This window comes from uncultured Tenacibaculum sp. (genome assembly GCF_947499065.1).
Lineage (GTDB): Bacteria > Bacteroidota > Bacteroidia > Flavobacteriales > Flavobacteriaceae > Polaribacter.
Map to the genome: position 1 here is coordinate 1 of NZ_CANMMT010000001.1, position 57,671 is coordinate 57,671.

General features: G+C 28.4%; 49 protein-coding genes and 3 tRNA genes (1 of these 52 running past the window's edge). 17 read left to right on the plus strand and 35 right to left on the minus strand.

Features of this window, described 5'->3' with window-relative positions; all coding sequences use genetic code 11:
- From Q0958_RS00005 to Q0958_RS00045, 9 genes are all read right to left on the minus strand, one after another.
- The coding region (locus tag Q0958_RS00005) for a hypothetical protein (protein WP_299118234.1) at positions 1-1,925 on the minus strand (1,925 nt) is incomplete at its 3' end.
- Positions 1,926-1,945: 20 nt separating this feature from the next.
- Complete coding sequence (locus Q0958_RS00010) at positions 1,946-3,862, minus strand: OmpA family protein (protein WP_299118236.1); 1,917 nt, start codon at positions 3,860-3,862, stop codon at positions 1,946-1,948.
- Between the two features lie 15 nt (positions 3,863-3,877).
- Positions 3,878-4,795 carry a type IX secretion system membrane protein PorP/SprF gene (locus Q0958_RS00015; RefSeq protein ID WP_299118237.1) on the minus strand — a complete coding sequence of 306 codons (918 nt, stop codon included), beginning with the start codon at positions 4,793-4,795 and terminating at the stop codon, positions 3,878-3,880.
- A 6-nt stretch (positions 4,796-4,801) separates the two neighbouring features.
- Positions 4,802-6,028 (minus strand): gliding motility-associated C-terminal domain-containing protein, encoded by a 1,227-nt coding sequence (locus Q0958_RS00020; RefSeq protein ID WP_299118238.1) that lies wholly within the window; start codon positions 6,026-6,028, stop codon positions 4,802-4,804.
- Positions 6,029-6,110: 82 nt separating this feature from the next.
- Positions 6,111-6,734: a hypothetical protein gene (locus Q0958_RS00025; RefSeq protein ID WP_299118239.1), complete on the minus strand. Its 624-nt coding sequence runs from the start codon at positions 6,732-6,734 to the stop codon at positions 6,111-6,113.
- Positions 6,735-7,449: 715 nt separating this feature from the next.
- Entirely contained in the window at positions 7,450-8,970 is a 1,521-nt protein-coding gene (gene eptA / locus Q0958_RS00030; RefSeq protein ID WP_299118241.1) for a phosphoethanolamine--lipid A transferase EptA, read from the minus strand.
- Positions 8,954-9,799, minus strand: a complete 846-nt coding sequence (locus Q0958_RS00035; protein ID WP_299118243.1) for a phosphatase PAP2 family protein — start codon at positions 9,797-9,799, stop codon at positions 8,954-8,956. The genes eptA and Q0958_RS00035 overlap by 17 nt, the downstream gene beginning before the upstream one ends.
- Positions 9,800-10,261: 462 nt before the next feature.
- Positions 10,262-10,334: transfer RNA gene (locus Q0958_RS00040), tRNA-Met, on the minus strand.
- Between the two features lie 157 nt (positions 10,335-10,491).
- A complete protein-coding gene (locus tag Q0958_RS00045) occupies positions 10,492-11,463 on the minus strand; it encodes a 2-oxoglutarate and iron-dependent oxygenase domain-containing protein (protein WP_299118245.1) in 972 nt (323 codons plus the stop codon).
- 119 nt (positions 11,464-11,582) lie between these two features.
- On the opposite strand from Q0958_RS00045, the gene Q0958_RS00050 reads away from it, so the two are divergent.
- Complete coding sequence (locus Q0958_RS00050) at positions 11,583-12,992, plus strand: MBL fold metallo-hydrolase (RefSeq protein ID WP_299118246.1); 1,410 nt, start codon at positions 11,583-11,585, stop codon at positions 12,990-12,992.
- Between the two features lie 178 nt (positions 12,993-13,170).
- On the opposite strand, the gene Q0958_RS00055 is transcribed toward Q0958_RS00050, so the two are convergent.
- From Q0958_RS00055 to Q0958_RS00065, 3 genes are all read right to left on the minus strand, one after another.
- Positions 13,171-13,620, minus strand: coding sequence for a hypothetical protein (locus tag Q0958_RS00055; RefSeq protein WP_299118247.1), 450 nt, complete (start codon positions 13,618-13,620; stop codon positions 13,171-13,173).
- A gap of 5 nt (positions 13,621-13,625) precedes the next feature.
- Positions 13,626-17,264: a DUF6443 domain-containing protein gene (locus tag Q0958_RS00060; protein ID WP_299118248.1), complete on the minus strand. Its 3,639-nt coding sequence runs from the start codon at positions 17,262-17,264 to the stop codon at positions 13,626-13,628.
- A 110-nt stretch (positions 17,265-17,374) separates the two neighbouring features.
- Positions 17,375-17,548, minus strand: a complete 174-nt coding sequence (locus tag Q0958_RS00065) for a hypothetical protein (protein ID WP_299118249.1) — start codon at positions 17,546-17,548, stop codon at positions 17,375-17,377.
- Between the two features lie 652 nt (positions 17,549-18,200).
- On the opposite strand from Q0958_RS00065, the gene Q0958_RS00070 reads away from it, so the two are divergent.
- Genes Q0958_RS00070 through Q0958_RS00095 form a run of 6 tightly spaced genes read left to right on the plus strand, consistent with a single transcriptional unit; the run spans position 18,201 to position 23,242 of the window.
- Positions 18,201-19,619, plus strand: coding sequence for a GspE/PulE family protein (locus Q0958_RS00070; RefSeq protein ID WP_299118251.1), 1,419 nt, complete (start codon positions 18,201-18,203; stop codon positions 19,617-19,619).
- 1 nt (position 19,620) lies between these two features.
- The gene (locus Q0958_RS00075) at positions 19,621-20,079 is read left to right on the plus strand and encodes a hypothetical protein (protein WP_299118252.1); all 459 of its coding nucleotides are present in this window, start codon (positions 19,621-19,623) and stop codon (positions 20,077-20,079) included.
- Positions 20,079-21,326 carry a hypothetical protein gene (locus tag Q0958_RS00080; protein ID WP_299118253.1) on the plus strand — a complete coding sequence of 416 codons (1,248 nt, stop codon included), beginning with the start codon at positions 20,079-20,081 and terminating at the stop codon, positions 21,324-21,326. The genes Q0958_RS00075 and Q0958_RS00080 overlap by 1 nt, the downstream gene beginning before the upstream one ends.
- Complete coding sequence (locus Q0958_RS00085; protein WP_299118254.1) at positions 21,314-21,655, plus strand: hypothetical protein; 342 nt, start codon at positions 21,314-21,316, stop codon at positions 21,653-21,655. The genes Q0958_RS00080 and Q0958_RS00085 overlap by 13 nt, the downstream gene beginning before the upstream one ends.
- The gene (locus Q0958_RS00090; protein ID WP_299118255.1) at positions 21,642-22,109 is read left to right on the plus strand and encodes a type II secretion system protein; all 468 of its coding nucleotides are present in this window, start codon (positions 21,642-21,644) and stop codon (positions 22,107-22,109) included. The genes Q0958_RS00085 and Q0958_RS00090 overlap by 14 nt, the downstream gene beginning before the upstream one ends.
- On the plus strand, positions 22,109-23,242 hold the full coding sequence (locus tag Q0958_RS00095) for a type II secretion system F family protein (RefSeq protein WP_299118256.1): 1,134 nt from the start codon (positions 22,109-22,111) through the stop codon (positions 23,240-23,242). Before Q0958_RS00090 ends, Q0958_RS00095 begins: the two co-directional genes overlap by 1 nt.
- On the opposite strand, the gene Q0958_RS00100 is transcribed toward Q0958_RS00095, so the two are convergent.
- Genes Q0958_RS00100 through Q0958_RS00120 form a run of 5 tightly spaced genes read right to left on the minus strand, consistent with a single transcriptional unit; the run spans position 23,235 to position 28,179 of the window.
- Positions 23,235-23,750 (minus strand): hypothetical protein, encoded by a 516-nt coding sequence (locus Q0958_RS00100; RefSeq protein WP_299118257.1) that lies wholly within the window; start codon positions 23,748-23,750, stop codon positions 23,235-23,237. The genes Q0958_RS00095 and Q0958_RS00100 overlap by 8 nt on opposite strands.
- Entirely contained in the window at positions 23,743-24,933 is a 1,191-nt protein-coding gene (locus tag Q0958_RS00105; protein WP_299118258.1) for a PilN domain-containing protein, read from the minus strand. Before Q0958_RS00105 ends, Q0958_RS00100 begins: the two co-directional genes overlap by 8 nt.
- Positions 24,933-27,074, minus strand: a complete 2,142-nt coding sequence (locus tag Q0958_RS00110) for a general secretion pathway protein GspD (RefSeq protein ID WP_299118259.1) — start codon at positions 27,072-27,074, stop codon at positions 24,933-24,935. The genes Q0958_RS00105 and Q0958_RS00110 overlap by 1 nt, the downstream gene beginning before the upstream one ends.
- Before the next feature lie 5 nt (positions 27,075-27,079).
- Positions 27,080-27,436: a hypothetical protein gene (locus tag Q0958_RS00115; RefSeq protein WP_299118260.1), complete on the minus strand. Its 357-nt coding sequence runs from the start codon at positions 27,434-27,436 to the stop codon at positions 27,080-27,082.
- A 2-nt stretch (positions 27,437-27,438) separates the two neighbouring features.
- The gene (locus tag Q0958_RS00120) at positions 27,439-28,179 is read right to left on the minus strand and encodes a hypothetical protein (RefSeq protein WP_299118261.1); all 741 of its coding nucleotides are present in this window, start codon (positions 28,177-28,179) and stop codon (positions 27,439-27,441) included.
- Positions 28,180-28,267: 88 nt separating this feature from the next.
- Between Q0958_RS00120 and Q0958_RS00125 the strand changes: the two genes are divergently transcribed.
- The 7 genes from Q0958_RS00125 to Q0958_RS00155 all read left to right on the plus strand — a co-directional run bounded on the left by Q0958_RS00125 (position 28,268) and on the right by Q0958_RS00155 (position 37,416).
- Complete coding sequence (locus Q0958_RS00125; protein ID WP_299118262.1) at positions 28,268-28,678, plus strand: prepilin-type N-terminal cleavage/methylation domain-containing protein; 411 nt, start codon at positions 28,268-28,270, stop codon at positions 28,676-28,678.
- Between the two features lie 90 nt (positions 28,679-28,768).
- Positions 28,769-29,536, plus strand: coding sequence for a hypothetical protein (locus tag Q0958_RS00130; RefSeq protein ID WP_299118263.1), 768 nt, complete (start codon positions 28,769-28,771; stop codon positions 29,534-29,536).
- Between the two features lie 70 nt (positions 29,537-29,606).
- Entirely contained in the window at positions 29,607-30,413 is an 807-nt protein-coding gene (locus Q0958_RS00135; protein ID WP_299118264.1) for an HNH endonuclease, read from the plus strand.
- 200 nt (positions 30,414-30,613) lie between these two features.
- A complete protein-coding gene (locus Q0958_RS00140; protein ID WP_299118265.1) occupies positions 30,614-31,153 on the plus strand; it encodes a hypothetical protein in 540 nt (179 codons plus the stop codon).
- A gap of 415 nt (positions 31,154-31,568) precedes the next feature.
- Positions 31,569-34,457 (plus strand): histidine kinase, encoded by a 2,889-nt coding sequence (locus tag Q0958_RS00145; RefSeq protein ID WP_299118266.1) that lies wholly within the window; start codon positions 31,569-31,571, stop codon positions 34,455-34,457.
- A 1-nt stretch (position 34,458) separates the two neighbouring features.
- Entirely contained in the window at positions 34,459-35,211 is a 753-nt protein-coding gene (locus tag Q0958_RS00150) for a LytTR family DNA-binding domain-containing protein (RefSeq protein ID WP_299118267.1), read from the plus strand.
- Between the two features lie 96 nt (positions 35,212-35,307).
- Positions 35,308-37,416: a BspA family leucine-rich repeat surface protein gene (locus Q0958_RS00155; protein WP_299118268.1), complete on the plus strand. Its 2,109-nt coding sequence runs from the start codon at positions 35,308-35,310 to the stop codon at positions 37,414-37,416.
- A gap of 351 nt (positions 37,417-37,767) precedes the next feature.
- Here Q0958_RS00155 and Q0958_RS00160 read toward each other — a convergent pair whose 3' ends face one another.
- From Q0958_RS00160 to Q0958_RS00200, 9 genes are all read right to left on the minus strand, one after another.
- The gene (locus Q0958_RS00160) at positions 37,768-38,205 is read right to left on the minus strand and encodes a helix-turn-helix transcriptional regulator (RefSeq protein WP_299118269.1); all 438 of its coding nucleotides are present in this window, start codon (positions 38,203-38,205) and stop codon (positions 37,768-37,770) included.
- 131 nt (positions 38,206-38,336) lie between these two features.
- Positions 38,337-39,398, minus strand: coding sequence for a hypothetical protein (locus Q0958_RS00165; protein WP_299118270.1), 1,062 nt, complete (start codon positions 39,396-39,398; stop codon positions 38,337-38,339).
- Between the two features lie 5 nt (positions 39,399-39,403).
- Positions 39,404-40,075, minus strand: a complete 672-nt coding sequence (locus tag Q0958_RS00170) for a DNA-binding response regulator (RefSeq protein WP_299118271.1) — start codon at positions 40,073-40,075, stop codon at positions 39,404-39,406.
- Positions 40,072-41,142 carry a sensor histidine kinase gene (locus tag Q0958_RS00175; protein WP_299118272.1) on the minus strand — a complete coding sequence of 357 codons (1,071 nt, stop codon included), beginning with the start codon at positions 41,140-41,142 and terminating at the stop codon, positions 40,072-40,074. The genes Q0958_RS00170 and Q0958_RS00175 overlap by 4 nt, the downstream gene beginning before the upstream one ends.
- A gap of 31 nt (positions 41,143-41,173) precedes the next feature.
- Complete coding sequence (locus Q0958_RS00180; RefSeq protein WP_299118273.1) at positions 41,174-42,835, minus strand: serine hydrolase domain-containing protein; 1,662 nt, start codon at positions 42,833-42,835, stop codon at positions 41,174-41,176.
- 138 nt (positions 42,836-42,973) lie between these two features.
- A complete protein-coding gene (locus tag Q0958_RS00185) occupies positions 42,974-43,756 on the minus strand; it encodes a hypothetical protein (RefSeq protein WP_299118274.1) in 783 nt (260 codons plus the stop codon).
- Positions 43,757-43,782: 26 nt separating this feature from the next.
- A complete protein-coding gene (locus tag Q0958_RS00190) occupies positions 43,783-44,991 on the minus strand; it encodes an OmpA family protein (protein WP_299118275.1) in 1,209 nt (402 codons plus the stop codon).
- A 622-nt stretch (positions 44,992-45,613) separates the two neighbouring features.
- Positions 45,614-49,189, minus strand: coding sequence for a M1 family aminopeptidase (locus Q0958_RS00195; protein WP_299118276.1), 3,576 nt, complete (start codon positions 49,187-49,189; stop codon positions 45,614-45,616).
- Positions 49,190-49,200: 11 nt separating this feature from the next.
- Positions 49,201-50,079, minus strand: a complete 879-nt coding sequence (locus tag Q0958_RS00200; RefSeq protein WP_299118277.1) for an ABC transporter ATP-binding protein — start codon at positions 50,077-50,079, stop codon at positions 49,201-49,203.
- A 208-nt stretch (positions 50,080-50,287) separates the two neighbouring features.
- Here Q0958_RS00200 and Q0958_RS00205 point away from each other — a divergent pair, with 208 nt between their 5' ends.
- Positions 50,288-51,391, plus strand: a complete 1,104-nt coding sequence (locus tag Q0958_RS00205) for a histidine kinase (RefSeq protein ID WP_299118278.1) — start codon at positions 50,288-50,290, stop codon at positions 51,389-51,391.
- Complete coding sequence (locus tag Q0958_RS00210) at positions 51,391-52,089, plus strand: LytTR family DNA-binding domain-containing protein (protein ID WP_299118279.1); 699 nt, start codon at positions 51,391-51,393, stop codon at positions 52,087-52,089. Before Q0958_RS00205 ends, Q0958_RS00210 begins: the two co-directional genes overlap by 1 nt.
- 28 nt (positions 52,090-52,117) lie before the next feature.
- Here the strand turns inward: Q0958_RS00210 and Q0958_RS00215 are convergent, their stop codons facing one another.
- The 9 genes from Q0958_RS00215 to Q0958_RS00250 form a co-directional block, all read right to left on the minus strand.
- Entirely contained in the window at positions 52,118-53,290 is a 1,173-nt protein-coding gene (locus Q0958_RS00215; RefSeq protein ID WP_299118280.1) for a metallophosphoesterase, read from the minus strand.
- Positions 53,287-53,967, minus strand: coding sequence for a CPBP family intramembrane glutamic endopeptidase (locus Q0958_RS00220; protein WP_299118281.1), 681 nt, complete (start codon positions 53,965-53,967; stop codon positions 53,287-53,289). Before Q0958_RS00220 ends, Q0958_RS00215 begins: the two co-directional genes overlap by 4 nt.
- A complete protein-coding gene (locus tag Q0958_RS00225) occupies positions 53,960-54,292 on the minus strand; it encodes a YbjQ family protein (protein ID WP_299118282.1) in 333 nt (110 codons plus the stop codon). Before Q0958_RS00225 ends, Q0958_RS00220 begins: the two co-directional genes overlap by 8 nt.
- A 6-nt stretch (positions 54,293-54,298) precedes the next feature.
- Positions 54,299-55,246: a S41 family peptidase gene (locus tag Q0958_RS00230; protein ID WP_299118283.1), complete on the minus strand. Its 948-nt coding sequence runs from the start codon at positions 55,244-55,246 to the stop codon at positions 54,299-54,301.
- Positions 55,247-55,346: 100 nt separating this feature from the next.
- A complete protein-coding gene (locus Q0958_RS00235; RefSeq protein WP_299118284.1) occupies positions 55,347-55,604 on the minus strand; it encodes a hypothetical protein in 258 nt (85 codons plus the stop codon).
- A 76-nt stretch (positions 55,605-55,680) separates the two neighbouring features.
- On the minus strand, positions 55,681-56,079 hold the full coding sequence (locus Q0958_RS18925) for a LytTR family DNA-binding domain-containing protein (protein ID WP_366140134.1): 399 nt from the start codon (positions 56,077-56,079) through the stop codon (positions 55,681-55,683).
- Positions 56,076-56,381: a response regulator gene (locus Q0958_RS00240; RefSeq protein ID WP_299118285.1), complete on the minus strand. Its 306-nt coding sequence runs from the start codon at positions 56,379-56,381 to the stop codon at positions 56,076-56,078. The genes Q0958_RS18925 and Q0958_RS00240 overlap by 4 nt, the downstream gene beginning before the upstream one ends.
- A 256-nt stretch (positions 56,382-56,637) precedes the next feature.
- Positions 56,638-56,706: transfer RNA gene (locus Q0958_RS00245), tRNA-OTHER, on the minus strand.
- Positions 56,707-56,782: 76 nt separating this feature from the next.
- Positions 56,783-56,855 (minus strand) — tRNA-Met (locus tag Q0958_RS00250).
- A gap of 142 nt (positions 56,856-56,997) precedes the next feature.
- On the opposite strand from Q0958_RS00250, the gene era reads away from it, so the two are divergent.
- On the plus strand, positions 56,998-57,671 hold the 5' portion of the coding sequence (era, locus tag Q0958_RS00255; protein WP_299118286.1) for a GTPase Era. Its footprint extends 208 nt past the window's final position; the window shows 674 of its 882 coding nt (coding positions 1-674); it begins with the start codon at positions 56,998-57,000; its stop codon lies off the right edge, out of view.

Here is a 57,671-nt window from a genome sequence, read left to right on the forward strand (position 1 = left end):
GAATCTGTTAACTTTAAATTAGTTCCATCTTTCGTTAAACTTGCATTAGTTGTATTGGTATCAATATCAGCTATAGCTACAGTTACTGCATTACCAGCTGAATCTGTTAGCTTTAAATTAGTTCCATCTTTTACTAAACTTACATTTGTTGTATTCGTATTAATATCTGCAATTGGAACAGTTACCGAATTACCTGCTGAATCTGTTAGCTTTAAATTAGTTCCATCCTTGGTTAAACTTGTATTGGTTGTGTTGGTATCAATATCTGATAAAGCAACTGTTACTGCATTTCCTGCTGAATCTGTTAGCTTTAAGTTCGTTCCATCTTTTACTAAACTTACATTTGTTGTATTGATATCCGCAATTGCAACAGTTACCGAGTTACCTGCCGAGTCTGTTAACTTTAAATTATTTCCGTCCTTCGTTAAACTTGTATTGGTTGTATTAGTATCAATATCTGATAAAGCAACTGTTACTGCATTTCCTGCTGAATCTGTTAATTTTAAGTTCGTTCCGTCTTTTACTAAACTTACGTTAGTTGTATTCGTATTAATATCTGCAATTGGAACACTTACCGAATTACCTGCCGAGTCTGTTAACTTTAAGTTTGTTCCATCCTTGGTTAAACTTGTATTGGTTGTGTTCGTATCAATATCTGATAAAGCAACTGTTACTGCATTTCCTGCTGAATCTGTTAATTTTAGATTAGTTCCGTCTTTCGTTAAACTTACATTGGTTGTATTCGTATTAATATCTGCAATTGCAACAGTTACCGAATTACCTGCCGAGTCTGTTAACTTTAAATTATTTCCGTCCTTCGTTAAACTTGTATTGGTTGTATTGGTATCAATGTCTGATAAAGCAACTGTTACTGCGTTACCTGCTGAATCTGTTAATTTTAAGTTCGTTCCATCTTTTACTAAACTTACGTTAGTTGTATTGATATCTCCGATTGGAACACTTACCGAATTACCTGCCGAATCTGTTAACTTTAAATTAGTTCCATCCTTTGCTAAGCTTGTATTCGTTGTATTGGTATCAATATCTGATAAAGCAACTGTTACTGCATTTCCTGCTGAATCTGTTAATTTTAAGTTCGTTCCATCTTTTACTAAACTTACATTTGTTGTATTGATATCTCCGATTGGAACACTTACAAAATTCCCCGCTGAATCCGTTAATTTTAGATTAGTTCCGTCTTTCGTTAAACTTACATTGGTTGTATTCGTATTGATATCTGCTATTGCAACACTTACTGAATTACCTGCCGAATCTGTTAACTTTAAATTAGTTCCATCTTTGGTTAAACTTGTATTGGTTGTATTGGTATCAATGTCTGATAAAGCAACTGTTACTGCGTTTCCTGCTGAATCTGTTAATTTTAAGTTCGTTCCATCTTTTACTAAACTTACATTTGTTGTATTGATATCTCCGATTGGAACACTTACAAAATTCCCCGCTGAATCCGTTAATTTTAGATTAGTTCCGTCTTTCGTTAAACTTACATTGGTTGTATTCGTATTGATATCTGCAATTGCAACACTTACTGAATTACCTGCCGAATCTGTTAACTTTAAATTAGTTCCATCCTTTGCTAAGCTAACATTAGTTGTATTGTTTGCTAATGCACTTACTTCATCTGCAGTAATTAATCTATTCCACTTATTATTAAACCAATAATAATATCCTTTTTTTAATCCCGACACTTCCGAAGTGTTATAAACAGTAAGTCCCTCAACATTACCTGAAGCTATCGTTGAAGCATCTGTTAATGATTTTAATGCTATTTTAGGTATTAATAATCCTTTGTTATTAGATACAATTTCTAACTGTGCCGATTTATTTGGTGCTACAGTACCAATACCTACTTGTCCATAGATACTACTTCCAATTAGAAGGGCTAATATTTGTACTTGTTTTTTCATAATTATAAAAGTTTATTTTTTTATTTTTTTACTATTTGGAATTCCGTTCTTCTGTTTAATTGATATTCCTGTTTAGAACATTTTTTAGGGTATTGACAATCAATTATTGGCTTAGTTTCTCCATAACCTTTACCTAGTAATCTTCTTTTGCTTATACCTCTTTTTTCTAAAAACTCAATTACTTTTTGAGTTCGCTTATCAGATAATTTTAAATTGTATTCTGGACGTCCTCTATTATCTGCATAAGATTTAATTTCTATGCTGATTTCTTTCTGTTTTTGTAAAAATTCAATGAGTTTTTCTAACTTGACTATTGCATCTTTTCGGATGTTAGCTTTGTTATAATCGTAGTATATTTTGGTATTTAATACCTTTTTAAAGTCTTCATCTTTTTTAACCTCAACCTTCTTTTTCTTTACTTCCAATCGGATATTCCCTCCATTATATTTTTCTGGAATAAACTTATCTATAAAAGCATAAGTCTCTTTTTCTGCTTTAAGAATATTTGGCTTATATTTATTTACTTTTAAAGTAAATTTACCTTCTGCATCTGTAACTCCTGTCGATTGAATTTTTCCATTAGTATCTGTAACAGTAACTATTACTCCTACAACTGGCTTTTTAGTTTCTTGATCAATTACCAAACCTTCTAAATCATACTCTATTGCATCTTTTATAGGAATAGTTTCTATAAACTTGTATATATTATCTACTCCAGACCTATCTGAACTAAAAAAGCCTTTTTTAGTAATATTATCTATTGAAAAAGCATAGTCATCCTTTGAACTATTAATAGGTTTACCAACATTTATTAATTGCTGTCTCTTAGATGCTAAATCGAAATAAAACACGTCATAACCTCCTAATCCAAAATGTCCATCAGACGAGAAATACAACTCATATTTTGAAGTTACAAATGGGAAAGACTCCCTTCCTTTTGTATTAATTTTTGCCCCTAAGTTTTTTGGTTTCCCTAGCGTTCCTTGATTATAAATATCTACTGAATAAATATCAGTTTCTCCATAAGACCCTGGCATATCTGAAACATAATACAGTTTTTTTTCGTTTGGAGATAATGCTGGATGTGCTGTTGAATAACTATCTCCATTAATAGTTAGGTCTTCAATATTTCCCCACCTTCCATTAGCACCTTTTGTAGCTCGGTAAATTTTTAATCTTGCTATCTTACTATTTTCATCTAAAGGTGTATTATTAGATTTTGTGAAATACATGGTTTTACCATCTTTTGTAATAACAGCTGATGATTCATGATATATAGAATTAACAGCTCCTTTAAGCAATTTTGGTTTTGAGTAATGATTACTTTTAGGATTTATAACAGCTGTATAGATATCTAAAAACCGTTCATTATCCCAAGCATCTATTCTACCTATACTAGCTCTTGTATTTCTAGCTGATGAAAAATATAAAGTATCATTTCTCAAAAAAGCACCATAATCCATGTACTTTGAATTTATCTCTAGAGAATCTAGCTTGAACCTATTAGAGTTTAACTCAATGATATTTAGATAATCCTCACTGTCTTTTAAGTTTTTATCTAAAAAGCCTGAAGCTTTTAAAAACTTATTATAAATTTTTTCTGCTTTTTGTTTTTCTCCAATAGCTCTTAGTGATTGAGAATACCTTAATAAATAGTTTTTATCATCTTGTACTTCTTTGGTGTCGTATAGTTTTTGATACCATATAGCCGCTTTTGAATAATCTGCATTAAAATAATAGGCATTTCCTAATTTTAATAGCACATCTGGCGACTCATTCCCTAATTTAACTACTTTTAAGTATGCTTTTGCAGCATTTATATACGCAGAATTTTCATATTCTTCATTTGCTTTTTTTAACTCTTTTTCTTGAGCTGTTACTCCTAACAGCATAAAAAAAGCAACTGCAAATAAGGTTATTGTATTGTTATATTTCATTAGATATTTTTTTAATTAAAAGAATCTTGGAGAAATCTTTCCTTGTACTTTTTTGAAGAATTCGTACCTTAGAAATACTTCATGAGAACCTGAGTTATAATTTCCAATATCAGTAGTATCATAGTCATAAGCATATCCTATAAATAAAGAGTTTGATATCTGTACACCTACTAAAGCACTTATCGCAGCACTCAACCTATACGATGCTCCTAACGTAACTTTCTCATTGATTAAAAAATTAGTTGATAAGTCTACCACTAATGGCGCTCCATTAGTTACTTTAAAGAGTGTTGCAGGTTTAAATTTTAAGTTATCTGTCAATTCAAAAACATACCCTCCTGTTAAATAAAAATGCTGGGTTTTTGCAACATTGGAGGTTGACGAATTTTTATAATGCTTTGTATAAAGTAAATTAGGCACCGATAAACCTACATACCATTTTTCTGTATATAAATACCCCCCAACTCCAACTATTGGTGAAGTTTCCCTTAAATTATTTAAGAAAGGATTATCCGTTGGGTTTTCAATATTTAACTTAGAATAATCTACATCTATAATATGTAGCCCTCCTTTTAACCCGAAAGCAAAATTTAAATCGTAATCATTTAAAGGCAGTATATAAGATAAATCTGCTGCAAATGATGTTTCTACAGACGGACCTATCTCTTCCCTATATACAGATAACCCTAATCCTGTTCTTTCTCCCATTGGAGTATTAATAGACAATGTTTGCGTTATTGGTGCACCTGGAATACCTTGCCATTGCGACCTATGTAGTGCATTAATACTTAATACATTTCTTGTACCTGCATAAGCTGGATTTATAGAAATGGTATTATACATATATTGTGTAAACTGTGAATCTTGCTGAGAATAAATTGAATAATTTGCAAACAAAACAAGCAACACAATAATCACTTTAAAATCCTTCATAATTAATTAGTTTATAAATAAATACCCTGCTCTTTTTACCATTTCAGAATTGTATTTATATTCTAAAATGTAATAGTATGTTCCTTTAGGTAACTTGTCATTTCGATTTAGAGTTAACCTTCCATCTGAGTACCCTCTAAATGATTTATCTTTATTATTGTACCCTTTCGTTTCAAATATTTTGATTCCTGATTTATTAAATATCTTAACTGTGTTATCTGGATATTTTTCAATACAAGTAAATTTTAAAACATCATTTTTACCATCATCATTGGTACTCAAACCATTATATACTGTTAAGCACCCTCCTGGAAGTATTAGTTCTTCTTTAACTAATGCTAAAGCAAAAACACCGTAGCCTGTGGCTTCTGAAATTGTTGTTACTGAATTTGTAAGCTCATCTACGACACCTCCTTCGTCTACCCAATATCCTTTAGTAGGGTCCCAACGAACTATATGTATTGCTGTTTTGGAAGTTGCTTGTGTAATAGCTGAAGAAGTTGTATTGTTATTCCATGTAAGTGTAACAATTACATTAGAATTTCCATTTTCTTTTGTAATTTCCCAATACTCATTTACATCGATATATTTTATTATCCCTTCTTTTAAGTTGTGTGGATATAACGTATTACTATTTTCTAAAAAATATTTAGACTTTATGCTTTCTCTCGCATCGGTTGGAGCTGATATTTTTGATGCTCTATAATAATTTTTATCTCCTATGGGAAATTCAAAAGCTGTGTCTCCAATTTTATACACATAGCCATCAACATGACTAGTATTAGAAGTATTACTATGCGATGCATTTTGCTCAAAAGTTATAGTTCCATTAAAGTTTGTATTATCTACAATACCAGATGAAAAATCTGCTTCATTGTATACATTTAATTTCCCTGACAATTGAAATGGAACTGCATTAGATGTATTATTAAATAGCACATTATTAAAACGACTGACTTTATTTCCTGAAATTTGTTGAAAATTGTTACCAACAAAATTCGCTGTACCATTAGGTTTCAAAAAATCGACGAGACCTTCATTTTTAAAATTTGCATATACATACATTTCACCTTCATTGATAAAGTTTCCTGTATTCTTATTTTCAAAATCATTAACTAATGAAATTGTTGTGTTCGGAGTAACATATAAGTCTCCTTCGTTAATTGTTTGTCCTAAACTATAAGTGCTATTAAAAAACACCATAATTATAATGACCATACTCAGTTTCTTCATTTTATTTTTTTAAGTGAATTAAATTTTGAAACACAGAATTGGTTTTCCCTTTTAACCATTCTGTTATTTCTTAAACTTCAGGTTAGCTATTTGCTTTAAACATTAGCTTATTAAACAGGGAATCTTTGTCATTTCTCATTTTTAACAAAGCATGTACAGGAGTGGAAAAAAAGTACTGGCAGTATGTTAAGTGTACTCTGGATATGTATGGGAAAACACTTTGATTTAAGGTATTCAAAGTCATCATTTCCCCAAAAGTTGTAATCACTAAAGAATTGTGGAAATTCTCTTTAGGTAAGGTTATAGTGTTGGTGATTACTTTTGATGAATTAATATTGATAACATTCTCTTTTTTATCTATATATGTTAATGCTTGTTTTTTAAATTTAAAAAAAACATTAGCTATAGATTTTAATTTTAGAACATCATAATTATGGTCAACTTTAATATATTTTGCTTCCTCCCAATAATAAAACTCCTTAGTTATATTATTAGAAAAAGCTAATACATTTTTTAGGTTATTGTTAATGAATGTTGATGCTTCTGTAGCTTCAATTAATTTTACTTTTGAAACAACAGCATCGTTAGTAAACGATGTTACATCTAATTTTGAAAATTTGTTTTGTGAAAAAATTTGCTCTCCAACTATAGAGAACGAATCTGAAGCAGAAAACAAGAATACTAATATAAAGGCATAATTCCTCATATTTAATAGACAATAATTGTTATTAAACTGAGGGGGGAAATAGTACTCTCGCGACAAAAATACATTTTTTTCTGTATTCGTACACTTTTTTTAAAAATAAATTAAAATTTAGGGGAAAAACCCCTTAACCTTGATTTTAAAGTTCTTAAAACATTATAACAATGTTATTTCCCTAAGAAAAAACTTAATCATGAGCATGTAAAACACTTTTTATTTTATGAAAACAACAATTTTTATTATTTAAAAATCTGCACACCTAAAAATGTTTAATCAAAGTATAAAACAAGGCATAAACGTCACTCCTTTCTATACATTAAATTACTTTCTGAAATATTTACAACGAACAAAACTCAAATACATCTTTTTTTGATTTTCAAAAAATTATATATAATGTAGTCAAATATTCAAGAATTATTATCTGTAAAATTGCTTTCTGAAAATTCTTTCATAATCCACTCTATTTTATAAAACGAACTTAAAAAGTCGAAAATATCTGTTGTCCAACAAATAAGTGTAAACCGAAAAGTCTTAGTGTAATGTAAATTATTCTATAACCTATTATAGAGTAATATATAAAGCTACAACAGGAAACTGCTTTTCTACAACTAGAAAACCAGTTTCTTGAGGTAATAAAATACTAATAAAACCTCAACTATAGGCTGAGTAAAAGTTAGTAATACCTTAATTACAATATAATTAAACTATGAAAAAATAATTATTTTTCATAAATACTCATATTCTCATCATAAATAGGACTCTCTATAGATAGGAAATCTAACACACTATGAAAAATATTATGTTGTGATAGCATTTCATTTTCTTTCAATTTTCTAGAATTATCAGAAACCCATGTAATAAAAGGAATATTAACTTGTTCTTTAGGAGCTATACTTATTGGTATTCCATGCATATACAAGTTATTTTCCCCTAAAGATTCACCATGATCTGAAATGTATATCATAGACGAATTATAATCTTTTAATAATTTTAATTCTTCAATTAATGAAGCCAAAATATAATCGGTATAAACAATTGTATTATCGTATGCATTTATTAGTTCTTCTTCACTACATTTCGATAACTCTACACTATTACATACTGGTATAAATTTATTAAACTCTGGCGGGTGTTTTTTTGAATATGTTGGACCATGACTAGTACTTGTATGTAATACCACTAGTATTTTATTCTTTTTACTTGCTAATATTTGTTCTTTTAAACCTGCAAGTAATACTTCATCATATTCACATCCAGCACCTTCACATATTTTTTTTAAATCTTTTTTTCCTTGATAGTTTTTAATTTTAACTGTTGGCTCTCCCCAATTTGTAGTTCGCCAAACAACATCAACATCATTTCTAAACAAGTAATTAGGTAATATTTCAAATAATTTACCCGTGTTTTTGTATTCTAAAATACATTTAACTCCTGCTGTTGTGTAAGTTGCACAAGATTCAGCTTTGAAACTTTGTAGATTTTTAATTTTAGATAATAATGGATTTGTATCTTTTTCATAGCCATACAACGAAAAATTTTGACTCCTTGCAGATTCACCAATTACAAGAACAACCACAGATTTTTGATTATTCTCAATTTTAGCATCTGGTAATAAGATTTGCTGTTCGTTTTCTTGTTTTTTATGATAAAAAAATCTGTTCGTATTAACTATGTATGACCATGGCATAACCAGGCCTCCTAAAGTTTTTGAATGTTTATCTATCCATAACCAGCTTGCAGAAGAAACATAAACAAGTGACAAAAGAAAAATCAAAGTTAAAAATACGGTCACTAAAAATTTTTTAAAACTTACATATATAACTTTAATTTTATATACAAAAACACTTGGAACTATTCCTAAAAAAAGAAGGTAAGCGATTAAACCAATAGAAAAAAAACTGCTAGATTCCTCAAATCTAGTATTGAAAACATTTCCTATCATTGTTTTATCAATAATAACACCATAAGTATTTATAAAATATACACAAATAGCACTAATGTTTAGAGTTAAAATCAACAACCATTTACCTATAGACCGAAGCAAAAACATGACAATATAAAAAACCAAAGCATTTAAAAATATCATTGCTATTATTAAGCTAAATATTAAAAAAACACCATTAAAACTTTTAGTATCTATATTATTGATAACAAACTTAAAAAAAGGGAATTGATATAATATCAGGTTTATGAAACTTACTATTAAAATGAAGTAATTTAGTTTAATTTTTTTTGACATAAAATAATCTTATAATTAAGGACAATGTTATAACTAAAGACACTAATGAAACATAGAATACAAGTAAGTTATTTTCCAATATTTTCTTAGTAATTAGAATCGACCAAATTATTAAAATTAATATAAAAACTGGGTAATATTTTTTGTTTTTAATACATGACAACCAATTCACCTTATTATTAAACTTTATACCTAAAATTGCTACTATATAACCAATTGCAGAACCAAATAGAACATCAAGTGGATAATGAGCACCTACACCAACTCTTGAAAAAGAAATAATTAAACCCAATAAAATAACACAAGAAGACCAAATTATTTTATGCATACTTTTTTTAGGCATAAAAGCAAATAACAATGTAGTTATTATAATAAATGTAGTTATTGAGTGGCCTGATGGCAAAGATGTTTGTCCTGAAAGAGTTTTACCTATAATTACAAAACTATCGTTATCAAACATTGCAGCTGGTCTTGGTACAGCAAATATTTTTTTTAATGTAAACGATACTAATAATGATATTATAGATGAAGTTAAAAGTGCTTCCCAAAGTTTAGGAGCATTAACAATGAAAAAAGCTACTAATGGAAAAAAAACTAATACATCACCTAATTGAGTTAGATTGAACTGTAAATTTGGAAATTTAGATAAACTGTGATTAAGATAAAAAAATAAATCTTTTTGAACATTAATATATGTAGTAGTAAATTCTTCCCCTTTATAATTGATAAACGAAAACAATAAAAAAAGTAATATAAATGAAGGACCTAATAAGTATAATTTTACATTAAAAAAATTATAAGTTACTCTGTTGTTTAAGTTTGAGTTCATCAAAAAATAAATCTTTTTCTTTAGTAGTTTGAAATTATCTTTTTGCCCAAACACCTAATATTCTTAAACCAAAAGTAATCCTGTAATATTGCTTATCTTAATTTATTCTACGAGTTAGATTGTTTTTTCAACGAAATCCATAAAATATTCTTATTCAATTGAAAATTATCACGTTTAGTTTTTAACTTATTTACCCATGTATTTATATTTGGTTACCTACTAACTTTCTTTTTTTAGCTTTCTAAAAGAGTAATAATTATACCAAGATTTATTAAGAGTAGCTTTTTCTTGATTTGAAAGTTTTGAATCACATAGCAATAGCTAAACTTCCTATATATTTTTTGATTCTGAGTAATTTAATTTCATAGGAAAACGTGTACTCTTTCGTATACGTCTTGATAGAGTAAAGAATTTAACAACATAAAAAAAACGGTTCGTATATACGAACCGTTTTTAAACTTGTAGCGGGAACAGGACTCGAACCTGTGACCTTCGGGTTATGAGCCCGACGAGCTACCTACTGCTCTATCCCGCGATTTGCGGTTGCAAATATACAGCTTTTTATTCTTTAATTCCTAATATAATTTCGTTTTTCTCAAATAAAATATGGAAAATCATTAAAAACAAGTACTTATAAAGTATGTTTACCATAATAATTCCTTCATAAAAAAAGCTCTATTAAAAAACTTTCTTTAATTTTTGCGACCTTTTAATCCCAACTCAACTAAACGCTCTGTCAAAAACTCTCCTGCTGTCATATCTTCATATTGCTTTGGTACTTCAGTAGTAATACAACTTTCTAAACAAGTTAAGTCCATATTTGGATTAGGGTGTAAAAAGAATGGTGTTGAATATCTTGGCTTTTTTAATTTATCCAAATTGGTTGGGTTTACCACTTGATGTATCGTAGAACGTAACTTATTATTTGTTAAACGCGCCAACATATCACCTACATTAATCACTATCTCATCTGGAGCTGGCATTACATCTATCCATTCTCCTGCTAAGGTTTGTGCTTGCAATCCTTCAGCACTAGCCCCCATTAATAATGTTATTAAGTTAATATCTCCATGAGCGGCTGCTCTTACAGAATCTTTATGCTTTGCTATAGCCTCTTCTGATAATGGATAATAATGTAACAATCGTAAAATGCTATTTCCATTTTTTATTTTATCACTAAAATAATCTTCTGGCAATTCTAAGTATAAAGCAATTGCTTTTAATAAATTTTTTCCTGTATTTTCTAACGTTTTAAAAACCTCTAAGCCCTTTTCTTTAAATACAGGCATATTTTCTGGCCAGATATTTTCTGGGTAATCAAATTCATTAATTGCTTCTACTTCTTGACCAATATGAAAAAACTCTTTCAAATCAGGTACACTTTGTCCTTTTGCACTTTCTTTGTTTTTAGAAATATATCCACGTTGCCCAGCAAATTCTTCGTTTTCGAATTCTTTTTTAGTTTCATCTGGCAATGCAAAAAAGGTTTCGATAGTATCGTATAAATCTTTTTTTAAGTCTGTTGACACACCATGATTAGCAACTATTGCAAATCCCATATTAGAAAATGAATCACCAAAATCCTTAATAAACTGCGTCCTCTTATTCTCATCTGTTGATATAAAATCTAAATAATCAACTCTTTTAATTTCGTTTTTCTCCACTTCGTATTTATATTAATTCTCAGGCTACAAATAAACTTAACACTCACTAATTAAAGCATGATAATTATCATGTTACAACACAAGCATTCGTTGTTACTTTGGTTTAAATTTTTTGACAAGTGAAAATCGAACAGTTATATACCAAATGTTTAGCAGAAGCCACCTACTATATATCGTCAAACGGTGAAGCTGCCATAATAGATCCATTAAGAGAAACAACTCCTTATTTAGAAATGCTTAAAGATGATAAAGCTGTGTTGAAATACATTTTTTTAACACACTTTCATGCCGATTTTGTTTCTGGTCATGTAGATTTAGCCAAAATAACTAACGCTACTATTGTATATGGCCCAACTGCTACCGCTGATTTTGAATTTTATCAAGGCAAAGACAATGAGATTTTTAAAATTGGTAATACCGCTATACGTTTATTGCATACCCCAGGTCACACTTTAGAATCTTCATCTTATCTACTATATGATGATTCTAACAAAGAACATTGTTTGTTTTCTGGTGACACTTTATTTATAGGCGATGTTGGTAGACCTGATTTAGCTGTAACTTCAAATGTTTCAAAAGAAGATTTAGCTGGTAAACTATTTTCTTCATTACATGATAAAATCATGACGCTTCCTGAAAATATAATTATCTATCCAAATCATGGAAAAGGTTCGGTTTGTGGAAAAAATATGAGTTCTGAAACTTACGACACTCTTGCTAATCAAAAATTAGTAAACTATGCTTTAGACCCTAACTTATCTAAAGACGAATTTATTAAACAAGTATTGGACGGTTTATCTACTCCCCCTCAATATTTTCCGAAAAATGCTTCCATGAACAAACAAATTAATAAACCTATTGATTCAATCATAAAAGATAGTCTTCAAGCTATTTCGTTAGATGATTTTATACATTATACAACTCATAAAAACGCACTTATACTAGATGTTAGAACTACTAGTGATTTTATAAAACACCACATCCCTAATTCTATTTTTATTGGACTAGAAGGTAGCTTTGCTCCTTGGGTTGGAGAACTTATAAAAGACATTAATCAACCTATTATCATTATTACTCCTAAAGGCAAAGAGGAAGAAACCGTAATTAGATTAGCAAGAATTGGTTATGATAATGTTTTAGGATATTTAGAAAGAGGAATAAATTCTTGGTTAAAAAGTAAACATAATACTGAATCAATTGATTGTATAGATGCTGATTCTCTACAATTACTTGAAAATAATTCTTTTGTTGATGTGAGACGTATTGGAGAAATAAATGACAACTCTGTTAAAAATGCTATTCACTTACCTTTAAGTAATATTCAAAACCTATTTAACAAACTAGATAAAAACCAACCTTATTTTATATACTGTGCTGGCGGGTATCGTTCTATAATTGCTATTTCAATTTTAAAACAACATGGATTTACTAAACTAACTAATGTTAATGGTGGTTTTTCTGAAATTTTAAAAAGTACGATTCCACTTGAGAAATGTAGAAAAAACTGCCCTACTTGTCTTTGTAATTAATTCTTATTTCCTTTTACCACATGATGCAATCGTGCGGTAAAAGGACTATCATATCCAAGTAATAGAGTTAGGACTATGTAAAACAACAAAACCACAACATTACTGCTGTGACTTTATCTATTTTTAAAATTTTATTTCTATTTACTTACTCATACTCGGCACGGAAAACATTTCCGCGCTATCGGGTTTCCCCACACCACTCAACAATATACTCTTCTTTTTCACAATTATAAGTCATACAGTATATTGCATTCATATTGTCTAAATATTTCACATCCCTTTCCTTGTTCACTCCACCCGACGCTATTAAATAAGTAAAATATGCTTTAATTTTCTTTTCTTTCACATAAGGTTCTGACATGGAAAACACGTACATTTTTTTCTTGTTCATTACTAATTCACTAAGTGTTTCAGAGTCTATAAATCTTACTTTGTAACCTTTATATTCGAAACCTTGTTCGTATCCCATGAAAAATAATTCTTTATCTTTAAAATAAGGTTCATCGTTCTTGTTATCTTGAATAAACTTTTTGACAAATTTTATTTTCAAATTTTCTTTTTCTTGTGAAGAACATTTTTGAACTGTAAGTGATAAAAATATACTAATCGATATTATTAATGATTTCATAAAAATTATTTTTTTGGAAGTTTTACAAAATTTTTCTGAGGTATTACTGCTTGAACCCCTGAATGTGTATTATAAATATACACTTTACCAGAACCTCTTTGAAAAACGTAATTAGTTCTATTTGGTCTACCTGAATGAATATCTCCACCTGTACTCTGAGCAGTACCAAAAGAAGGTCCTTCAGCTGCATTAGTACTTAGATATGGTTTCCCAAATCTTTTGTCAGGAATTGAACCCGAAGGATGACTATGGAATTTTGATTTAGTATCTGGTTTATCAGAAATTGACAAAGTTCCATCACCTCTATTTGTTGATTCTGTTACTTTACCTGAAGTACTTACACTTCCTCCATATTCTATAGAGTTAGTGCTACCAATATCTCCACCGGTTCCATCATCTTGATTAACTACATCAACCATTGATTGCCTTGTACTTTCACTTCCTTCAATTTCAACACTATTATCATAAGCAATATTATTATTTTCAAAAGCTGAAGTATTACCACTGTTCTCTTTAATAAATGATACTGTATTGTTTTTTTCTTCTGTTGAAATACCATCTATTGATGCACCGCTCTCAACACTTTTTATATCTGTCTTTACAACATAAACCTTGCCGTCATCAATCCCATCATCACCTATTTTATTACCGTTTTCATCTACAAAGATACCATCGTACCCTAAGGGCTTCATCCCATCAGGATCAATAAAGTATATTGGGTTGTTAAATGCATAATTATAAGGTGAATACCTACGCATCTGTTCAGCAAGTGGATCTAAATTCATCCACCTACCTAAAGCAGCATCATAGTTTCTAGCTCCAAAGTCATGCCATTGGATTCCTAGTTCTTCATTTAGCTCTTTTCCATTATATCCAAACTTCCGAGCAACACTATTTCCTAAAGAAGAAATATTCCCATTATATCCTTTATGTTTAAGTCCAAAAGGATAGTAATTAGATTCTTCTACAATCTCAGTACTTGGAGTAATTACACCGTCATTGTTGTTGTCTGTATAGGATAAACGAACATTTCCTAAGTGGTCTTTGTATTGATACACATAATTAAACGTACCATTATCATTTTTTACATAGCCCTCAGGGTGGTTAAAGAATTGTAAAACATTATTCTCATAGATGTAGTTTCCTGCGTACTCTGTAGTGGTTATATTTCCATTGTTATTAACAACTTTTTTTAACTTTACTCCACTAGCATCATACACATAACTGATTTTTTGAGCATCTGAATTATTAAACTTAACCTCTGTTGGTAAATTCAAATGATTATAAGTAATACCATTTATCGATGAAGTACCTATTCCCTTATTATAATCACGAACCATATTTCCATTGGCATCGTAAACATATTCTGTTCCTAGATTTGCTCCATCTTTAAATCCATAAGTATCATTACCGTCATCTCTTACTTTTGTAAGTTTATTTCCTGCGTCATAGAAATAATACAATACATCCATATTTCCAAAAGTAGTTGCAGCACTATTGATATGTCCTTTTCTAACTAAAGTTAAAATGTTTCCATTTTTATCATAAGAAATGCTTCCTATATCATAGTTTGAGGTTGTAGCCCCCGTTGCATTTGTAATTCGATTTAATGCATCATAGCTATAGGTATATGTTTTTGAACTTGTATCTGTATTTAAAGTATTCCAACTTGTTTGGCTAATGTTTCCGTTATACAAACGCTTGTTAGCATTTGTTATATCGTTATACTTTAGGCTAAAGTTAAATAAATCGTTGTCATTATTTACATCTTGGTTAATGTTTTTTAACCATCCGCGTACATTGTATTTGTAATCTACTGTTTGTAGTCTAGACTGGGCTGTTTTCCCCCCTACTTTCTTTTCTATTAACTGACCTAATTCATCATAACTATTCTCTGCTATTACTTCTGTATTGCTTCCTATAGTTTGAGTTTGTTTGGTTAGCCTGTCTAAATTGTCATAGAAAAACTTATCTACAGTTACTATATCTGCTTTTCCTGTTTTTTTATGTGTTGCCTTTGTTTCTAATACTCTTCCTGTAAAATCATCTAACTTACTCTCTACAATATCTACTGTTTGTAATTCATCATTCTTTGAATACACATAAATTGGTCGTGCCTTTTCATCATAATAGGTTACCGTTGTAATCCAGTTATTTGTTCCTAATACACGTACTTTACTTACCGTAGCTAATCCTTTGGTATTTATTGTTGATGCTTTACCATAACTTGTAGTTACTGTAGGTGCTAATCCTGTTGGTAGATCTACATAGTTATCGTAATAATTAATAGTGTAAATAGTAATAGCTCCTGTAGGCAGTGCACCATTTGTATAATAAACATCAACTCCTTTTATATTTTGAGAAACAGTTGTCATTGTTTCATATTGAGAAAAAGAATTACTATAAAGAGCATTTTGCAAAGGAACTCTTGTTGAATTATCGTTATATATCCCTGTATAAGCTACACGTCCAATAGCATCATATTTAGTAAGTAACCATTCATTAGGTATTTCTATTCTTTGATTTGCATCTTGCGTCATTACAGGCATATCCAACTTATTGTATACTATATATTCCCAACCCTTTCCTGGTATTTTCTTTTCTACCAAACGGTTTCTATGGTCATATTTATATTGGTACCCTAAGTCGTTTAATTTATTGTTAATCGTAGCTAATAATGCTGTAGTCCCTTCCATTTTTGGTGGTAACACATAGGTTAAGTTTCCATAATCATCATACACATAATAAGTATCGTGTTTTTGGCTATTGTTATAGGTACGTTTTAAAATTACCTGTCCTTGCTTGTTCTTAAACTCTTCGGTAGTATAATCTAAACCTGACGTCCAATTCTCATCCTTAGTTATTGTTTTATATAAAGTTCCTACTGGATAAAAAGCGGTTCCTCCTGTTAAACTTGGTGTGTAAGTATTGTTTGCAAACCCTGTTGCTACTCCAAATATTTTTACTTCACCGTCTACATTTGCTTGGTAGTCGAACTTTATTTCATGTCCTCCTCCTAAACGCCAATCTTGTCCTGGTGCTGCTTGTTTTAACACCCTGTTTAATGGAGAATTCTCTAATTCTTTTTCTGAATAGGCATTTACATTAGGTAAAGATACTCCTGCAAAATCTTCACTATAATTAGCTTGGTAATAACCCTTAGTAGCCGTTGCTACATCCCCTGCTCTTATCTGTCCGTTTTGAGTAGTTGCTGCATAAGGTAAATACTCTTTGGTTTGACGTCCGTATGCATCATATTCCATATGGGTAACAATATCCTTTCCACTAGTTCCTTGACGGATACCTATGCTTTGCTTTGTTCTTCCTAATCCATCAAAATAAGTAACACTCTCTAATACATCGCTGGAGCTAGTAATTTCCGATGGACTTGTCATTGCTTTTCTATACGTTCTACTAAACACATAGTTTTCATTACTAAAAACTAAAGGAACATAAGGGGCTTGAACTATTTTTGCTGTAAATGTTGAACCTGGTTTAATCCATGTTAAGGGCTTTAATGTTATACTTTGCGTAGCCGTTAAGGTAGTAGTACCTGTTACCGTATAATCTTTCTTTTCTATAATACTTTGCTGCCCATAACTATAGCAACTTAATAATAAGAATACATATAATAACTTTTTCATAGCTCTCTAATTTTTATAGTTCTATTTTATTTCTCTTAGTTTTCCTTTTATTATCCTTTACAAGTACCAAACGATTAAAATTATCGTGCTCATTTTATATCGCTTGTTCTCTAGGAGCTATAACTAATACCCCCTATCAATGGTTTGTATATAAATGTGCTTATCTGTGCTTTTGAAAAATCTTTTCTAATCTCATTTAACCAATATCTAAGATTTCCTTCATTACCATTAAATCCTTGAGTTCTATCGTTATCAGAATTTGATGCTGCAATAGTATAGTTCATAGGGTTTTGTTTATGAGAAGTTATGATTGATATGCTTACAAACACATATAAAAGCATTATAAAAATGCTTACCATATATTTTCTCATAAAAGTTATATTGAAATTAGCAATTTGTTTTTTTTTATAGCAAAACAAAGGTATTGAAAATATATTTATAAATTTGATCGCGATGGAGCACATTACCACCTTTTTTTTCATAAGCATTTTATTGCTCATATTTTATCAAGATATGAAAGAAAGAAAAGTTTACCTACTCTTTTTTTCTTTAGGAATTTTTTCAGGGAGTCTTATTTATTATCAAAATAGTTTCTTAACATTATTTCTAATAAACATAGGAATTAACATAAGTGTTATAGCCCTAATTTCATTGCTTCTTATTTTGTACATAAAAATTATCTTAAAGAAAAAAATTCTTGAGGCAATAGGTTTAGGTGATTTCTTGTTTTTTATACTACTCGCCCTTAGTTTCCCTATGGCTTCATTTTTAATACTTTTTTCACTCTCTCTTATTTTCTCTCTTCTATTATTCTTAATTTTAAAACCAAACTTAAAAAACAAAACTATCCCTTTAGCCGGATTACAAGCTTTTTTTGTAAGTTTAGTGCTAATTATAAATTGGTTTTTTAATTTTGTAGATATTTATGCTCTATAAATGAAAAAGGAAAAATTGCAAGAAATCTCAACAGAAATCATTCAATCTATAAATACTGAGCTAGCTCATAGTTATAGAGTAATACCCATTAAAAAAGATGTAAACTCTTTTACTTTCTTAACCGATAACTCTAAACACAACACTATAAAACAAGAGTTACGAATCTTATTAGGTAAAGACATTTTTTTTAAACTTGAGAGTTCTGAAATTATTGACACTCTTCTTCAAAAAAATTATAGAGAAAGACAAACAGCAAGTACAACCGCTTCTTTACAGTACTCTGAAGATTTTTTATTAAAAACAATTCATGAAGCAAAAGAGTTAGGTAGTAGTGATATTCATTTTGAAGCTTTTGAAAAACAAAATAGAGTTCGCTTTAGAATTGACGGAAAATTACTTGAACGTTATATTATTTCTAAAGATGAATATGCCAAAATAATTAACCGAATTAAAATAATGGGAGGTTTAGATATATCAGAGAAAAGACTCCCGCAAGATGGTAGAATTAACCTTTATTCTGAACATGAAGATTTTGATATTCGTGTTTCATCTCTACCTACTTTACATGGTGAAAAATTAGTGCTTCGTATTTTATCAAAAGGAAATTTAACCGCTAATTTAAACAGCTTAGGGTTTACGGAAGATGAACTAGAAACATATAAAAAAGCAGTAAAAAAACCGAATGGTATAGTCTTAATTTCTGGTCCAACTGGTTCAGGAAAAACAACTACCTTATATGCTACACTTAAACTTCTAAATACAGAAGACACAAACATTTTAACTATTGAAGACCCTATTGAATACACTCTAGAAGGTGTAAATCAAGTACAGTTAAAAGAAAATATAGGTTTAGATTTCGCTAGTACTTTACGAACGTTTCTAAGACAAGACCCAGATATTATTATGGTTGGTGAAATTAGAGATGTTGCGACAGCAAATATGGCTATTAGAGCTGCATTAACTGGGCATATGGTATTATCAACAATACATACAAATTCTGCATGGGCTACAATATCTAGACTTATTGATATGGGGATTCCTCCTTTTTTAATAGCAAGCACTTTGAATGTAAGTGTAGCGCAAAGATTAGTTCGTAAATTATGTAACAACTGTAAAAAAGAAGAAAAGTTCCCTAACAATAATTTAAAAATAGAACATAAAGAACTTATTAAAATAGAACATCATTATATAGCCACTGGCTGTTCTAAATGCTATCATACTGGATATAAAGGCAGAAAAGCTATTTATGAAATTATTCCAATTACTAAAGAGTTAGTACAACATATTCAAGAAAAAGAACTAGACATATCAGAATATCTTATAAAAAATAAGATTCCTACCTTGCAAAAAAATGCATTGGAATTACTAAAAAATGGTACTACTTCAATGGATGAAATTTACTCTTTATTAATTTCTTAATATGAAAAAGCAACAAAAAACATACTTTTTATTGGCTGGCGTATTAGCAATATGGGGAATAATTGGCTATCAGATATTTAATCAATTAAACACTGAAGAAATAACAATATCTGTAAATAACGATAATTTTAAATATATTCCTAAAGAAAGAATTGAGGTTAAAAAATATAATATTAAAGGAAATTATAGAGATCCTTTTTTAGGTAAATCCTTTTTTAATAAAAAAAAGAAAGTCAAAAGTTTAAACGTTAAAGAAAAGAAACTTTTACCATTTCCTAATGTTGTTTACAATGGAATTATCCAAGGAAGCAAAAAAAAGTCTTATATCATTACAGTAAACGGAAAACAAGAAATAATAAAAATCAATCAAACTTTTCAAAACATCACTCTTTTACAAGCTAACAATAAAGAAATAAAAGTTAGATTTAATAACATAATTAAAAAAATTCCTAAACTGTAATGTTGTTTTTTAAAAAGATTAAAGCTGGAGCACTACAATATGTATTAGTTATTTCTGTAATTATTGCTTTTATTCTTTTTGCTTTTATCTCCCTAATTTATTTACAACAACAACTACAAATAAAAAATACTTTCTATAAAGAAGCTATAGAAAATGTACAATCCGCCTTTAACTCAATTGATCATTCTATAGATAGCAAATCTCTAGAGAAAAAGTACTCGGAAAATAGACACGAAAAAACCACATTTTCTAAAGAACATTGGGGTATTTTCGATATTGTAAGTATCTCTTCAGTAGTTAAAAACGAATCATTTCAAAAAATAGGACTAATTGGTTATCAGGATAATGAAAGAGATGCTTTATATCTTAAAGAAAACAATACTCCTTTAGTATTGGTTGGTAACACAACAATTAAAGGAAATGTATCTCTTCCTAAAAAAGGAACAAAGCGTGGTAACATAGCTGGTATTTCATATTATGGAAATCAATTAATTAATGGACTTCAAAAAAAAAGTAAAACCTCTTTACCTCCTATAAAAAACATAAATTATATAAAGAGTTTATTTAATAGAAGCTATATGAATAACTCTATTGAAAATTTTGAATTAGAAGAAAACTTAAAACTTACTCAATCATTTAATAAACCAACTATTGTTCATTATACAGAAGAGAATATTAACTTATCAAATATAGAATTACAAGGCAACATTATAATACACTCAAAAAACACTATTACAATTGATAAAACAGCTATACTAAAAGACATTATTTTAATAGCTTCATCCATAAAAATCTTAAAAAACACAACAGGAAATTTCCAAGCCTTTGCTCAAAATAACATAATAGTAGAAGAGAATTGTACAATGAATTACCCAACTGCTTTGATTTTACAACAGCAAGGAAAAACAGATGAAAAAAAACTAATTAACATTGGTAAAAACGCTACCATAAAGGGTGCTTTAGTTTACTATAATGATTTTAATAAAAAAGATATAAATTTCAACCCTCAAGTTTATATTTCCGAAAACTCAACTATCATTGGCGAATTATACTGCAATCAAAATCTTGAATTATTAGGTAATGTTCACGGCACTGTATGTACTAATAATTTTATCACAAAACAGTATGGGAGTGTATACATTAACCATCTATATAATGGGATAATAAACTCATACAAACTACCAAAGCAATATTGTGGGCTTTTTATAGGTGATAAATCTCTAAAAGTGGCGAAATGGTTATATTAAAAAAAACGAATGCATCTTCTTTAACAGAAGTTCTTACAGCTTCAGTTATTATCTTAATAGTTTTTGGAATTGCGATTGTAACTCTCGATAGAACTTTACAAAATTCTATTAATAAAAATACTCAAAGAATTGAAACAGATTTAAATGAATTAAAATACCTATACAATCACAAAAAAATAACCCTACCATATAAGAATGAGAAAAATAATTGGTTAATTACCATTGAAAAAGAAACAAACAAAAAACAAGTATTTATTCTCTTTGAAGCAACTCATAAATTTTCAAAAAGAAAAGTTATAAAAAAAGATTATTTCGTTGAAATTAACTAAAAAAACAAACTCTTTTACTTTAAGCGAAATACTTGTAGTACTAGTAATTTCTAGCATTGTCATTGCTTCTGCTTTTTTAATGTTATCTATGGTACAAAAACAATTTCGTACTGTACAAACAAATATGAATAACAAATATGAAGTTAATTTTATTGAAAGGTTATTATGGCAAGATTTTAATTCACAACATTCTATTTCCTTTCAGAAAGAAAAAAACCTACTAACCTTAACTAATAATATAGATACAATAACCTATTCTTTTTTTGATAATTTTACATTAAGAAATATTGACACTCTCCCCATACAAATTATAAAAACTGAATTGTTTTTAGAAGGAGAAAAAACTGAATCTGGAAAAATAGATGCTATAAAAATTACAACAAGTCCTTTTTATGGAAATAGGAAAATATTTATTTATACATCTAAGGATGCAACATTTTATATGAATCAATAATGGCTTTTCAATTAGATAATATTCAAAAAAACAAAAAGGACAAAAAAGATTCTTTTGATATAAATTCTATTTTAAAAAAAGAGATTAATTTATTCGGAAATTCTTTTTCGAACAAAAAAAAAGAAGCTTTTTACACAGAATTAGCTGTACTACTTCATGCAGGTTTAGAACTAAAAGATTCTATAGAATTAATAGGTACTGAGCAAAAAAAAGAAATTGATAAAGATCTTTTTCAAAACATTATTAATAACCTTATAGAAGGGAAAAATTTATCTGATGCTATTAAGAAACAAAAACACTTTTCTGAATACGAATATTACTCTATACAAATAGGAGAAAAAACAGGAACACTTCAAAAAGTAATTGAAGAGTTAGGTTTATTTTTCAAAAGAAAAAACGAGCAGCGCAGAACTATCTTAAGCGCTCTTTCCTACCCTATAGTTGTACTATGTACTGCTTTTTTAGCCATATTGTTTATGTTACAATTTGTGGTTCCAATGTTTGCTGATATTTTTAAACAAAACAAAGTAGAACTGCCATGGTTAACACAACAAATTATCTTTTTCTCGGAAAGTTTTGCCAAATATTATTGGTTAGGCGGCTTTGTATTGATTGGGATATTTATTTTTATTAAACTTTTCAGAAAAAAAGTTTGGTATCGAAAATTATTCTCCAAAATTTTATTAAAAACACCTTTTGTTGGAGACTTTATTAGAAAAGTACGAATAGCTCAATTTACACAAGCAATTTCATTATTAGTAAGTGCTAAAGTGCCCTTATTAAATGGAATACAACTTACAAGAAAAATGATTCATTTTTACCCATTACAAATTTCACTAAAACATATAGAAGATGATATTTTATTAGGTAAAACCCTTTATAAAAGTATTAGTAAACAATCATTTTTTGATAAAAAAATGGCTTCTTTAATTAAAGTTGCAGAAGAAACAAATCAAACGGAAACTATTTTCAACCGTCTAACATATCAATACAATCAGGAAATTGAATACAAATCTAAAATGATAAGTGCCACAATAGAACCTATAATCATATTACTTTTAGGAGGAATTGTTGCTATTGTTTTAATAGCCATGTACTTACCTATGTTTCAGTTAAGTACAGTTATTAGTTAGTTGTTTTTTGCAAAAAAATGGTGCTTGTTAAATAAAAACGATTAGTCTTATAGTTTTTTTTCTTTTCAAAATCTACAGAAATAAATTCACCTAACTGTTCATGTTCAATAAAGTTTATCAACTTTAAAAGATCAATATAGTTTCCTTTTAATTCAAATGAATATGTTTCTATTGTTGTTTGGTTCTTTTCAACTCTATGAGGTTGATCAAATGCAACTATACTAATATCTTTACCCTGTATAAAAACTGTTATTTTTTCTAACAATAATTGCTGAAAAGAACTTTCAGCCGAAACATTTCTAGAAATCAAAAAATCATTTAAACTATTATTTTTTTGTTGTAAATATTGTAGCTTATTAACCGCATTATCTACCAACTCCTTTTCTTTTAATAGCTTTGTGTGTTTATCTTTTTCTATTATAGTTTTTTTTATAGAAAAATGATATGCAATAAAAACACCTATAAATATCCCCACTATTAGACCTGTATTTTTTTGTTGATTACTCATGTCTTAAATGGATTAAAATTTCAAAAGTAGCTGTTCTTTTTTCTTCACCTAATTGAATAATGACTTTATCTACCCACTCTTTATTTTCTAAAAAACGAATAAACTTTGTAAAATCTTCATTACTAGAAAGAACTCCTTTTATTTGTATTTGATTTTTATAAGTAGTTATTAATTTTTCTTTTTTTACCCTAGTAGATAATGGCTGATACTCTAAGCTTGTTAAAGTTATTGTATTAGGTATTAAAATAGCAATATCATCAAGATACAATGAGACTTTAGACCTAGAAACTGAACTTAAGTTTGCAATTACTTTTTCTTTTTGTTTAATCTCTGACTGAAGTTTTAAAAGCTGATTTTTATAACTATCATTTAACTGAACATCAATAAGTAATTGGTTATTTTTTGTATAATAATGATTAAAAAAAATGAAGTTAGTTAATAACACTAAAAACAAAAAAACAACACCTCCTTTTAATCCTAGGGAAAATATTTTTTGTTGATTATAAGCTTCTCTTAGTTCATGATTTTTTTTTGCTAAACCCAGTTGATTATCCTTTCCAAAATAATAAGAAAGAATTCCTCCTAAACACAACAACTCATTATTTACTACCTCTAGATTATTTATTGAATAATTTAGTACTTTTTCGCTTGTTGTTTTCTCTACCTCATTTAACTCTCCTTTTTTTATCTGAATTTTAGATATTGAAGTCTGAACCTCACCATCATCAAGAAATTGAAGTATATTTTGAACTACTAATACCCCCAAAGAAAACCCAATAACAGAAACCTTTTTCTTTTTGTAATTATGAATTAAATTATCTACATATTCTTTTCTACAAATACTTACAAAAGATGCTTTTTTTGTTGAATAAACTTCAAAGTAAAAATCATTTAAATTAATATTAGGGAATGCTTTTTTTGTAAGAATATCATGAGAATTATTTATAACATCAATTTTTTTTGACAGGACTTGATGATTATTTAAAACTAAAAAAACATGCTGTTCCTTTTCAAAAGAAGAAAGCAATTTATTATAACTAGAATAAAAGCTTCTATTTTTTACAAGTAATTCTTTACCTTTTTTTACTAGACTTAAAAGAACAAATTCTTCATTATTACTAGCATTTGAACTATGTTCAATAGCTGTATATACCAAACCATATGTTAGCCTTTTTTTAAGCATTAGCGAATAATAGTAGGTTTGATTAATACCGATAATTTTGTTCTTGATTTGGTTCTAGTCTTTTTACTAAACAACCACTTAATAACAGGAATTCTAGCCAACAAAGGTACTCCAGAACCAGAGTCGTTTTTCACGTTTTCTTCTAATCCACCCAAAATTATAACATCTTGATCCTTTACTCGAATAGTAGATGTAAACTCTCGAGAATTCATTCCAATAGGAGCGCTAGAATCTATTTGCTTTCCATTAAAACTAGATTGTATAACATTTATACTCAATGTAATCTGCTCATCCCCTGAAACCAGCGGTCTAATATTTATAGACAAATCTGCATCAATAGGAATATAATCATTTGTTACAATAGTTTGCGGATTCTGAGCTCCAATCACATTGGTTTTTTCAATTTTATAATAAGAACGCTCTCCATTAGAAAGCGTTGCTTGATGCCCATTTAAAGTTGACAATTTAGGAGTTGATCTAATTTTCACATCTCCATTCGTTTCCATTAATTGAATTTTAGCAAAAAAATTAGGCACTACTTTACCAACATTTAAAGAACCAAATCCATTAAACCCACCAATAATTTTATTAATTGTTTTTGCTCCTAAAGTTACATTTGCAGAAGGAAATAATGAACCTATATCTTTTGTTGGTTCTTTTCCTAAACCTAAATCAACACCTGTATTAACTGTCGCTTTTTTGCTTACTTCAAGAATCATTACCTCAATTAAAATAACTGGTACTTTCTTATCTATTTTATTAATAAACTCTTTAAATCTCTCTATTTTTTGAGCTTCTCCAGAAACAATAAAACTATTATGTTCAACATCCGTTAAAATCTCCAATCCATTTGTTACTTCTTTAGGTATTATTGCTTTTAATGCCTCTGTTTTAGTTTTATAATTTCCAAATGGCTGACTATTTACAGTATTTAATCGTTGTTGCTGATTTACAAAAGAATTTCTTTGATTAAAATTATTTTGTTGATTGCTAAAACCGATATTATTATTATTAAAATTAGAGTTGTTATACGAATTTCTAGAAGAACTATTATAACTTCTTCTAGACATGCCTATAGGTTGATTCATTATTTCAATAGAACGATACATCAATGGTATTACTACCGAACTCCTTAAAGACGATTGTTTTGCTTCTCCAAAATAGTAAATACCATCCTTTTCTTTAAAAGTAAAAGTAGAATCTTCTAAAATCCTAGCTAATAAATCATTATAAGTAATAGATTTTGCTTTTACTGAAGCTGTACCAATATTATTTAATGGTGCATTGGTAAACATATTTATATTCAATTCATAACCAATATCCTTAATAATTGAAGATATTGGGGCATTTTCAAAATCTACTTCAATTTTTTTATTCTCTAAATCTAATACTTTAAAAAAGAAATTTGTATTTCTATAACGTTTTGGTCTTGTAGCTCTTTTTGAACTATTTGATACACTTGATTGATTATTATCTCTTTCAAATAGATAATAATTATCTTTAGTTTTTGTAACCAATAAATTATTTGAAAAAGCCAATTTGTCCATAGCACTTTCAAATGATTTTTCTTTTATATAACCAGATAGTTTTTTATTTCCAAGTCCTGGTGAAAAAACTAAATTCTTCCCTGTTACATTGGTTATTTTCTTAAAAACAACTGAAAGAGTATCATTTTGCAAATCAAAAGACAACAAATCATTTTCAGTCTTATAACTTATTGGAATTTCTCTATTTTTATTAAAATTTTTCTTTGCTAAAGGAACATACTTTTTAAGTGAAATAATGTTTCCAGTAACATAAAATGTAAGTTTATATTCTTTACATAAGTACAAAATAATATCTTTAATACTAGCATTTGAAAAATTATGAGAAAGCATAATATTTTCAAGATTTGGATCTGATGCACTTATATTTACTTTATTTGCCTTTCCTATAGCTCTTACAAAAACAGGCAGCTGAATTTCACTTATATTATTATCTACTGTTTGCCTTAATCCCTTAATAGAAACCTGCAAACTATCTAAACTTAATTTAAGTTTTTGAATCCTTTCTTTCTCTTCTAACAAAATATCTTGAGAAAAACCATGTTTAGTTCCCAATAACAATAAAGCTATTAAAACTATTTTATATCCTTTTAGCATTTTTTTTATTTTACAGTAAAAGCTTTTGTCGAATACATTGTTTCATATTCACTATTTTGTGCTTTTACTCTCCATTCATATTCATTAACAACCAATACCTTTTTAAATATTGTTTTAGAAATTATTGTATCTGTTATAACCTGTATCGGATTATTAAAATTTGGTGTTGCTATTTGTAATTTGTAATGCTCAGCATCTTCAATTGAACTCCAATTAAAATTAACTTCCCCTTTAGGTACTTCAACTTTATCATGAGGAGAAATTAATTCTACTTTTTTATTTGATATATCTCCAACAAATATTGCTTCACATCCAGAAATTACAAAAAGAAAAAATGCTATAACAACTATTATTTTTTTCATACCTAAAATTTAAAACTACTTTTAATTAATTCTTTTTCTAATGCTTCTGGGGTATCTTTAGTACTATTACTACAGTTTTGATTTTCATTGATAAGCGTTGCAATCTCTATTTTTTTTCTAGAAGTTACTTTCCAACAAAATGATGATAATTCATATCCAAATATTAATTGCTTTGAAAAATCAATACTGCCTATTTCTTTTTCATCTTTGTAAATAAATAATCGTTGTTTACTTTGTTTATCAGTTTTTAAGTAAACAGCGTCAGAGTTCTTTATTAAACTTAAAAATTCTTGATTTGGAATTAACTGTAATGAAAGAACCAATAATGGATTATTTGATTTTTTTAAGTAATTAAACACTTCAAAATTTGACTTATTTAACGAATTAACAACTGAAACTCTATTTTCAATCTTAACAACCGTATATCTTGGTTTTGACTGAATACTATCATTCATAACAATCATATTATCTATACCTTTCTTATTCTTAAGTGAGTTTAGATATTGTTTGTACGATTTTTTTGTAAAAAGTACTTCTGAAACACTAACTTTGATATTAGCATCATATTTGGGGGTTCCAAAAGTTTCGAAATTTGTTTTTCTAATTGATTTTTGTTTTTCCCCAACAACACCTAGTTCTATTTCAGAATTAGTAGGGTGAAAATTGTTGTTTTTAGGTAACACTCCACAAGAAGCTATAAATACACTAATAAACAACACTGTAAAAAAAAGCATTTTCTTCATTTTTGATAGCAATATTTCTTATTTAGCAAATATTTGATGGTAAAAGTAACATTTATTTTTATTTTTGGTTTTTAAAGCTCTGAAAACAATGAATAAAAAAAAGCTAAAAAAAGTAAATGCATTCAATTTACAAGAATTATTAGTTGTATTAATGATTATTGGTATCTTAATTTTAATTGCATTACCTAATTTAATGCCTCTTATTTCCAAAGCAAAGAGTTTAGAAGCTCAAGGTCAACTCACTCAACTATACAGAATGCAAAGAAATCACTTTTTTATGTATTCTAAGTACTCTAATGACTTAAATGCAATTGATTTTGAAATTCCTAAAAAAGTTACTGAAGGCGGTCGTTCTAATTATTCATATGAAATAATAGAAGCCACTAACAATTCTTTTAAAGCAAAAGCCATAGCTGCTACAGATTTCGATGGAGATGGAATTTTAAATGTTTGGCAAATAGATCAAGACAACAATTTAAAAGAACTGGTTAAAGATTAAAGATAAACAGCAGTTTATTTTAATCTAAATTGGGCGTACAACGATGTATTTTATACGTATATAAAGAAGTTGGTTAATATTAAAACCAAAATGAACAGACTTTTTATTTTATTATTTTCAATTTCGTTAATTGGTTGCTGTCGAGAACCAAAATTGTTGAATAATGGACTAACGAAAAGTGCAAGTCAATTGACCGAATATACTATTTTGATAAAACGAGATTCTGCTAATAATGAGGCTCGGGATACATTAATGATTAGAAATAAATTTTATAACAATAACAACCAAATAATAAATCTACATCAAAAAACACTGTTTGACAATGAAAAAGTAGATATCGAATACAGTTACAACGAATTAAAAAAAATCAAAAAAGAAATCGTTAAAATATCAACTGAAACTTTACCATTTTCAGTTGATTACATTTATAAAGATACATTGCTCTATCAATCAAAAGCAATTGTAAATTACTCAAATGAGAAATTCGAACAAATCGAAACTTACTACTACCGAAAAAATAATTCAAAAAGTAAATCTGTATCAATTCAAATCTTTATCGATTTGGAATCTTCAGATACAATAAGAAATTCTGTTTCTACAACTTATTTTAATAAAAATGAGATAGTAACTAAAATTGAAACTATCCATAAAACCGACTTAGAACGAAATCGAAAAATAGTATACAAATACGATTGTCAAAGACTAATTGGTCTGAAAGAATTTAATAACAATGACTCATTAATTTCAACACTTAAATACGAATATGATTTAGATAACTTTGGTAATTGGATTTCAAAAAAAATTTATAAAAACAAAAAATTAGATAAATTTATAACAAGAGAAATAAATTATAAATAACTACAACACCTAAACTGCATTAAAACGCAACTTAGCCAAACCGTTATCTGCAAGTTGAAAAACCGATAATATGAAAACATTTTTATTCGCATGGAATCCTAAAAAATGGAATTGGACAACTCTAGAACAGAGTATTGACCAAATTGAACAAACGGGTCGTGCGTCTGAAAAATGGAGTGTTGTCAGCCATAAGAAAATTCAACCTGGAGATAGAGTGTTTCTAATTAGACTAGGAAAGCAACCAAAGGGAATTATGGGAGCTGGATTTGTAGTATCCCCCGTTTTTCTTTCATCTCATTGGGATGGTTCTGATAGGTTAGTAAATAGAGTAATGATTGATTTTGAAGTCATTCTAAACCCTGAAAAAGAGCCACTTTTAAATCTTGATATATTAAAACAAGGGAATTTAGGAAAGGTAAATTGGACTCCTCAATCCTCTGGAATTAAAATTAATCCGGATGTAACAGATGAATTAGAAGCTGTTTGGTTTGACTTTTTGACAACACAAAAAATCAGACACAATCCCTTCAAACCAACTGAAAAAGAAAAGCAAAAAGTCTATACTGAAGGAACGCCTAATCAAGTAATAGTAACTAAATATGAACGGAATCCATTTGCTCGAAAAACCTGTATTGACCATTATGGACTTTCATGTATCATTTGTGATTTTGACTTTGAAAAACAATACGGAGAACTAGGAAAAGGATTCATTCACGTACACCATTTAAAACAAGTAGCCGACATTGGAAAAGAATATCAGATTGACCCTATTAAAGACTTAAGACCAGTTTGTCCAAATTGCCATGCAATGATTCATAAAAGAAAAGAACCATATTCGATTGACGAAATGAAAGAAAAGATAAATACCAACAAGTAACACTGTATATAGCAAATAAGATTTTCAATAGTTTAGGAAGTTCAATGTTATTTATCAACACTCCCAAATCATTGATTCGGCTTTTAAGAATGAATAAATTTAAAACACAACGTCTTGGCTCAGTGTAAATTTGAAAGCTCATCGTTTTCTACTGCCCTACTTACCATATACTAAACATTGTGAGCAAGCAAAAAAACGAAATGAGAAACATTGAACAATTAATAAAAGAACTAATTCCTCCGAATAATTATCAGTACCGAAATGGATTTAGCAATGAGCACATTATCTTAAGCTTGAGTGAAAAAGAAAAAGCAGAAGTTGAGGAAACTTTGATTGAAATGCTCGAAGACAAAGAAGACGATTTAGTCGGTGAAACTTTGACACTAATGAAATCGACTGATTCGCTTCCAACTATACAAAAACGCTTGAACTTAACAAATAGCCCAACCATGAAAATTATTTGGGCGAGTTACATAAACGAGATAAAAAACGGAGATGAGAAAATGAAAGAAATCGCGTTAACCGAAATGGACAAAGTTTCGGAAAAGTATTCACGAATTGGAATTTTTCATCTTTTAGTTAAATTTAGTGATAATCGAATAAATAATAAGATTCGAAATTTTATAAATCATAAAGACTATTTGACTGCTTACAATGCAAGAACTTCTCTTGGAATTAACACAAATGAAATAATAAAACGAGAACAAATAAAAAACGAAATCGGAACTAAAAAATGGTGAGAAATATGGAATTTTAGTATAATAAAAAAGATTACATTAGGTCTTAAGGTTAAAGTTTTTAGAAGAATTTGAACAAGAAATGAAGAATCAAAAATTAGCAACATAAACTCACATCTTTTTTGCAAATTCTGTATATACAAAAGTATATTTGTAAAATGGTAATATAGAGCCAACCAATAAAACACCTCAAATACAAACACTTAAACCGATTAATAGTATATAAAACACGTATATTTTTTATAATTAATTTACATTACTTAAATAAATTTGTGAAAATATATGGAGGTTTTTGATAAAAATAAAAAAATCATATTCAATAGTTAAGAAACAAGAATTTTTAAAAATTGTAAAAAGAAGTGTTTTTAAAAAAGATGTAATTTAAAAATATTAATTTTCAAAGATGAATTAAAAGATTATGGAGAATCTTAAAAAAGTATTCTTTTTATTAATTAGTTTTAATGTTTTTAGTCAACAACCTATCGCTATTCAATTAACAGAAAAAGAAGGATTGCCAGATATAGAGTTTTATGGTGTTGTAGAGGATTCTAAAGGCTTTATATGGTTAGCAGCAAATAAAGGTTTGTATCGTTATAATGGGAAAAAATTTAAAAATTATTTAGCTCCAAAAAAAAGAGGATTATCTGTATTTGGATTAAAATTCGACCAAAAAGAAAGGCTTTGGTGTAATAATATATCTGGTCAGTATTTTTATGTAGAAAACGATTCCCTAAAACTATTTGCTGATTTTAAAAAATATACTAAAGGGCAATTGGCCGATTTTCTTTTTTTCAACAATAAATTATACATATACAATAGTTTTAATACTTTAGAAGTAAACCTAAAGACTAAAAAAGTCACAAAAATAATTAAAGACAGTAGTTTTAATATTGCCGCTTTTAAAAATAAAGACACTCTACTATTTCTAGACAAAACAAATGTAAAATACATAACAAAAAAAAACACTAGACTAAAACAATATTGTAAATTAACTAGCATAGGAAAAGCTAGGGTTAAAAATAATTTTTACCCCATTAAAAATAATATTTTCTTATACTCTCTTAATAAATTAAATAGAAAACAGCGATATTTTTTAAAAAACAATAAAAAATTTAAAGAGTTGTTTTTTAGAAATAACAACAAAGAAGCATTAATTACCTCAGTTTTTTCAGAAGATAATCTTATTTGGTTTTGTACAGAAAAAGGTATTTATAGATATTATTATATCAAAGATAATTTTGTATTAAAAGACACTTTGTTAAAAGACAATATAATTACTGGCGTATTAAAAGATAAGAATAGTAACTACTGGGTAACTACTTTAAGAAATGGGGTTTTTATTTTACCCAACATTAATATTACTCAATACGCTATACCAATTACTAATAATAATATTAGTGCTTTAGAAAAAATAAACGATTCTTGTTTTATTTACGGAACAATAAAAGGTGAAGTTGTTTTAATAAATGATTTTAATAAGACAAAGAAAAAAGTATTGTTATACCCTGAAAAAGTTAATAAAATAGCATACAATGGAGTTGATAAAGTTTTTGTTAGTTATGACAAAAAAGGGGTTGTACTAAATCCTCTTAATTTAAAACCTCTCAATAAAAAACCGGATTTTTTTTTAAGAAATGCTAAGAGTATATCTACCGTAAACAAAGATAAACTTTTGTTTGGCAGTTACGCTTCTGTAGACTTATTAAATCATAAGACAAACAAAAGAATAAGGTTAGGCCAAAGACGTTCATATACTACACATTATAATAAAAATACTCAAAAAATGTATGCTGGATATGTAGATGGAGTAGAATATTATAATAAAGATTTAAAACCTTATAAAATAAAATTTAATGAAGAACCAATTTTTGCAATAGATATAGATAACACCATTGATAATACAGTGTGGTTTTCTACCTTTTCTGATGGGGTTATAGGAGTAAGAAATGGAAAAGTTATATGTAATTACACTACTAAAAATGGTTTATTATCCAATCAAACAGGAAAAATAAAAGCAGATGGTCTTTTTTTGTGGATTGTTACTGATAAAGGATTACAACGATTAAATACCAAAACTAAAAAACTTCAAAGTTTAACTCAAAAAGATGGTATTACATCTTTCAATATTTCAGACATTGCTGTTTTTGAAGATTATATTGTCTTTGGCTCAAATAAAGGTTTATTTCGAATAAATAAAAACCAAATTTTTAAAAAAAACAACCTTCCAGATATATATATAACTAATGTATTAGTAGAAGATGAAAAAAAAATTATTAAAGACGAATATATTTTAACACCTAATCAAAATAAAATAGAGATTCAGTTTCATGCAAATGGTTATTTAACTAGTAAAAATGTAACATATAAGTACAGGTTATTAGGAGCAGATACTAATTGGTCTAGCATCACAAATGGCGTATATGATGTCGTTTTTAACAGCCTTTCAGCTGGAGACTATACCTTTCAGTTAAAAGCAGTAGCCAATGATGAAGAAACTAAAGTGTACAATATTAAAATACACGTTCAATTACCTTTTTATAAAAAATGGTGGGTTGTATTAAGCTTTTTTTTAATATTACTTTTTTTGATATGGAGGTATTTTCATTGGCGCTTTACTATGTTAAAAGCAAAACAGAAAGAACAATTAGAAAAAGAACGTATAAATAAAGAATTAATAACTTCTCAGTTAGAAAGTTTACGTTCACAAATGAACCCACATTTTATATTTAATGCCTTAAATTCTATTCAAGAATATATAGTATTAAATGAAAAAAAGTTAGCAAGTAAGTTTCTTGTTAAATTTTCAAGATTAATACGTATGTATTTAGAGCATAGCCAACAACAACACATTACACTTTTTGAAGAAATTAAAGCTTTAGAACTTTATCTTCAATTAGAAAAAGTTCGATTCGAAGACACATTGGAATACACTATACATATTCCTAAAAACTTTAGTTTAAACAGCATAAAAATCCCTTCTATTTTTATTCAACCTTATGTAGAAAATGCTTTAAAACATGGACTATTGCATAAAACATCAAATAGAAAATTAATAATATCATTCCACAAAGAAGACAATTATTTAATTTGTTGTATTAAAGATAATGGGGTTGGTAGGGTGCTATCAAAAAAAATAAAAAAAGAGCAAGAAGTATACTATAAATCTTATGCTACACAAGCCAATCAAAAAAGAATTGATTTGATAAATAGAAGTAGAAAAGAAAAAATAAATGTTGTTATTACCGATTTATACACTAATAAAATAGCAGCAGGAACAAAAGTAGAAATTAAAATACCTTTAAACTAGTATGAAAGCATTAATTATAGACGATGAAAATAAAGCAATACGTTTATTAAATACATTATTGCTAGATAATTGTCCTGAGATTAAAGCTGTTTTTAAATCTACAGATTTAATTTCAGGAGTAGCAATAATAGAAAAAGAAGAACCTGATATTGTTTTTTTAGATATTGAAATGCCAAATTATTCTGGTTTACAAATACTAGATTTTTTTAAAGGCAAAGAAATAAAATTTCAAATAATTTTTGTCACAGCTTATAATAAATATGCTGTAGAAGCATTTAAATTATCTGCTACAGATTATTTATTAAAACCCTTAGATGTAGAGGAATTAATAAAATCAGTCAATAAGGCAGTAAAACTTCATAAACAAAAAAGTATTAACAATCAATTCAACGAATTAAAAAAAGCGTTTAAACAATTATCTTTGAATAAGATTGCTTTAGAAATCCCTAAAGGAATTGTATTTGTGTCTCATGATGATATTCAATTGTTTGAAGCTGACGGAATGTATACAAAAGTCTATCTGAACAATAAAAAAGTAGAATTAATCTGCAAGCCTTTAAAATATTTTGTAACTCAATTAAAAGACTTAGCTATATTCTATAAACCACATCGTTCATATTTAATTAATCTAAAACATATAAAAGAGTTTATTAAAAAAGATGGCTTTTATTTATTAATGAATAACGGAGAATCTATTCCTATTACAAAAGATAAAAAAGAAGGTTTTTTACAATTAATTCAAGAGTATTTTTAATCTTTTTGGTTTAGAAAAAAAAACAAGCTTTTCAGAAATAAAAAAATCAACGAGTAATATTAATTATGAGTTTTGCTACACAAAACTATAATTATAATGAAAATAAATAAAAAAATTAAAAAACCAATAACCAAATTTTTAAATAAAATAGTATTTCTAAGCTTACTAGTTTTTATAGTTTCTTGTGGAAAAGACGACGAGAATATTCAAAACTCCGTACCAGTAATAGAAGCACAATCATTTAATGCATCGGAAGATGCTACAAGTACTGATATAATAGGAACTGTAAAAGCAACAGATGCAAATACAAACGATAAACTTACTTTTAGCATTACTACAAATAATAATGGTTTATTTGAAATTACAGATGATGGAAAATTAAGTTTAGTAAATGGAAAAACACTAGATTTTGAAACAACCACTTCCCACACCATTACTGTAAAAGTAACAGATGGTCAAGATGAATCATCAGCCCAAATAACGATTAATGTTGTAGATGTTAACGAAAACACAGCTCCGGTAATTACGAATCAAACCTTTGAAATTGCTGAAAACAACGCCATAAATGCTATTATTGGACAAATTGTAGCCACAGATTCAGAAGGAGATGCTTTAACATATAGTTTAACCACACAAAGTACTGAGTTTAATATATCTTCAAACGGAGAATTAAAAGCATTGGAAACGTTAGATTATGAAACTACTAAAAATTATACACTTGATGTATCTGTAAGCGATGGAACTCTTTCTAGCACAGCAACTATTACTATAAATGTAACTGATGTGGATGAAAATGGTGCTTTTATTACTACTTGGAAAACGAACTCTTTAAACCAATTGGTAACTATAAAAACAAGAGCTTCTGAAGCTGGACTTACTTATGATTATACAATTGATTGGGGAGATGGAATGACTAATCAAAATGTAACTGATGATATTACCCATACCTATGCTACTCCAGGTACATATAAAGTGGTTATTAAAGGAGTATTTCCTGCAATAAATTTATCGGAAGCACCAAGCTATATGAGAGAAAGTTTACAGTCTATTGACCAATGGGGTTCAATTAAATGGAAGACGATGAAACAGGCTTTCAAAGGATGTACATATGTAAAGGAATTAGCTAGTGATGCTCCAGATTTGTCTAATGTAACAGATATGTCTGGGATGTTTCACTCAGCTAGTAACCTTAACCAAGATATAAGTAATTGGGATGTGAGTAATATTACCAATATGAATGCTTTATTTTCTCATGCTACTACTTTTAATCAAGATATAGGTAATTGGAATGTAGAAAATGTTATTACAATGTCATCAATGTTTCAGTCAGCTTTTAACTTTAACCAAGATATAGGTAGTTGGAAAGTAGGTAAAGTACTTAATATGTTTTTTATGTTTGAGTCAGCTTTTAGTTTTAATCAAGATATTGGTGGTTGGAATGTAAGTAAGGTTACCAATATGCATTCTATGTTTAATAATGCTAAAGCTTTTAACCAAGACATAGGAAGTTGGAGTGTAAGCCACGTGTCTACTATGACTCAAATGTTTAAAAACGCTGAAAATTTTAATCAAAACATTAATAATTGGAACGTAAGTAATGTTCTTATAATGATTGAAATGTTTAGTGGAGCTAAAGCATTCAATCAAGATTTACATAAATGGGAGGTAAGTAGGGTTTTTTCTATGAGAGGGATGTTTCATGGTGCCAGCTCTTTTAATGGAAAAATTAATACTTGGACAGTAACAAAAGTAAATTCTATGCTTAGAATGTTTACTGATGCAAAAAAATTTAATCAAGATATAAGTAGCTGGAATGTTAGTAACGTAGAAGATATGGCATGGATGTTTCAAGGAGCATCTTCGTTTAATCAAAATATTAATAAATGGGAGGTGACAAAAGTATCAAACATGGCAAATATGTTTGCAGGTGCTGTAGCATTTAACCAAGATATAAGTAGCTGGAATGTTAGTAATGTAGAGAATATGTTTCGTATGTTTTTTGGGGCATCGGTATTCAATCAAAATATAGGTGGCTGGAACGTAAGTAAAGTAACAGACATGCGTACTATGTTTTATAATGCAACTGTTTTCAATCAGGATTTAACAGGGTGGGATGTTACCAAAGTAACAGGATGTCTTAGTTTTGATACGGGTTCAGGGCTTGCTGATAGCAATCGTCCAAACTTTACGAATTGCACACCATAGTAATAAATATTAATTACTATAAATAGTACAAGTAGAAAATAACATCTAGGTATTCATGAGAATATCTAGGTGTTATTTTTATTAGCTTGAAAGTTTTGGCCACATACCAATAGCTACACTTTCTGTATAGATTCTTGATTATAAATAATTTAATCTCATAAAAAAACGTGTACTTTTTCGTATACGTCTTGATAAAACAAAAAAGTTATAGACATAAAAAAACGGTTCGTGTATACGAACCGTTTTTAAACTTGTAGCGGGAACAGGACTCGAACCTGTGACCGTCTGCTTAGAAGACACATAGATTTCCAATCTTTTTATAGAATGTTCTTTATAAAAAATAATTTCCTGTTAATATCTATACTTATTATATACTATTACTTTCTTGATTTTATCGGATAAATTAAATGTTCTATTTGCTGCATCATATAAAAAGTATAAGCAATATAAAAGCACAACAAAAAACGTTCCCCAACTCATTGGTTCTTCCAAAGCATCTACTATCATTATAATTTGAACAATGATGAACAAACCTAATTTAAACAGAAACGATTTTACCTTTTTGTAATAGTTTTCTTGTTCTTTAAGTTGTTCTGGATTATTAGATATATAAAAATCAAGCTCGAATAAAGAAGACAAGGCTTTTAACGATTCCGTACTAGGATTTTCACCGTTTTCTATTCGTTGAATTGTTCGTAGACTTAATCCAGATAATTCTGATAATTGTGTTTGGGACCACTTATACTCCAATCGTAGTTTTTTAAGATTTTTAATATTTTCAGATTTCATTAAAACTTTATTTATAGTTCTGGTACAAGAGTACTAAAAATGACCAATGCCATGCATAGACAAATGAACGCAACTAATATGACATACACATCACACTTCTATTTCTTAGTTAATACAGCTAGCATTAGAATTTATTTAAAAGTTTGAATTTCACCCTTCCTTGACAGGTCTTTAGTATCATAAATAATTTGAACTTTTGAATTACCTCTATACTTTACAGGTTTATTATACATATCAAAATGAGCAATTTCTACCATATTCCCAAAGACGTCAAACTTATAAATATCATATGCTTTTCCTCTTGAGAGCATTCTCTTTCCATCCAAATTAATAGTTGTATATTTTATACAATTTCCGTTACTATCATACTCTATTTTGCCTCCTGCACTTTTTAAAAACGAACCTACTGTAAGTTCATTTTTAGCATTATAAAACTTAAATTCTATTAAGTTCCATTCTTTATCATAAGTAGGTTTGTCTATAGCAATTCCATATTTATCAATACGATCGTTAATTAAAGATTTATCTTTATTTATATGACTCATAGAAATTAACAAACCTTCCTTTGAATAACTATACAAAGTAGTATAAAAATGATAGTAAGGTCGCATAGTAACATATTCATCATTTTTATTTTTACGTTTCTCAATTACATTATTTTCTCCAACATGCTCCCAAACATATTCAGCAATATTCCAAGTATTATTAGTTAGTTGATTACTTTCATTGTAAAATTTCACGCCAACTTTTTTTCCGTATTTATTATACTCATAAACCTCTTTAAATACATTCATTCCATTACTACACCTTCTTCCATTAGAACTAAAAAAAGTCCTTATCTCTAGATTTTCTTGATATTGAATAACGGTTTTTGAATATATATTTCTAAAACCATCCATTATTCCTGCTCTTTTTCTACTAATTTGTTTATCACCATACAAATATTCTATAAGAATCAATTTATTTTCTTCATTAAAAGTGAGTTTATAATGATTTTCATTTTTTGACCGTTCTTTTGATATTTCCATTCTCCCTTTTACGGGTGCATATGGTGTTTCTCTAAAAACTAAATGTTTGTAATACTTACAATGCTCATTATTTTTAATTGAATTAAAAGAACTACACACATAAAATATGATAAAATAAATACTGTAGACTGTAACATTTTTTAAAACAGTAATTTCTTTTTTCATTGTAATTATTTTAACTGATTTAATACTTCTTTCTTAAAATACTCTCCAATAGGAATCTCAATGTTATTTATTTCAACATCCTTTTTTGTAAATGCAGTTATTTTATCTGTGTTAACTATATACGATCTATGCACTCTTAAAAAACGAATATCAAGTTTGGTAAAAAAAGTACTTAAACTATGTTTAAACATTAGTTTATCGTTTTCTAAATGAATTCTGATATAGTCTTTTATACTTTCTATATATAAAATATCTTTAAATAATACTTTGACATTTTTTTTATTTGCTTGTACATATAAATAAGAGTCTTCTCTTATACGTTTATCATTTTCAACAAATCGTTCTATAGCTTTAAAAAAACGTGAAAATGTTATCGGTTTTAGTAGATAATCCGTTGCGTTTAGTTCAAACCCTTCAACGGCATACTCTCGATAAGCGGTTGTAAATATTACTTTAGGCTTTTGAGTAAGGTTTTTAAAAAACTCAGTTCCTTTTAAAACAGGCATTTTAATATCTAAGAAAATCAAATCAATGCTGTTTTCTTGTATTATTGTATGCGCTTTTAATGCAGAACTACAAGATGCAATTAATTCAAATTCATTAAGTTTAGATAAATGATCTTCAATTAATTCTCTTGCTAGTTCTTCGTCATCAATTATTACACATTTATATTTCATTTTGATTTTAGTTTTAATATTACTCTAAACTCTTTATCTTTTTTATTAAAAAGTAATATATATTCACTTGGCAAGTATAAAAGATTTAATTGCATTTCGATATTCTTTAACCCAATGGCTTCTCGCTCTTTCTCTAAACTATCATTAGAAATATTTAATGGAATCGTATTTTCAATGTTAAAATAAATTTCTTCTTCCGTAGCTGTAAGCTTCATTTTTATACTAGCAATGTTAATCTCTTCTTCAACACCATGTTTAAAAGCATTTTCGGTTAAAGTAAGTAACAATAGCGGGGCAATCTTCACATCTTTATCAACAGTATAGTTAAACATTATATCTAATCTTTTTCCATACCTAAGTTTTTCCAATGAAATATAATTCTCTAATAAATCAATTTCTCCTTTTATACTTACAAATTTGTCTTTACACTTATAAAGAATATAATCTAAAATATCTGACAACCTTTCTATTACTTCTGGAGATTTGTCTGACTTCTTTATAGATAAAGCATACAAATTATTTAATGTGTTAAATAAAAAATGTGGATTTAGTTGATTCTTTAATGCAGTTAATTCAGATGATTTCTTTTGCTCTTTTAAACTGATTACTTCTTTCTGCTGACGGTAATAATTGATTACAATTACAATGATAGTTGGAAAAACTAGCGATGGAATATTATTTAAAAAAGCAAATCCATTAGTAATTCTTTCTTGAAAAAGGAGCGGTGGTCTATAACTAAAAACTTCCGGATATTTTGGCACTAAATAGTAACATCTAATAGCTGTATATACTACATATACAGCATAAATTAAAGCTGTAAATAATACTATAAATTGTATTTTTCTTTTTTTTGATAGTAAATTTTGAACCAAAAAAGTAACTACTGCATAAGTCAGTAAAATTTGAACTAGAATTAATGAGAACATTTTTTCAAATAAAAAAACTTTATCTTTTTCAAACGGCCATTTTGAGCTTATATAATACAATAAAATAACCACCCAAAAAACAATTTGAAAGATTGCTTTTTTAGTAAAAAAAGATTGCTTTATTTCTTTTAAGTCTGACATTTAATCTAGATACATAACTAATGAATTTAAACTAATCCATTTTTTTGAATAATATCTTTTTAACCCTTGGAGTAGATACAGTAAAACTCTTAATTTGACCATCAACTTCATTAAATTTAAAAAGCGCCATTGGGCTGTTAAACACATTCCTCATTATAGGAAATAAAGGTACTGTTCTTCTTCCATTAATAAATAACTGTAATCCTTTTTTATTTTGCTTTAATTCGTATTCTGTATCAATCTCCTCGCTATAATATTTTCCTGTAAATTTTTCTAACTGAATGTTAGTATAGTTTGCGGGTTTATACTTTTTAAAGCTAGCAACTTCTACGTTATTCTCTATAAATGTCATTATGTTATTATCTGCAAAACTTACAAGTACATTTAATTCTGGTGGAGTATGTATCATTTTAAACGTATTCTTACTAATCGCAACTAATGGATTGCTATTTCTAGGTGAACGTGTATAAAATAACGTGTCATTTTTTAACTTTATTTCTCTAGAATAAGAATCGTTAGCGTTCCAATAAGCACCTATATGTTTATTTAGTTCTTTTACTTTTAGTGTTATAGTTTTGTGTACTTTTTCTTTAGATTTTTTTGAACTTTTAAATTTATCTTTTAGAAAAATATTAGCTATTTGATATCCTAACTGAGTAGCATTGGTGTTTGTTGCATTTGTTAATACAATAACTGTAAAATTTTCTTTTGGAAAATTTATAATATCCGATAAATAACCTGGTGCTCTTCCTCCATGCTCTATCGTTTCTAACCCTTTATAATTTTTAATTTCAAGCGCACAAGCATATTCTATTTCCCTTCCGTTGTTTAACGTTCCTTTAGCAGTCATTAATTTCCAAAAATCAGCGTTTAAAATAGTTTTATTATAAAAAGCGTCTGTCCATTTTCTTAAGTCATTTACAGTAGTATACACTCCTCCATTTCCAGTGTGTTCCAATGTTGAAACAATAGCTCTAAAACCACTTCTTCTACGAGAATAATAATAGCCTGATGCTCTATTTTTAATAATAATTGAATTGTTATTTATAAAGCTTGTATCATCCATTTTTAATGGACTAAAAATTTCTTTCTTAGCGAATTCAGCCAAACTTATGCCAGATATTTTTTCAACTATTTGCCCTAACAACCAATAATTAGAATTACTGTATAAAAACTTTTCTCCTGGAATAAAGTTTAATGCTTTCTGATTCTTTATCCATTTAAAAATATCTTCATCATTATAATAATCATAAGGTCGTAATCCACTCAAATAAGTAATTTGCGAAAAATCTCTCAAACCACTTGTATGATGCAATAAATTTATAATGGTAATTTGTTCAAAATAGTTTGGAAGCTCTGGGAAAAAATCTTTAATAGATTGATTTAACGCTAACTTCCCTTCAATACTTAAAAGTATAATTGCTGCTGCTGTAAATTGTTTTCCATTAGACGCTATATTAAAAGCTGTTTTGGGTGAATTTGAAATATTGTGCTCTAAATTTGCTAAACCATAGCCTTTTGAATAAATCATCTTTCCGTTAGAAACTACACCAATTGCCATTCCTGGAGAATTGGGTTTGTTCCATTTAGAAAACAATTTATCTACTTGTTTTTTTTGTCCTTTTGTTATTCTGTTATTCTGTGCGCATGTAATTATGTGGACACTTAGAAAAATTAAAAGTAAAGTTCTCATTAAATTAATATTATTGATTCATAAGCGAAACTAACATTAAAAGGCTCTCATTTTTAAAAAAGTAGACAGAATGGGTTTTATAGCAAGTAAAAGTAGAGTATATGTTAATAATATTAATTTGAGCACACCTTTTAAATTTTACCATTCAAGTTCTAGTTCTATTTCTAAATCAATATCATCTCTTTTTAATATAATCTTTTTCGGTTTGTCTTTGATATACTCTTTTAAACTAAATTCTATACAATCTGGAAAACATTTATAAAGAATTATAATACTTCCATCTTCATCTACATCTCCAAATCTAAACTTAGTTTTTAAATTTGGATCTATGTTTATATTTTTATTTGATAATTCCCATGTTAAATTACCTTGATTAAACAATATATCAGACACATGCCATTTTTTTAATCCAAACAAAATTTCTTTATTAAAAGATGTTGCTATATGATTTTTTTTTAATCTAAATTGTAAATCTGCTAATCTATTAATATCAGTATTTGAATATTCAGCATCCCAAACCTCATTCATTTTTGGAAAAGATACCATTCTTAAACTTTTTATTTTAACAGAATTTCCTTTTTTCACATCTAGATCAATACTCTTTTTAAGTACTTCTTTCTGTTTACTTTCAATAAATATTTCAATTGTATTTCTCCCAATTTTATCAAGGCTAAATGTTATATCAACGCTCTTACCGTAGTTTTCTAAACTTAAGTAGTAAAAACCCTCATGGTCCTTAGATATACCAAATCTAAATATATCTTGATTTGATTTTATATTTAAAGTAATTGCTTGATCCACTTCAAATTTTTGAGTTAAAAACTCAACTTCCATAGATAATTCTTCTTCAATTTGTTCTTCCTTAGAGCAAGAAAGGAATAACATCAATAAAAACAAACTACATAATTTTACCTTTTTCATAATTTCAATTTTTTAGTGTATTTAGATTATTTTTTAAGCTTAAAGACAACACGTCTATTGTTAGCTCTTTCTTCTGTTGTACTATTAGTGTTAAGTGGCTCACTTTCTCCTCTTCCTAATGTAGTTAAACGCGAAGCTTGTATCCCTAATTTTATAAGTACTTTTTGTACTGATTTAGCTCGATTCTGAGATAATATAAGATTATCTTTTTTTTCTCCAACATTATCTGTATGACCAACAATTTCGAACTTCCAACCTGGGTTATCAAGAAGTAAATTAGCAATGCTTTTTAACACACCACTTGATTCTGGTTTTAACTTTGATTTTCCTGTATTGAATAAAATTCCGTTTGTTGAAAAATTTCCGTTTGTTATAATCTGTTTATATAATGAATTTCCTCCTTGAGCAATTTTAATGGCTTTTATTGCCATTGAATTATTCTTTTGGTTTCCGAATTCATCCACTTGTATAGTCACTCCTGTAGGGAAAGTTCCTAATTTAGGGAGGTTTAATATTTTTAATTCATCAAAATACAACTGAAACAAGTCTTTCCCATTACTAACAATTACTAAGTGATGCCATCCAATTTTATTTTTAACATCTTTAAGCGCAATTCCTCTTCCAAAATCTCCCATACTAACTTTTAAAACATCTCCATTTTTCCTTATTTCAATTTCTCTAAGCTTTGACGCTTTAAAGGACTTCTTGTAAGTATCATATTTATCGGCTTTATCCCAAAGTTTAATACTATATTTATTAGAAATACCTCTTTTCCAAAATTTCTCTCCACAATAAATATCTAATTCTATCGAAGTTCTCTTAGTAAAGTCAAAATTTGTAAGTAAAGGATATACACTTGAATTTCCATTAAGTAAAAATACTTTCTCTCCATTTACGCGTGCTATTTCTGCACTTCCTAAATTAATATCCCATCGTTTTGGAAAAGCACCATATTCATCATCTTTAAATGTATCGTAAAAAAGGACATTTTCTCCTGGAACAAAATCGTAATTCGTCCATAAATCAAGGGTTTCATTTTTAATGATTACTGCCTTAGTTCTTTTTTCTTTTTTATCTTCAGAATCCTTTTTACCTTCTACTTTTGGAAATAAAATTTTGTCTACTTTTTCACTAGCTTTCTTCTCTATCTTATTTTTAATTTTTTTCCAAAATTGCGCTTCTACACTTTGTGAGAATGTTAATAGTAGAAGAGCCATTAAAGTTTTCTTTATCATATTTCTGATTTTTAAATATAAATTGTTTTAGAAAGTTTTTGAGTTGAAAAATAGAAACATATTAGCTATAAAATTGATAAAGTATACAAACTGCTAAAAAAAGATATACTAATAAGAGAATTTTATCTATAAACAGTCTATTTCGGCCATGTACTAACTACATTTCCTTTTTCATCATAGGCCTCTAACCTTACATTGTTGTTATTATCTATGTGAAAATTAACTCTACGCCTACCCTCTTTGTCAAATAAAAACAAGCCGTTATTTTTACTTCCAGTTTGCCCCAAATAAATCCTTGGAGCTCCACCTAAAAGACCTTTGTCTAGATATTCTTGATGATTCTTTCTCCTTAATACCTTATCCTTAACAGCTTCTAATTCTTTATAAATTTTACTTAAACCTAGTTGAGTTTCTTTATCTGGTCGGTCACTAAATATTAATCCTCCTGTTTTATACCTTTTCCCTTTTCTTTTTTTATCAGTTATTAATTATTGTAATACTACTTGATTTTTATTGTATTAATCAAAAGTTAGAGACATCCCTACTCTATGACATCTTTAGTTTTACAGAATCACTATATATAGTAAGTTCTACAAATTTGATTTTGATTGGAAGTATATATTTATAGTTTAACAATATTATCGGCTAAATTTTGATCTGAGCGTGTTCCAAAAGGATCTATAGCTATAAATTTAGGAAGCTCCTTTATTAATATTTTAAATTCCATCCTCTCTTTATTTATTTGATGTGGTTTTAGATATAGAATAGATTTAGAAGATATCAATTCACTTGGATGTTCTCTAAAAATTCCAATATTTATGTGTTCATTAATAGCTGTAGAAATTTCTTCTCCTGTTGATTGCATTTTAAATCGCTTTGCTTGTACTTTTAAAGTGACTTCATACATTCCATTAGAAAGTTTGCTATGTGATGTTTCTTTGACAGATAAGTCATAACGTATTATTCGTTTTAACCAATCGTTAATTAGTACATGATATTCTTCTGGAGTAACTTTATACAATGCATTTAAAAAGTCTAATGAGGTAATCTCAAATTCTGTACTATTACGATATTTATTGAGTAACTCTTTTAGCACTTTATTTAGTAATTGTTCACCGAGTATATCTCTTAATGCTAACATTACCGTGTAATTTTTACCATAAGTAAGATAACTTTGTTCGTTATTTAAATACAACGGAAGTTCTTGATTTGAGGCATAAGATCTTCCTCTAAAATATCTAGAATTAGCTGATTGACTTAATTGATATATAGCACTTTTTCCATACATTTTTTCCATGATTACTGCTTCTGTATATTTTGCTAATCCTTCTGTAAATAGCGAGGCTCCTTCAACAAATTTAGGAGATAAAATATGTCCCCACCATTGATGTGCAACTTCATGAATAGTACGTTTAGTAACCAAATTAAAACCTTTTGTATTGCTGATATCACTTAAGTACAGTTTATTTTCAACCATGCTAATTACTCCAGGATGTGCAAATCCTCCAAATGTCCAATGACTTGGAATTTCTACAATACGCAAATGATTGAATGGATACTGCCCAAAATTTTCAGTACAATAAGCTAATGTCTCCTTCATACTTTTTTGAATGGTATCTATATTAAATTGGTGTTCTTCATTGTAATATTGTTCTACCTGTATTCCTTTATAATTTTCAGTTTTTATTGTATAATTTGAAGAGAAATAAGCGATACTTGGTATTATTTTTTCTTTGGCTTTAAAATGAAAGTAGTTTCTATCATTCTGAGTCCATTTTCTTAATAAATCTCCAGAAGTAATTGCTGTTTCATTACTTTGTGTAGAAACAATACTTTCATAGACAACTTTACCGTAACTTATCTGATGGTTCTTTAAATGCTCATCTGTTATTTCTTCTACCTCAATTTCTGGCAAGTTTCTTTTTACTCTTTCAACATTATCAGAAAGCTCTCTACCAGACATATACCCCAGAACAGGGTCAAAGTCTTGATGTGTCAAGTAACTTCCGTTAGGTAAAACAACCTTGTTATTTTCGTACCCTTTATATTTTTTTTCTATTGAAAACTTAAAAATTACTTCTTGTTCTGGCAGCACTTTTTCTTTAAAATGAAAAACATACGTTCCTAATACACTGTCCTTTTCTATCAATTCTGCATTTTCTAAATAAATTGATTTTAAAGGTGTTCTTTGTGTTATAAATACTTTACTTACTGCATTATTCCCCTTGTTTTTCAGTACATAATCTGCTGTTATCTTATAACTTCTTTCTTGTGGATATAAATCAACTTTGGTATTAATAGTAGTGGGATACAATCTGTCTAAAGTCTCATATTGTTTATACTTACGTTCATAATCTACTCGCTGACTTAAAGATTCTTCAATGGTTTTATAGTTATTTATAATATTTGTATTGTAAAAAATTTGAGTCCCAAATCCGATAAACAATAAAACTAGCACCACCAAACTTAAACGCTGCCATGGTTTCCAATTCATAAATAATTGCTTAATTTTAAAGGAAAATTGATATACAGTTCCTCTTTGCCATATCTTAAATGATAATAATGCCAATAGCAAACCAAAGAAAGACCAATACAATGCAAAATGATGAAATGCCTTTATAGAGCTACTATATCCTGTCATATTTGTATAATGAACATTAGGTAATGCTCCTATTTTAAACAAAGGATGTTCGAGTCCAAATTGAGTGATTAACGGCGTTCCAAATACCACAATTATTAAGGTTGTAATAAACATTCCTACATATTTATTGGTACAAACACTTTGAACAAACAAGGCTAATAATGTGTAAAAAAACAGTGGTATTGCCTGAAAATAAAACATTTTAAAATATTGAGTTATCTCAAAATTGTAATATCCTTTACTAACTTGTAACATCATGGCAACAAGAATACTTACAACAATTAATACAATGGGTACTAAAAAAATAGCAATTCCTTTTGCTAAAAAAAAGACACTATTTGTTGTTGGTGTTCCTCCTATTATACTGTTAAATTTTAGACTGTGCTCTCTCCAAATTAATTCGCCACTATACAAAATAATTAGTACTAAACTTAAAAATGGTAATGGATATTTTAGCATCCCAATTAGATAAATCATCAAATCAGTTGTAGGATAAAAGCTATCATTATACACACCTCCTTCATCGATCCAAGAATAAATTTGAATAACCAAAAGCGCCACCCATATCAATAGAATAGCCATAAATGATAAGCTTTTAAAAACATTGATGAGTTCTATTTTCAATACTGATGTAAAACTTAAAAATTGTCCTTTAAGCTTGTGATTTAGATGATATATTGGTTGATAACGTCCAGTGTAACTTTCTGGTATAGTTGCGAATTCTTTTACCTTCTTTTTTGTATGCTCTTTTCTAAATGAAAATAGGTTATAACTCCATAGCAACAATCCTATTGACAAAACACACCAGACAATTCGATTCCACAGAAAGTTACCCGATAAAGAAATGGATTGATTGTTTTTTTGAAAAGGCGTCCAGTATTGTGTTTGCTCAAAAAAAGCGTAAATACCAAAAGGGTCTACCAAAGCTCCAACAGCCATAGTCTCAGGAGAAACAGGAGAAGATTGCACCAGCATTGGTGAATTAAAATAAATAGAACACGCCCAATACAATAGATATATAATTATTGCACTTGTATAGGTAGCAAAGGTATTTTTTGTTACTAATGCAATTGAAAATAGTATGGAAGAAAAAATGAATACATTTGGTACTATAAATAGCATCCAAACCCAAAGATAATTTCCTAAATTAAATTCTGCTACATACTTTGGGGCTACATTTGTAAATCCAATCCCTAAAGCAAAACCAATCAAACTCATTGTAAGTGTTACTAAACTAAAAACATAAACACCCAAAAATCTACTAATAAAAAAGGAGCTTTTTTTTATGGCTGTACTGTATACAATAGGTTCTATTTGGTATTGCTTGTCTCTAAGTACTCCGCTTATCACAAAAAACATAATAACTAGTGTACAAAACATGATGCTTGAAATAGTATTATAATTAATTTGATAAGCAGCATTGATGCTTACATTAGAAGATATATGATTAGCATTACCTTTCATAAAACCTAAGGCTAAAAAGAGAATACTTAACCATAAAAATGCTTTTTGCTTACTATGATAGTTGATTTCAAAACCGAATAAAAGTTTAAACATATTGTTGTTTTTTAGATTGATGATTTAGATAATTCTGAAAAATAAACACTTTCTAAATCGGGTTGCATCAAGGTAAATCCTGAATTTGGGTTTGACTCTGAATAAATTTTAATTTGAGTTTTTCCAGAAATCGATCGTGTAGAAAGCACTTTAAATTCTTCTTGATAGAATTTTAATGATTCATTTTCAATTGCTTTACCCCAAACATGTCCTTCTAAAGTTGAAGTCAATTCAATTGGGTTGCCTTGTTTGATAATTTCCCCTTTATTAAGAATGGCCATATTAGAGCAAAGATCTTTAACGTCTTCAACGATATGCGTAGACAGAATTACTATGACATTATTCCCTATTTCACTTAATAAATTTAAAAATCGATTGCGTTCTTCTGGGTCTAATCCAGCAGTGGGTTCATCAACAATTATTAACTGTGGGTTTCCTAATAAGGCTTGTGCAATTCCAAACCGTTGTCGCATTCCACCAGAAAATGTGTGAACAGATTTTTTACGATGCTGATATAAATTAGTTTGTTCTAATAAGGAATCTACCTGATTTTTACGCTCGGTTTTATCAACCATACCTTTTAACACAGCGATATGATTTAATAATTTTTGAGCACTTATTTTTGGATATACTCCAAATTCTTGCGGTAAATAACCAAGTTGATTTCTAATCTCTTGCGGATTAGAGACTATATCTTTATCATTAAACATGATAGATCCTGAAGAAGGTTCTTGCAACGAAGCAATAGTTTTCATTAGTGATGATTTACCTGCTCCATTGGGGCCTAATAATCCAAACATTCCGTTAGTAATGGTAAGAGAAACATTATTTAATGCTTTTACGCCATTAGGATAGGTTTTTGATAGGTTTTGAATATGTAATGAGTTCATTTTTTAGGTTTACAAATTTTATATAGCAAACATAAAATCAAAACAAATCAGGAACTAAAAATAATGATGAAGTGTAAGAAAAAAACAATATAAAACAGTAGTAAACACCTCAATGCCTTTTGACTAAAAATTGATGTCGTTTAGTAATAATACCATACAGTTTGTCATAATTATTAGTATATTGATTTAACATTTGTACTTTTGATGTATGAATGATTTCTTGAATAAAAACAAAGCACTACTTATCAGTTTTTTCATTGCTTTAATTAGTGTTTATTTTTTGTTTTATGATGCTAAAGAATTTACAAATAACCCTAATAGTATAATATTTACTTTTATTATTGTTTGGGGAGTTTTATGGTTTTTAACCCATCGTTTTTTTGATGTAAAAAGAAAAGAACAACTTCTTATTAAAGTAGCAGTATTAATTGCAATGCAAATCATTACCATAAGTATAGATAGCTATTTTAATATTGCCAACAACCCCTTAACATTCTCGCTAGAAATTATAATTTGGGTACTCAGCATTTATATTTTTGTGCCAATTTTCTTTTTTAAATACAAAGTTTCCTTACTCCTTTTCTATGGAAGCATATTAGTGTCTTTTGTTTATATCAGATTGTTTACAACACTCTCCAAAGAATACTTTGGCGTTGTTATCAATCTATTTATTTTTTCAGTTATCGTTGCAATTCTAGTATGGGTTTTTGAATACTGGAAACGAATACAAACATTAAAACAGGGGAAAGTAAAAGCGGAATTAACTTTATTAAAATCGCAAATTAACCCACACTTTTTATTCAATACTTTGAATAATTTATATGGCCTCACTGTAGAAAAATCTGATGCTGCTCCCGAAGTAGTTTTAAAACTTTCAGATTTACTGCGCTATACTATTTACCAAGGAGACAAAAATCTAGTTCCTTTAAAACAAGAAATAGAATATTTAAAAAATTATATTGAATTGCATAAAATTAGATATCATAAAAATGTAGCTATCACCTTTGATTATGAATTAAACAGTCTTAAAGTTGCTCCGTTATTATTTATTATTCTTTTAGAAAATGCTTTTAAACACGGTGTTGAGTTGTTAACTGAAAATGCCTATGTGCATATATGTTTAAAAACATTAAAAAATAAAATTATATTTGAAATTGAAAATAATTTCAAACCGAATATATCTAAAACAAATGAAGGTTTAGGTCTTGAAAACCTTAAACAGAGATTAACACTCATTTATCCAGAAAAGCATAAATTAACCATAAAAAAAACTGATACAGTTTATAATGTTAAATTAGAAATAGAAACCTAATGACTACATTTTTAATTATAGATGATGAACCCATTGCACACCGCATTATAGAAAACTATTGCGCTAAATTACCGCACTTAAAAAAAACAGGGAATTGCTATAATGCTTTTGATGCTATAAAATTATTAAATGAACAAACGATCGATTTAATATTTCTAGATATTAATATGCCCGAATTAACAGGTTTTGAAATGCTTAAAACATTAAATAAACCTCCAAAAGTTATTGTTACCACTGCATATGAAGAATTCGCACTAGAAGGATATGAATTAAATATTTCAGATTATCTACTAAAACCTTTTAGCTTTAGTAGATTTATGAAAGCAGTAAACAAAACATTAGCTATAAAAACTTTTAGCCAAGAAATTAAAAATAGTTCTACACACGATATTTCTGAAAATTTTTTTTTTGTTAAGGGTGATAAAAAGCACCATCAAATAAATGCTAATGATATTCTGTACATAGAAGCCTATGGCAATTACACAAAATTATTTTTAACTAGTGGAATGATTATTACTCACGAGAAAATTTCCCATTACGAAAGCATATTGTCTTCTAGTAACTTTTTACGGGTTCATAAATCGTTTATCATTGCCAAAAATAAAATAGAATCAATTGAAGGTAATCAAATTTGTATTCAATCATTTAAAATTCCTATTGGCAGAGTTTATAAGAGTGAAGTAACTAAATTGTTGTGATTTTTAAACCAAACACAAAATAATTGTCTTATAACTCTTCCTTTTTTCCATTATCAAATAGTCTAAAAAATAAATCCCCATCAATTAATAACCCTTCCGACTTTGGAGTAGGCCAATTTTTATGATAATCTTTAGGATGCTTAACATCAATTGCGATTACTTTTTTATTGAAAAGTGTAGTTACTTTAGATTGTAATGTATGTCCCACCACAATGGCTTTTGCATTAAACTTATCAAGTCCAACCTCAACATCTATTTGAGATAAATCATCCTTAAAATAACCGCGATACCAACAAATACCTTCTTTTGAAGAAATTAAAAAATCATTTATTGTTTTATTGGCTTTTGGATAATTCGCTCGATAATAATGCGCTCTTATAAATTGATTAATTTCTAGTAAACTCATATTGGTATTAGCAATTTTAGGGTGCAATCCTCCATGAGTAAACAAAATACCGTTTATCAATTCGATTGTATTTTTACTTGCCAGCCATTTACCTAAAACTGAGTTTTTACTATATAAATCAAATTGATTTTTCCCAAGTATAGATGATATAAACTTATATTTTGGAGAACTGGATGCATAATCACCATGCAAATTTTTTAATTCATGATTACCAATGATAAAATGTACTGTTCCTCCTTTTGATTTAGCTTCTTGCTCTAACTTATAAATAAACCATAATACTTGTGTAGTAGAAAAACCTCTATCTACAAAATCCCCAACTAAAACCAGATGACCTTGCTTAAAAATCCAGTTTAAATTTTGATCTATAACTTTATAAGCAATTAAAAAATCTCTAAAAGCTTTATAACTACTTTCAATATCTGAAATAGCAATTATTTTATTATCATCATTATAAACCACTTTTGGAGTCTCAATCTTTGGATAGATGGTAAAATCAAAAGAAGTAGAGTCTAAATTAAAATAGCTTTTTGCTGGTATTATACTGTTAGTAGAGTATTTCTTTTTTTCTGCATAAAACCCTTTGTTATTATTCCCTTCTATATAATTTACTACTACCGTACTATCATTTTCATAAAACAAATACGGTCCATCATTATGCCAATTCATTCTTTGAGAATCTTCTGCATAACTCAAACTTGCTCCTATATTCAGTCCGAAAATTACTGCTGCGATAATTAAAAAAAAGACAGTAACACTAATATGTTTTAAATATCTTATAATCCTGTTTCTCATATCATCGACATCGTATTCATTGCACAATGCGCTATAATAACTGGCCATAAATTTCGGTCTAGTTTTACATAAGCGATTCCCATGATAATTCCGATAAGGAAAACTGAAATAGAACGTTCTGAGATATCATATGAATGACGAAACCCCCAAATGCAGGCTTGTACTATGATGGCGATGGCAGTTCTAAATTTTACATTCGAAAATAATCCTTCTACCCAAGTGATAAGAAAACCACGTTCTAATAACTCTTCGAGTGCCGATTGCAACCATACAAAAAGAATAACTGAAAAAAAATAACCATAATCTCCATTACGAAGTGAATATCCAGTATTAGTACCTTTTACAGCTTCACTACTTTCTTTTGCGACAGCAAACGAATCTTGTATGAGATTAAAAATAAGCAAAGTGGCAATAATTGTAATAAAAATAACTACTGAACTTATAAGCGTTTCTTTGATGCTTTTTGGCCTTACTAAGCCTAATGTTTTCCAAGTAATCCCGCGACGTTTCATCATCCAAGTAACTACCAATAAAGTAGTACCTGAATATAAAAAACCAGTTACTAAATAATGCGAATTAGGAATGGATGTTTCTCTAATTAAAAACATAATGGCTATGTAAATAATTAGGTCAACTGTATACCCTTTCCAATTTGATGTTTGTACAGTATTAGTCATTGTTATTAATACTTTTAAGTTTTACTGCTGTACCATAAACTAAAATTTCTGAAGCTGCTTGTACTACCACAGCTGTAGAAAATCGAATATTAATTACAGCATCGGCATTAAGATTTTTAGCTTCTTCAATTAACCGTTCCATGGCTTGCTCTCTAGATTGGTACAATAACTTAGTATATTCATCCAACTCTCCTCCTACTACATTTTTAAGTAAGGCCACAGCGTCTCTTCCTAAATTTCGAGCGCGAACCGAATTTCCTTTTACTATGCCTAAAATGTCTTGAATGTCCTGATTAGGAATTTGATCTGTTGTTGTAATTATCATAATAAATTATTTCTTTTCTTTTTTATAAACATCTGATCTACCATATACATTCTTAGTTGTTAATTCTATTTCGTTATTTTTAATAGAAAATATCATTCTAACATCTGTAAGTTCTCCATATTGAAAAGCAAATTGATTTATCGGAGTCAGTTTTAATTTTTCATCATTTCCACTTTGGTAATACAGTGTGTCATTTTCTAAAAAAATATTGATTCTACCATAAGACCCTTCGTACTGTTTTAGAGTTTTAAAAGGAACTTTCACAGGCGATTTAACCGCATTTAATGTTTCTATATGCCATTTATAATATCCTTTTCTAAAAGGATCTCTGTTAAGCGTATTTAAAGAATCTAAGGCCTTTAATTGTGCTGCTATTAAGGCATTTTTTTCAGTAGTTTTTATATGAGGAATAACGCCCACCCCTTCCCAATTTGCTTTTGTAATTGGATTAATCGCTCTACCTGTTGGCGTCCAAACTTTAAACGCATTATTAATTTGAAACGACTCTCCCGGATGCGCGCCTCCGCCAGTAGTTTCACCAACCAATATGGCACGTTTTAAATGTTTTAAATCATAAGAAAACTCTTCAGCAGCAGAAAACGTACTGCTACTTGTTAATATATATAATTGTACATTTGGTAGTCTTTTTCCTGGCACATACGGCAAGGTCCAATACTGATTATACGTATCCTCTACTCTATTATAAAAAGTATTTAAATGTACTGGTTTATCCGTAACAAAATAGCTAGCAATTAACTGCACCATCTGTGGATATCCACCCCCGTTATTTCTTAAATCAAGAATAATAGCATCCGTATTCTGTAAAAAACCTAATGCTGAAATCACTGTTTTACTTGCGTGTTTCGGGTCACGGAACCCTCTAAAATCGATGTAACCAATGTTACCATCTAAAATTTTAACTTCTTTAAACAAAAAGTTATCCCTTTGCTCCATGGCAATCATCTTTTGTTCAAACTTTTTTTGTGCTTCAGTACTTATTTCTTTTGAGCTTCTTTGGTTATTTGGGCTGTAGAATACCCTCAAATGCTTATCATTAGTGATAGATTGTAAATCTTTGGTAAGTTTTTCGGCTAATTTTTTCTGAGTTATAAACCCCTTTTTTTAAATTATTGTTTAAAAGTGTACTTATTTGAGCAACTTTATCTGGAAAAACATAGTTCTCTTCTAATACATTAGTTATCCCGTTTATAGTTGCTTTGAGCTCATTCTTAGTTAGTTTTTTTGAATTGTTTTGTGAATAAGTCGCTAATACAGAAAGACAGATAACAATAAAAATAAATGTTCTAATCATTGATGTTTAGTATTTAAATGAATACATCAAAATTGTAGAAGTATAGCCTTAAAATGAAATAGACTTCTAAAGTAAACTAATAGACGTTTTTGATTATTTTATCTATTATTGAATAACCTTTTTTAATAAACTTAAAAAAACACCACTTTATATTTTCTAAAACTGGAATATATGTATTACCAAAAACAATACAGTTTCGCTCTATTGTAGCGACCTTTTTTAAATTCACAATAAACGAACAATGCAGGCAAATAAACTGGTTTTTGGGTAATTCTTCTTCTAAAGATTTCATACTTTTTAAAGTAAGAATTGGTTTTTCTGAGTTAACGATATAAAACTTTAAATAATCTTTAGCTCCTTCAGCATAAATCAAATCTTTAAACTCAATTTTTATGAGTTTATATTCTGATTTTACAAAAATATAATCATCAATAATAACCTGTTTAATATCTTGAAGTATTTGCTGTTTGGTTATATTGTCGTTACTAAAAACTCTAGATAACTAATTGATCTTACTAAATAGTAAATTGCGTTTAATTCATAACTTACTAAAGCAAATTCTTCAAAGGCAGTGGTGAAAATAATTCTGATTTTTTTATTTAAAATTAATTTAGAAAATTCCATTCCAGACAAATTAAGCATTTGAATATCCGTAAAAATTAAGTCTACGGGTTGCTTTTCTAGAAGTTCAATGGCAACAATCTCGCTGCTGCATTTTGCAATCAATTTTGAAAAAGGTGTCACTTCTATATAACCCTCTAATAAATTAAGTGTCAAAATCAATATGTAAAAAAACTAAGAAGCTACTTTTTTTTATTCCATATAAAAGTGAGATTACTAAACAAACACTAGAAACATACAGCGATTAGATTTTCTTACATCTATATACTCCATTACTTCGACTATTTCATATGTCAAACTCATAGAAATATTTTGGATTTAATTCTATTTTTTTACTAAACCACAATCTAAAAAAACGGGCAATTTTTAAACAACAAAGGCTTCCAGTTTCCTGAAAACCTTTGTTTTCCTGTGGTCGCGACAGGATTCGAACCTGTGACCGTCTTGCTTTGAAGGCAGATTTATTGTCTTCACACAACACTTAAAAAATAATTATTTTGTTGCACCTGTAAAATCAAAAAAGGCTTTCAATTTCTTGAAAGCCTTGTCAAATCTAGTAGCGGGAACAGGACTCGAACCTGTGACCTTCGGGTTATGAGCCCGACGAGCTACCTACTGCTCTATCCCGCGATTTGCGGTTGCAAATATACAACTTTTTATTCCTTACTACCAAACAAAAAACCGTTTTTAAACCAATAAAACTGTTAACTACAACAAGAACAAGCATATAAAAAACAAACATTTCTAACTTAAAACAGCTTATCTTTGCAACATGACACATAAAGCAGGATTTGTAAATATTATCGGGAACCCAAACGTTGGAAAATCAACTTTAATGAACGCATTAGTTGGTGAAAAACTATCAATTATTACTTCTAAGGCACAAACAACCCGACATAGAATTTTAGGAATTGTAAATAATGAAGACTATCAAGTTGTTTTCTCAGATACTCCTGGAATTATTAAACCTGCCTATGAGTTACAAGCTTCTATGATGGATTTTGTAAAATCTGCTTTTGAAGATGCTGATGTTTTAATTTACATGGTAGAAGTTGGAGAAAAAGAATTAAAAAACGAAGCATTCTTCAATAAAATCATTAATAGTAAAATTCCAGTTATATTATTATTAAATAAAATTGACAAGTCTTCACAAGAAGAAGTTGAAGAAAAAATAGCTTACTGGAGAAACAAAGTACCCAACTCATTTGTTTATGTAATTTCAGCGTTAGAGAAATTTAATGTTGAAACTGTTTTTTATAAAATTATAGAGTTACTTCCTGAAGCTCCACCTTTTTATCCAAAAGATCAATTAACAGATAAGCCTGAACGTTTTTTTGTAAATGAAAAAATTCGTGAAAAAATTCTTCAACACTACAAAAAAGAAATTCCGTATTCGGTTGAAGTAGAAACAGAAGAATTTGTAGAAGAAGAAAAAATCATAAAAAT

Coding starts and splice junctions, on each gene's coding strand:
- Q0958_RS00065 (WP_299118249.1), bottom strand. CDS start 17,548: ATGAACTATACTATTGCAGCATCAAATTCTGATAACGATAGAACTCAA.
- Q0958_RS00165 (WP_299118270.1), bottom strand. CDS start 39,398: ATGAAAAAAGAAATTACTGTTTTAAAAAATGTTACAGTCTACAGTATT.
- Q0958_RS00075 (WP_299118252.1), top strand. CDS start 19,621: ATGAAAAAGCAACAAAAAACATACTTTTTATTGGCTGGCGTATTAGCA.
- Q0958_RS00110 (WP_299118259.1), bottom strand. CDS start 27,074: ATGCTAAAAGGATATAAAATAGTTTTAATAGCTTTATTGTTATTGGGA.
- Q0958_RS00095 (WP_299118256.1), top strand. CDS start 22,109: ATGGCTTTTCAATTAGATAATATTCAAAAAAACAAAAAGGACAAAAAA.
- Q0958_RS00015 (WP_299118237.1), bottom strand. CDS start 4,795: ATGAAGGATTTTAAAGTGATTATTGTGTTGCTTGTTTTGTTTGCAAAT.
- Q0958_RS00145 (WP_299118266.1), top strand. CDS start 31,569: ATGGAGAATCTTAAAAAAGTATTCTTTTTATTAATTAGTTTTAATGTT.
- Q0958_RS00185 (WP_299118274.1), bottom strand. CDS start 43,756: ATGAAAAAGGTAAAATTATGTAGTTTGTTTTTATTGATGTTATTCCTT.
- Q0958_RS00215 (WP_299118280.1), bottom strand. CDS start 53,290: ATGAGAAACAGGATTATAAGATATTTAAAACATATTAGTGTTACTGTC.
- Q0958_RS00205 (WP_299118278.1), top strand. CDS start 50,288: ATGAATGATTTCTTGAATAAAAACAAAGCACTACTTATCAGTTTTTTC.
- Q0958_RS00010 (WP_299118236.1), bottom strand. CDS start 3,862: ATGAAATATAACAATACAATAACCTTATTTGCAGTTGCTTTTTTTATG.
- Q0958_RS00230 (WP_299118283.1), bottom strand. CDS start 55,246: ATGGAGCAAAGGGATAACTTTTTGTTTAAAGAAGTTAAAATTTTAGAT.
- Q0958_RS00170 (WP_299118271.1), bottom strand. CDS start 40,075: ATGAAATATAAATGTGTAATAATTGATGACGAAGAACTAGCAAGAGAA.
- Q0958_RS00020 (WP_299118238.1), bottom strand. CDS start 6,028: ATGAAGAAACTGAGTATGGTCATTATAATTATGGTGTTTTTTAATAGC.
- Q0958_RS00150 (WP_299118267.1), top strand. CDS start 34,459: ATGAAAGCATTAATTATAGACGATGAAAATAAAGCAATACGTTTATTA.
- Q0958_RS00155 (WP_299118268.1), top strand. CDS start 35,308: ATGAAAATAAATAAAAAAATTAAAAAACCAATAACCAAATTTTTAAAT.
- Q0958_RS00210 (WP_299118279.1), top strand. CDS start 51,391: ATGACTACATTTTTAATTATAGATGATGAACCCATTGCACACCGCATT.
- Q0958_RS00140 (WP_299118265.1), top strand. CDS start 30,614: ATGAGAAACATTGAACAATTAATAAAAGAACTAATTCCTCCGAATAAT.
- Q0958_RS00135 (WP_299118264.1), top strand. CDS start 29,607: ATGAAAACATTTTTATTCGCATGGAATCCTAAAAAATGGAATTGGACA.
- Q0958_RS00125 (WP_299118262.1), top strand. CDS start 28,268: ATGAATAAAAAAAAGCTAAAAAAAGTAAATGCATTCAATTTACAAGAA.
- Q0958_RS00105 (WP_299118258.1), bottom strand. CDS start 24,933: ATGCTTAAAAAAAGGCTAACATATGGTTTGGTATATACAGCTATTGAA.
- Q0958_RS00180 (WP_299118273.1), bottom strand. CDS start 42,835: ATGAGAACTTTACTTTTAATTTTTCTAAGTGTCCACATAATTACATGC.
- Q0958_RS00035 (WP_299118243.1), bottom strand. CDS start 9,799: ATGAACTCAAACTTAAACAACAGAGTAACTTATAATTTTTTTAATGTA.
- Q0958_RS00085 (WP_299118254.1), top strand. CDS start 21,314: ATGGTTATATTAAAAAAAACGAATGCATCTTCTTTAACAGAAGTTCTT.
- Q0958_RS00060 (WP_299118248.1), bottom strand. CDS start 17,264: ATGAAAAAGTTATTATATGTATTCTTATTATTAAGTTGCTATAGTTAT.
- Q0958_RS00160 (WP_299118269.1), bottom strand. CDS start 38,205: ATGAAATCTGAAAATATTAAAAATCTTAAAAAACTACGATTGGAGTAT.
- Q0958_RS00175 (WP_299118272.1), bottom strand. CDS start 41,142: ATGTCAGACTTAAAAGAAATAAAGCAATCTTTTTTTACTAAAAAAGCA.
- Q0958_RS00115 (WP_299118260.1), bottom strand. CDS start 27,436: ATGAAAAAAATAATAGTTGTTATAGCATTTTTTCTTTTTGTAATTTCT.
- Q0958_RS00220 (WP_299118281.1), bottom strand. CDS start 53,967: ATGACTAATACTGTACAAACATCAAATTGGAAAGGGTATACAGTTGAC.
- eptA (WP_299118241.1), bottom strand. CDS start 8,970: ATGTCAAAAAAAATTAAACTAAATTACTTCATTTTAATAGTAAGTTTC.
- Q0958_RS00055 (WP_299118247.1), bottom strand. CDS start 13,620: ATGAAATCATTAATAATATCGATTAGTATATTTTTATCACTTACAGTT.
- Q0958_RS00225 (WP_299118282.1), bottom strand. CDS start 54,292: ATGATAATTACAACAACAGATCAAATTCCTAATCAGGACATTCAAGAC.
- Q0958_RS00070 (WP_299118251.1), top strand. CDS start 18,201: ATGAAAAAGGAAAAATTGCAAGAAATCTCAACAGAAATCATTCAATCT.
- Q0958_RS00130 (WP_299118263.1), top strand. CDS start 28,769: ATGAACAGACTTTTTATTTTATTATTTTCAATTTCGTTAATTGGTTGC.
- Q0958_RS00100 (WP_299118257.1), bottom strand. CDS start 23,750: ATGAGTAATCAACAAAAAAATACAGGTCTAATAGTGGGGATATTTATA.
- Q0958_RS00195 (WP_299118276.1), bottom strand. CDS start 49,189: ATGTTTAAACTTTTATTCGGTTTTGAAATCAACTATCATAGTAAGCAA.
- Q0958_RS00120 (WP_299118261.1), bottom strand. CDS start 28,179: ATGAAGAAAATGCTTTTTTTTACAGTGTTGTTTATTAGTGTATTTATA.
- Q0958_RS00080 (WP_299118253.1), top strand. CDS start 20,079: ATGTTGTTTTTTAAAAAGATTAAAGCTGGAGCACTACAATATGTATTA.
- Q0958_RS00235 (WP_299118284.1), bottom strand. CDS start 55,604: ATGATTAGAACATTTATTTTTATTGTTATCTGTCTTTCTGTATTAGCG.
- Q0958_RS00190 (WP_299118275.1), bottom strand. CDS start 44,991: ATGATAAAGAAAACTTTAATGGCTCTTCTACTATTAACATTCTCACAA.
- Q0958_RS00200 (WP_299118277.1), bottom strand. CDS start 50,079: ATGAACTCATTACATATTCAAAACCTATCAAAAACCTATCCTAATGGC.
- Q0958_RS00025 (WP_299118239.1), bottom strand. CDS start 6,734: ATGAGGAATTATGCCTTTATATTAGTATTCTTGTTTTCTGCTTCAGAT.